Source organism: Devosia oryzisoli (assembly GCF_014837245.1).
GTDB classification, from domain to species: domain Bacteria; phylum Pseudomonadota; class Alphaproteobacteria; order Rhizobiales; family Devosiaceae; genus Devosia; species Devosia oryzisoli.
The window spans coordinates 343142-399029 of the sequence record NZ_JACYFU010000002.1 but is presented as its reverse complement, the minus strand read 5'-3'; the positions used below and the strand labels follow the sequence as shown (position 1 = coordinate 399029).

The following is a 55888-nucleotide window of genomic DNA, read 5'->3' as shown; positions in this document are numbered from 1 at the left end:
GGTTGAGGAACCGCGGCCGCCGCGCGGCCTCGGCCGCCAGTTTGCGGCGCGGAGCAGGGGTGCTGACCATAAGCCCGTCGACTTGCTGGCTATAGGGCAGATAGGCGCCGTCGCCCGCCTTGATGAACAGCGGCAGGCGCAATTTCTTGCCCCAGTTCTGCCATTCCGCGACGACGTTATGGTTGCCCTCTTCCTCGAATACCTTGTAGTTCAACCCGGCGTCCGAATGGACCAGTTCGATGCAGCTGGTGAGCACGCCCTCTTCCGAAATCGTCGTCGCCACGGCAACGCCGATGAATTCTGCCACCGGCACCTTGATCTTGACCGAGACGCCGCTCTGCTCGAGCTGCTTGCGCACCGTAACGGTCTTGACCGGCTCCCGCGGCCCATTGTCGTTTGCCGCCATGAAGCGGCGTTCTGCAACGGCCGGGCGGCCGAAGGCGAGAACGACGGATGATCCTTCCATCAGGACGCCATGAACCATTTTTGATGCCTTCCTGTAACTTCGAGAGCTGGTTTTTTCCGGCTCGTTTTGTGAGGCCAATCTAGCGCGGCCTATTACCTGCCACCTTAATCGGTTCGGTTAAGTTTATCTTGTTTTCCGAGACGGTTAGCGGGTTGTTGCACTCGGTTACAGGCAGTTAACCGCACCCGCTGCGAGCCTGTTTACCCTAAGAAATGTCGGGCGGTGCCGGCCAAGGTTTTCGGCGGGACGACAAACCCTTGTCCAAACCCTTGAGCGGGCCTAAAAGCCCGCCATGCCGGCATCCTTCCCGCCCTACAGCGATGATCTCAACCTGCTGCGCTCCAGCGCGGTCTCGGCGGGCATTATCGCCTCGAGCTACTTCCGCAAGGACGTCAAATCCTGGACGAAGGATAACGCCTCGCCCGTCAGCGAGGCCGATATCGTCGTCGACCGCTTCCTTGCCGCAAACCTGCTGGGCGCGCGGCCCAGCTACGGGTGGTTGAGCGAAGAGACCGTCGACAACCCCAGCCGTCTCGAATGCGATCGCGTCTTCGTCGTCGACCCTATCGACGGCACGCGCGCCTTTCTGCGCGGGGAGGACTGCTGGACGGTTTCCCTCGCGGTGGTGGAAAACGGTGTCGCCGTAGCGGGAGTGGTCTATGCACCGGCCCGCGACGAACTCTACGACGCGGTCCTGGGCGGGGGAGCGCGACTCAACGGGCAGGCGCTGCAGCGCCGCCGCCGCGCCGGCAGCGCGCCGGTGATCCCCGCGCCTGGCGCCGTGCATCAGGAAATGCAGGCCAGCGGCCTCACCTATGCTCGCGGCCCGGCCTACCCTTCGCTTGCTTATCGCCTGGTGCAGGTTGCCACGGGAAAGCTGGATGCCGCAGTGGCCCGGCGCGGCAGCCAGGACTGGGATATCGCCGGCGCCGACATTATTCTTAAGGAAAGCGGCTTTTCGCTGCAGGATGTCTGCGCCGGGCCCCCACGATACAACAAGCGTGATGTGCGCCACGGGGCGCTTGCGGCGCTGGGCGACATGAGCCTAAAACCCCACGTCCATGCGGCCCTGATCAAGGTTTACGGCTGCCCTGCGGTCCCTTCCGATCAGGTTTCCCATCCCAGTTCATGAGCACAGGCAAGACCATGGCCGAAACAAGCGACAAGCAACTGCTGCACCTGGTGATTGGTGGAGAACTGTCCAGCCTCGAAGGCGTGACGTTCTCCAACCTCCACGAAGTCGACATCGTGGGCGTCTATCCCAACTACGCTTCCGCCTATAACGTCTGGAAGCAGAAGGCGCAGATGACGGTGGACAGTGCACAGACGCGCTACTTCATCGTGCATCTGCACCGCCTGCTCGACCCGCAGACCGGCAAGACCGAGACCGCCTAGGCGCTTTCGGTGACGAGGCCGAGGGCCTCGAATATGGCCGACAAGGCGCCCGGCCCCCCGATCCGCTCGCGGCCGAGCGTGCCCAACCGGCCACGCTCGGCCATGTCGCCCAAAAGCCGCCCCAGGCACTCCGAGATGTCCGCGGCCTTCGGCGCGACCACCTGCCGGGCGTCGCCGAAGAGCTTCTGCTCGTCCTCGAACCGGGAGCGCCGGTCGCGCGCATTGACGAAGGTCACCACCGGCACGCCGAGGCCGAGCGATTGGACGCTCGCCGTTCCCGCCTGGCTCAGAACCAGGTCCGATGCCGCCAGCAGATTGCCCATCGCCCGGCCGCGCGCCATGTGCACGGTGATCGAGCCATCGGAGAGTTCGCCCAGATCGTCCGCTTCGCCGCTCAGCATTGCGGTGCGGTGAAGACCGGCCGCGCGCGCCAGATCTTCGACACTCACGCTGCCGGCAACAGCGACGAACGCATCTGGCCGCAGCTCTTCCGGCAGTGCTCTGAGCGCCGCGACCTGCAGCGAGAAGCTTTCCGCCGTCAGCGCGCGGCTTCCCGGCAGAAGCGTCACCGCCGCGCGACGCGTCCGGCGAGCGGCAGCGTCGTAGTCGCCGTAGGGGATGGTGTCCATCATGAGATTGCCCACGCATCGGGCGTCGACGCCAGCCTTGCGCAGTTTTTGGGCGAGGCTGGTCGAGCGGCAGAAAACCAGGCTACAAGCCTGCTTGATGGCCCAGCACTCCGCCTTGGAATAAAGCCGCGCCGAACCCGTCTTGTAGACGTCGATGTAAACGAGGTCGCGATTGCCCGTGCCAAGGCAGGCGAGGACGCCCACCATGTCGCCGACGACGACAATCCGGTCATACTTGCCGCGGATGCTGCGCAAGAACCGCAGGGCGGGCGGCACGGTCAGCAAGCCCCCATTGACGATGTCGCGGCGCAGCGAGCCCTTGACGTTCCGCCAGCCTTCGGAGGCCAGGGTGGCGCGCGGCCCGACGATCGGGCACACATTGTCATAGGCCTTGCCACTGCCGATCATCGGAAAGGCTTCCGCCGATATGCTCGGGGGTAGCCGCGCAATCACCTGCGCCGCAATGGCATCTTCGCCGTGACCGTTGGAAATGACGAGGTAGCGTTGACGCGCCGCCAGCCCCGTCACTGTCAGTTGCCTCTGCCGAAGCGTTCGAACGCCTGGTGGGCAACGGTGGCGTCGGCATAGGGCTCCTGCCGGTCCACGCTCCAATAGAACAATTCATCGAGCGGGATCGGTTTGCCGGTGATTGCGCAGCGCACGAAGCTTCCGGGCTTGAGCACCACGTAATCCCCATCGAGATAGCGTAAAGTGGCTTCGGCTGGGGAAAACCCCTTATCGAAAAGGTTCATGACCACCTCCTTGCGACAGGCTTTTCATATAGCGGAGCCGGCTGCCCCTCAAAAGAGGCTTTCCTGCGACCCATCGTCGGCCGGCGGGCGCGCCCCCTTGCGGCGGGGCGCCGGAGCGCCGCCCACCACGGCACCGATCTCGCCTTCGGCAAGGGTGATGCGCAGCGCATCCCCCGGACTGAGCTGGTTGGCAGCGGTGATCACCGCTCCCGCCTCGTCCTGCACCAAGGCATAGCCGCGCGCGAGAACGTTCCGGTAGCTGAGGCTCTCCAGAAGCTTGCCCGTCTGCTCGAGCCGCTGCCGCCGCTGCGCCAGAAGCGTGCCGGAGCACTGATTGAGCCTCTGCGCGAGCGGATCGAGCTTTGCTTGCGTATGGCGGAGCTCGGCCCGGAGGGGCTGGAGGCTGAGGCGCGGTGCGACCTTCTCGAGCAGCGCCCGCTTTCGTTCGTTCGATTGCCCCACGGCTCCCGCCAGACGTGCCGCGCAGGGGTCGTATCTGAGGCGCGCTTTGTCGACGGTCTTGACGAGCCCGCCTTCAGCGTGGCGGGCCAGGTTCGCGAGCCGTTCGGACAGTTCGGTCTTGCGTTGGCGGAGAAGGCGGGGCTGCATCTGACTTGCGAGACCGGAGAAGCTGAGACGCCTGCCTTGCACGAAGTGCCTCAGCCCGCCGACGAGCTGGCTCGAGGCCAGATCGAGGCTTTGCCGCTGCGTTGCGATGAGATCGGCTGGCCGGGGCAGACCGGCTCCGGCTGCCCTGAGGCGATCGCGCAGACTGGCCACCTGCCGCCGCGCCGCCTGCCGGTGCCGCGCCCCCTGATCCTCGACATAGGCGATGAGTTCGGCGCGGACAGGAACGGCCGCTTCGGCAGCCGCGGTCGGCGTGGGCGCCCGCATATCGGAGGCATAGTCGATCAGCGTCGTATCGGTCTCGTGCCCTACGGCCGAGATGATGGGGATACGAGAGGCGGCAACGGCTCGCACCACCGCCTCTTCGTTGAACCCCCAGAGGTCCTCGATCGAGCCGCCGCCGCGGGCGACGATCAACAGGTCCGGCCGCGGGATCGCGCCGGTGTCGGACAGTCCGTTGAAGCCTTCGATGGCATTGACCACCTCCGCGGCGCAGGTGTCACCCTGCACGCGCACCGGCCAGACCACGACGTGGCTGGGAAACCGGTCCTCTAGCCGATGCAGAATGTCCCTGATGACGGCGCCCGTGGGCGAGGTGACCACGCCGATGACGCGCGGCAGATAGGGCAGGGGGCGCTTGCGCTCGCGGGCAAACAAGCCCTCTGCAAGGAGCTTCTTGCGCCGCTCCTCGAGCAGGGCCATCAACGCGCCCGCACCGGCGGGCTCGATGTTTTCGATCACGATCTGATATTTGGACGAGCGCGGGAAGGTCGTCAGTCGTCCGGTGGCGATGACCTCGAGGCCTTCTTCGGGCTTGAAAGCCAGGCGCGCATAGCTGCCCTTCCAGACGACGGCATCGATGGTTGCTGCGTCGTCCTTGAGCGTGAAATAGCAGTGGCCCGAGGAGTGCTGGCCGCGGAACCCGGAAATTTCCCCGCGCACCCTGACATGGCCGAATTCGTCCTCGACTGTCCGCTTCACCGCCTGGGCGATTTCGGAGACGGTAAATTCGGCGGCGTTGGTCAGAACCTGCGACATGGTCTTCTGGTGCGCCAATCACCCGTTTGGGTCAAGCGGGCTATTCGGCGGCTTCCGCCTTGGGTGCAACGTCGAGATTCCCCATCGACTGCACGATGTGGTTGGCCAGCGCGTCATAGATGCCGCCATAGGCGTGGCTGGCGCGCATCAGTGCAATCTGCGCATCGCCCAGACGGGGCAAGCCATGGCCTTCGCTCACCACCCGCATGCCCGGCTGCAGAGCGCTTTCGGGAAGAAAGCCCACGGCCAGGTCCGACAGCACCGCCGACGAGATGGCGGTCGCATTGGAGGAGGTGTAGGCGATCCGGTAGTCCTTTCCGGTCCGCTCCAGCGCCTCCATCGCGTCCTTGCGCCAGATGCAGCAGGAGGGCCCGCACGCGATGGCTATGGGTTCGCTGGCGAGCGCCCGGCCACCGTGGCTGGCGACCCAGAACATCTTTTCGGTGCGGAACAGTTCACCGAAATTCTGGTCCGTCCCTTGGGTGAAGACGATCAGGTCATAGCGCCCCAGTTTCATGCCCTCGAGCAGTTGCTCGGACGCCATGCAGGCGACGTCGACCGCGATTTTTGGATGGGTTCGCTGGAAGCTCGACAGAATCACCGGCAGCAGACGGACGGCGTAGTCGTCGGGCACACCGAATCGGATGGACCCGGCCAGGTCACCATCGTTGAAGTGGTCGAGAATCTCGGCGTTGGTGCGCAGCATCTTGCGGGCGCGCTCGTAGAGAACTTCGCCGTGATGGGTCAGGGTGACGCTGCGACCATCGCGGGAAAGCAGGGCATGGCCCAGGCGTTCTTCAAGGCGCTTGATCTGCATCGAGACCGCTGACTGGGTCTTGTTGACCCGGCGTGCGGCCTCGGTAAAACTGCCGCAATCGGCAATGGCGCAAAAGCTCTGCAACTGGTCGAGATCGAGCGGGGCCGTCATGGTGGGTCATCACTGAAATTCATCGAGAACATGAAATCTATTTGTTAGACGAATAGAAGTCCAGCAGGTTATCCCACGTTCATCGGCGCTTTAACGCGCCGGACGCCGGCCTCCCTCCGGCGCCCCCTCATGAGTTCTGGAGACGGATCATGGCTCTCTCGCTGTTCGGCGAGCGGTCCCTTTCGGCCGCGGCGCCTGTCAACCCGCTATACGCTCTTGAAATGTGGATTGGCCGGGTCCGAACCGCCCGTGCCCGGCGCGTCGCGCTGGAGCGTCTGCTCGAACTCGATCACTGCCGGCTGAGCGACCTTGGCATCAGTCGGGCCGACATCATGGACGCACTCGCCGCCCGTTCGGGCCTGACCCCGGGCATGGTGCTCAACGCGGCCCGCGCCCGCGCCTCGCGTCCCTGACAATTTCGGCCGCTACGGCGGCCGCTCACCCGTTGGCTCGAACACGAACATGCTTGTGCCATCTCCGGGCTGGTTTTGCCGCCAGCCTCGTTTCCTGACCAACTGCCGGGCCGTGACCACACGTGCCCGGCTTTTTTCAAGAGATGAAACGCACGCCGATTTCCTTTTCGGTGTGCCACGCCGTCTCGCATTGGAAGCGGCGCCCGTCATCAAGCGCCAGCTCGAACCGGTTCGGGACGCCCACGATGCTTTGCACGATCAGCTTCGCGCCGGTGTCCGACATGTTCCGCACGGTGCAACTGAAGGTCGAAAAGCCCTCGTTGAGGACGATCTTGGCGCCCTTGAGGGTCCTGTGGCGCTGCGTGTCGCGGTTGTCCTTGTTCATCTCAACCCTCAGGGCAGCGCCTCAAAGCCTTCCGCGAATCCTTCCAGCGATACGGGGATGCCAACGCCTTCTTCGGGTGTCTTGAACACGACAAAGATCGCGCTCTTGCCTTCGGAAAGCACCTTGACCAGATCGTCGTCCAGCTCGACTTCGGCGATGCAGCCGTTGGGCAGGCAGCGGACAAAGGCAACCCGTCCCATGTCCGTGCCATCGACATTGAGCCCAAGACCATTCGGCAGCAGGACGCCCAAGGGAGCCAGGACCCGCAGGAGGCGTGCCTCCCGATCGGCGGTGCGCAGCACGATCACGGAAAGCCCCACATTGGGCTGGTCCTCGGCGGTGACGTTCTGGATGATCGCGCACTGCTCGAAGCTGGCACCAGGTGGCGTGTCGCAGCTCATCTGCCAGTCACCATATTCGGCCTTGACCGTGCCCTGCGCCGAGGCGGGACTGGCCAAGAGTGCGCCGGACAATAGCAACAGGGCGAAAACCGCCCGCTTCACGATTGCCTTGGGGGTCATCACTTCTCCTGTCGACTCGGCCTGCGATCCGGGTGTGTTGTGTGTCTGACACTCGCTGCGCAGTGTCAACCAAAGGACCGGATTTGCGACCCGTTCTGATGATAAACTGCGGCGGCGTTAGGGCGCGCGGCGGGTGGGGGACACCAATTTGCCGCAGCCGTGGCAACGAATGCCGCAATAGACTCAGGTGCCGCGATATGATTTACGAGAAGAGAGTTTGCGCTCCGAGCTTGAGTCGGGGCGGCGTTAGCTATGCCGCTGTTTTGCCCCCTCATTCTCGGTGCCAGCCGCCAGAACAGCTGACAAGGGGGTATATGGTGACCGGGCAGTTCGCGAAGAAATTGGGCGCGGGTTTCGCAGCCCTGCTGACCATGGCGCCCGCCATGGCGGTCGCCCAGGAAGTGCCTCAGGGGCATCCGATGGCGGGTCAGGTTCACCTGCAGGAGTCGGTGACCCCTATCATGGATTCCATCGTGGCCTTCCACAATGGACCGCTGATGTGGACCATCTCGCTGATCGTGCTGTTTGTGCTCGCGCTCCTGGTCATCGTGATCCTCCGGTTCAACGCCAAGTCCAACCCGGTGCCTGCACGCTTCACCCACAATACGTTGGTTGAGGTGATCTGGACCGTCGTGCCGATCGTGGTGCTGATCATCATCGCCATCCCGTCATTCGGCGTGCTGTCCGATCAGCTCACGGTGCCGGACGGGCAGCGGAAGTACCTGGGCTCGAACATCTTCTCGTTCGGCGAGGTGGAGGTGCCCGCGCCGGAACTGACGGTGAAGGTTTCGGGCGAGCAGTGGTACTGGAACTACGAATATGTGGATGAAGGCGTCGCCTTCGACTCCAACATCCTGAACGACGAGCAGCGCCCGCAGATCAAGCCGAACCAGCCGCGGCTGCTGGCGGTGGATAACGAACTGGTTGTGCCGGTCGATACCACGGTGCGCGTGCAGGTGACCTCCAGCCCGTCCGGCGTCATCCACGCGTTTGCGGTTCCTTCGTTCGGCATCAAGATCGACGCCGTTCCCGGCCGCCTGAACGAAACGTGGTTCAACGCTCGCGAGACCGGTATCTATTACGGCCAGTGCTCGGAACTGTGTGGGAAGGACCATGCCTTCATGCCGATCGCCGTGCGCGTCGTGACTGCCGAGGAATACCAGGCGTTCATCGGCGCCTTCAAGGAAAGCCGTGACTACCAGGCCGCTGCAGCCACGCTGCCGGCGCTGAACTAAGGGTCAGGGGAGAAATATGACTGATACCGCTCACCTCGAAGCTCACGCCACCGGGCACGACGCGCATGCGCACCACGAGCCCACCGGCTGGCGCCGCTGGCTCTATTCGACCAACCACAAGGACATCGGGATCATGTACCTGGTGTTCGCCATCGTGACGGGGATCATCGGTGGCCTGCTTTCCGGCGTGATGCGCATGGAATTGCAGGAACCCGGCATCCAGATCTTCCACGGCCTGGCCGCGATGGTCTACGGCGTCGAAGGCGCCGCCGCGCTCGACGCTGGCAAGCAGCTCTACAACGTGTTCACCACCGCCCACGCCTTGATCATGGTGTTCTTCGTGGTGATGCCCGCAACCATGGGTGGCTTTGCCAACTACTTTGCTCCGCTGATGATCGGAGCGCCCGATACGGCCTTCCCGCGCATCAACAATATCGCCTTCTGGCTGTTGCCGCCGGCATTCATCCTGCTGCTGATGAGCCTGTTCTTCGAAGGCACCGCAGGGACCACCGGCTTCGGTGGCGGCTGGACCATTTATCCGCCGCTGGCAACCACCGGCCATCCCGGCCCGTCGCTGGATTTCGTCATTCTCTCGCTGCACATCGCAGGCGTGAGCTCCATCCTTGGCGCAATCAACCTCATCACCACCATTCTCAACATGCGCGCTCCAGGCATGACGCTGCACAAGATGCCGCTTTTCGCCTGGTCGGTGCTGGTGACGGCGTTCCTGCTCCTCCTGGCGCTGCCTGTTCTGGCCGGTGCCATCACCATGCTGCTGACGGACCGCAACTTCGGCACGTCCTTCTTCAAGCCCGAAGAGGGTGGGGATCCGATTCTCTTCCAGCATCTGTTCTGGTTCTTCGGGCACCCTGAAGTGTACATCATGATCTTGCCCGGCTTCGGCATGATCAGTCACATCGTTGCCACCTTCAGTCGCAAGCCGGTGTTCGGCTACATGGCCATGGCCTATGCGATGGTTGCCATCGGCTTCGTCGGGTTCGTCGTGTGGGCGCACCACATGTACACCACCGGGCTCAGCCTGGATGTGCAGCGGTACTTCGTGGCCGCCACCATGGTCATCGCCGTGCCGACGGGTGTGAAGATCTTCTCCTGGATCGCCACCATGTGGGGCGGCTCCATCACCTTCCGCACGCCCATCCTCTGGGCCATCGGCTTCATCTTCCTGTTCACCGTGGGCGGTGTGACGGGCGTGGTGCTGGCCAATGCCGGTGCGGACCGTGCCCTGCACGACACCTATTATGTGGTCGCGCACTTCCACTACGTGCTCTCGCTGGGCGCGGTGTTCTCGATCTTTGCGGGCTGGTACTACTGGTACCCCAAGATTTTCGGGTACATGTACTCGGAGTTCCTGGGCAAGCTGCACTTCTGGACCATGTTCATTGGCGTGAACCTGATCTTCTTCCCGCAGCACTTCCTGGGCCTCTCCGGCATGCCGCGCCGCTACATCGACTATCCGGATGCCTTTGCGCTGTGGAACCGCGTGTCGTCGGTAGGCTACTACATCACCTTCGTGGCCATGGTGATCTTCTTCTACGCGACCTGGGAAGCGTCGCGGAAGAAGCGCCCCGCAGGCGACAATCCGTGGGGTGAAGGGGCAACGACGCTGGAATGGACCTTGTCCAGCCCGCCGCCGTTCCACCAGTTCACGACACTGCCCAAGATCGACTCGACCAACGCGCACTAAGCGCGTTGGCACCGAACAAGCGGATCGCGCCCGGGCGCGGCCCGCTCCATAGAACGGAAGACCCAGTGGCCTATATCGACGACAGCAGCAGCATCAACGCCTTGGCGGGCGGCGCACGGGTAGAAGACTACCTGGCGCTGCTCAAGCCGCGCGTCATGTCGCTCGTGGTCTTCGTGGCCCTGGTCGGGATGTTGGTCGCACCGGGCGGTATCCATCCCGTCGTCGGCCTCATCGCCATCGCCTGCATTGCGATTGGGGCCGGCGCCTCGGGCGCCCTCAACATGTGGTACGATGCCGATATTGATGCCGTCATGAGCCGCACGCTCAATCGGCCTATCCCCGCCGGTCGGATCACGCGAGAAGAAGCACTTGCGTTCGGGCTTGTCCTCTCTGCCTTCTCCGTTGTCTTGCTTGGCCTTGCCACAAACTGGGTTGCCGGCGGCTTCCTCGCCTTCACCATCTTCTTCTACGCCGTCATCTACACGATGTGGCTCAAGCGCGCGACGCCGCAGAACATCGTCATCGGTGGCGCTGCCGGCGCCTTCCCCCCAATGGTGGGCTGGGCCGCGGTCACCGGTACGGCGAGCTGGGAAAGCTTTGTGCTCTTCCTCATCATCTTTCTCTGGACCCCGCCGCACTTCTGGGCGCTGGCGCTCTACAAGCAATCCGACTACGGCGCAGCCGGCATCCCCATGATGCCCAATGTCGCGGGAGAAGCTTCGACCAAGAGGCAGATCCTGGGCTATTCGGTTGTCCTCGCCCTGACGAGCCTCCTGCCGGTGGTGCTGGGGCTTTCCGGTCTGGTCTATGGCGCTGTTGCCGTCGTGACGGGCGCCTGGTTCGTTCATCTGGCCGTGCGATTGTGGCGCCAGCAGCAGAGTGGCCCGATGCGTCGCGCGGCGCGCGCTCTGTTCACCTTTTCCCTGAGTTACCTGTTCGTGCTGTTCCTGGCGCTGCTCGCCGACCACATCGTCTATCAGATGGGGGTGCTGTGACCATGGCCGCAGAACCAAGAACACCCCCCGAGCCGGCCATGTCGCCGGAGCAGGAAATCGCGTTCAAGGCGCGCCGCCGCAAGCGATCCGTGGCGCTGGCCATCGCCCTGGCCGTCTTCGCCATCACCTTCTACGTGCTCACCATCATCAAGATGGGGCCTTCCTTGTTTGACAGGACGCTGTGATGGCCGATACCGCCGCATCCCGTTCCATGCCGTCCGGCAACCGCAACAAGGGGGTTGCCCTCGCCCTTGGCGTCCTCGCGGTCGGCATGGTCGGCCTCGCTTTTGCAGCGGTGCCGCTCTACCAGATGTTCTGCAGTGTGACTGGTTACGGCGGTACCACCCAAGTGGCCGAGGCCAATCCCAAGGGCGTCATCGCCCGCGAGATGACCGTCCGGTTCGATTCCAACGTCGACAAGACGCTGCCCTGGACAGTCAAACCCGCTTCGCCGATCACCGACAAGATTGGCACCGTGGACACCGTCACCTACGTCGCCACCAACAATTCGGACAAGCCCATCACTGGCCAGGCCATATTCAATGTGGCCCCGGATCTTGCTGGCGTGTACTTCAACAAGATCGAGTGCTTCTGCTTCACCGAGCAGACGCTCCAACCGGGGGAGACGGTGGAAATGCCCATCGTCTTCTTCGTCGATCCCGATCTCGCTGACGATCGCGACCTTGCGACCGTCAAGGACATCACACTCTCTTATACCTTCTACGCTTCAGACAGTGAGGGAAGCTGAAACATGGCCGCCATTGAAAAGAACCATGATTACCACATGGTGGAACCCAGTCCGTGGCCGTTCGTCGGATCGGTTGCTGTGCTGGTTATGGCCATGGGCGCCATCTTCTGGATGCACCACTGGACACCGTGGGTCTTCTTCATCGGTCTGGTGGGCGTTCTTTATACGATGTTCGCCTGGTGGTCCGACGTGGTCAAGGAAGCCAATAACGGCCACGACCACACCCCGGTCGTGCAGATGCACCACCGCTACGGGATGATGCTGTTCATCGCCTCCGAGGTGATGTTCTTTGTGGCCTGGTTCTGGGCTTACTTTGACGGCTTCTTCCGCCTCGACGATGTCGAGCAATATGCCCGTGTCGCGGCAACCGGCGGGGCGTGGCCTCCGATGGGCGTCGAACTGTTCGACCCGTTCCACCTGCCGCTGTTCAATACGCTGATCTTGCTCACTTCAGGCACCACCGTGACCTGGGCGCACCATGCGTTGCTCGAAGGCGACCGGAATGGCCTCAAATACGGCCTGTGGCTTACCATTGGCCTCGGCGCCCTGTTCTCAGTCGTGCAGTTCATAGAGTATAGCCACGCGGGCTTTTCCTTCACCGGCGACTACTACGGCGGCAGCTTCGTGATGGCGACGGGCTTCCACGGCTTTCACGTACTGATCGGCACGATCTTCCTGGCTGTCTGCCTGATCCGCGCCTATCGGGGAGATTTTACGCCGCAGCGTCACCTGGGCTTCGAGTTCGCCGCCTGGTACTGGCACTTCGTCGACGTGGTGTGGCTGTTCCTCTTCGCCTCGATCTACGTGTGGGGCAGCTGGGGCGTGGCTGTCCACTAGCCCAAAGGGCACCTACTGCGAGGGGCGCGCCGGACGGCAGCGCCCCTTTTTTCTTGGAGGCGCATCATGAGCCAATCCAATGCTCTCGCCAACGGCATCGCCTGCCGTTGCCCGCGCTGCGGCAAGGGCAATCTCTTTTCCGGCTACCTGAAACTGACGCCCGCCTGCCCAGTGTGTGGGCTGGACTTCGCCTTCGCGGATAGCGGCGACGGTCCCGCCGTTTTTGTCATTTTCCTTGTCGCGCCAGTCATCGTCATTCTGGCGCTGGTCGTGGGATCGCTGGTCGCCATCCCGCCCTGGATGCATCTGGTCCTGTGGATTCCGGTTACCATCGTCCTGTCCATTGCGCTGCTCCCGCCATTCAAGGGCGTGCTGGTCAGCCTGCAATATCGACACGATGCGCATGAGGGTCACCAATGAACATTCCTGCCCGCCGAGGCCTGCATCTGGGGGATTGGCTGTTCGCGGCGCTGATGCTTGCTCTCGCCGTCGTCTGCGTCTTCCTGGGCACCTGGCAGGTGCATCGCCTAGCCGAAAAAGAAGCGCTGATTGCGGCCGTCGATTCCCGCCTCGATGCTGCGCCAATCCCGGTCCCTCCGGCCGCCGAATGGCCCTCGCTCGACGTGGATTCCCTCAGTTTCCAGCCGCTCTCGCTCACCGGGCGTTTCGCCTACGACCAGACCGTCACCGTCTTCACCAGCCTCGTCGAACCACGCGGCCAGTATTCCGGACCGGGCTATTGGGTGGTCACGCCTTTCATCCTGGCCGATGGCGGCACCGTCTTCGTCAATCGCGGCTTCGTGCCCCAAGAGATGCAGGAGCAGGCTGTGATGACCGGTCTGCCCCCCGCGACGCCCGGAACGGAGATGATAACCGGATTGCTTCGGCCACCCGAAACTGGCGGGTGGTTCGTGCCCGAAGCCAACATGTCGGACCGCATCGAATGGGTCCGCGACCCGCAGCGCTTGGCAAAAATGGCTGATCCGGCCTTGGCGCCATTCGCCCCCTTTACAGTCGATATGGCCGCCGGGGCGCCCGGCGAGCTGCCCCAGGGCGGGGAAACACTGGTCAGCTTTCCCAACAATCACTTCGGCTACGCCCTCACATGGTATGGCTTCGCGGTGGTGGCCGTAGTCATGCTGGTCTTCTGGCTCTGGCGGCAGGCTCGGCGGCCCGCGGCCTAGCACCCACCGCAAACCTTGCAGGCCGGGTCACGTTTGACTAGTTTGCGACAATTCCAGGAAGGGCACTCCCACCCTATGCAGTTTGTTTCCACGCGCGGTCAGGCGCCGGCGCTCAGTTTCTCTGACGCAGTTCTCGCTGGTCTTGCCGCCGATGGTGGCCTTTACGTTCCAAAGTCCTGGCCGCAGCTCACCCCGGCCGACATTGCCGATTTCGCGGGCAAACCCTATGCCGAGGTCGCCTATGCGATCATCTCTCGCTTCACCGGCGACGAGATTGCCGGCGCCACCCTGCGCTCCATCATTGACCGGGCCTATGCGGAGTTTCGCCACCCCTCCGTGGCGCCCCTTGTGGAACTCGAACCCAATCATTTTCTGCTCGAGATGTTTCATGGCCCCACGCTTGCGTTCAAGGACGTGGCGATGCAGTTCCTCAGCCGCATCATGGACCACATTCTGGGCGAGCGCGGCCTCAAGGCGAGCATCGTGGGGGCCACCTCAGGCGACACCGGTTCGGCCGCTATCGAGGCCTTCCGCGGCCGTGACACGACCGACATCTTCATCCTGCACCCAAGGGGCCGCACGTCCGAGGTGCAGCGCCGGCAGATGACGACGGTTCTGGACTCCAACGTCCACAACATCGCGCTTGAAGGCACGTTCGACGATTGCCAGGATGCGGTCAAAGCGATGTTCAACCACCACGCTTTCCGCGACCATGTGCGGCTCTCGGGCGTAAACTCCATCAATTGGGGCCGCATCGTCGCGCAGATCGTCTATTACTTTACGGCAGCGGTCTCGTTGGGAGCCCCGCATCGGGTCATCAACTTCACTGTGCCGACGGGTAATTTCGGCGATATCTTCGCCGGCTATTGCGCCAAACGGATGGGCTTGCCCATTGGCCAACTCGTCATCGCCACCAACGCCAACGACATCCTTCGCCGCACCCTGGAAACCGGGCGCTACGAAATGTCGGGGGTCGCGCCCACGATCAGCCCCTCGATGGACATCCAGATTTCCTCCAATTTCGAGCGGCTGTTGTTCGAAGCGGTGGACCGGGATGCCGACGTCGTCGGGCGCCTGATGGCGACCCTCAAGCAATCCCGCGGCTTCGATCTGCCCGAACAGGCGCTCGATGCCATAAGGCGTGAGTTTGCTGCCGGCACCACCGACGAAGCCAAGACACGCCGAACCATAGCCGAAACCTATCGGCGCGGCGGTTACCTTCTCGACCCGCACACCGCAGTCGGCGTCGGTGTCGCACGCGAGTTCGCCGGTACGGCGACGCCCATGGTGACGCTGGCGACGGCCCATCCGGCAAAGTTTCCCGCGGCTGTGGCCGAGGCATCCGGCGTCGAGCCCGCGCTTCCCGCCTGGTTGGGCGATCTCTATGAACGACCCGAGAGGGTCACCGTGCTGGCCAACGACCAGCAGATCATTGAAGACTTCATTGGGTCGCGCACGCGCGCGGCCTGACGAGCACGACAGGTCGCGCCGCGTCAGGCATCGATCCGGGAGAACCAGTTTGAGCGTAAGAACCACAACACTCGACAACGGCATGGTCGTGCTGACCGATGATATGCCTCACCTGGAAAGCGCTTCGCTCGGCGTTTGGGTCAAGGCCGGCGCCCGGTCGGAGCGCAAGACCGAGCACGGCATATCGCACCTGCTCGAACACATGGCGTTCAAGGGCACCAGCACCCGCACGGCGCTGGAAATCGCCGAATCCATCGAGAACGTCGGTGGCGATCTCAACGCCGCGACGTCCATCGAGCATACGGGGTATTTCGCCCGTGTCCTGAAGGAAGATGTTACCCTGGCTGCCGACATCCTGGCCGACATCCTCCAGAATTCGACATTCGACGACAATGAGCTGGCGCGCGAAAAGCAGGTCATCGTGCAGGAAATCGGCGCCGCCCGGGACAATCCGGACGACCACGTCTTCGATCTCTTCCAGCAGGCTGCCTATCCCACGCAGCCCATCGGCCGCACCATTCTGGGGACGGTGGATTCGGTGCGGGATTTCTCCTCCGACACCATCCGCAAATATATGCGCCGCAACTATGTGGGCGATCATATGGTCATCGCGGCCGCCGGCAATGTCGACCACGATGAGCTCGCGCGGGTCGCGGCCGACCGTTTTGGCGATCTGCAACCCAACGGGGCGCCAGCGCCGCAAAAGGCCGAATACCAAGGGGGTCAGGAGCGGCTGATTTCGGATCACGAGCAGGCACACATCGTGCTGGGGTTCGAAGGGCGCGCGTACCATTCCGACGGCTTCTATGCCGCCCAGGTGCTGGCTTCCATTCTCGGCGGCGGCATGAGCTCTCGCCTCTTCCAGGAGGTTCGCGAGAAGCGCGGCCTCTGCTATTCCGTCTACGCCTTTCACTGGGCCTTTGCCGATAGCGGCGTCTTCGGCGTCGCGGCGGCAACAGGCGAGGAGGAGGTGACTGAGCTTGTCCCCGTGGTCCTCGATGAACTGCGCCGGGCCACGGAAACCATCACCGACGAGGAAGTCATTCGGGTCCGCAACCAGATTCGCGCCGGCCTGCTGATGTCCCTCGAAAGCCCCTCCGCCCGCGCCGGGCAACTGGCGCGGCAGCAGATTCTGTGGGGCCGGCCCATCGCGATGCAGGAAACGGTCGAGCGCATCAACCGCATCACTGCCCAGCGCGTCCGGGAGGTCGCCGAGCAATTGTTTACCGGCGGCACGCCAACCCTGGCCGGCATCGGGCCGATCGATCAGCTTGCTGATGTCGAAAGCATCGGCGAGACGCTCAGGCGGTAACGCCATGCACTGGCCCTGGTCGTCGCCCACTCCGATGATTGCGCTGCAAGGGCCGCGCCTGACCTTGCGGCTGCCGCAAATGCGCGACTATGCCGCTTGGTATGCGCTGCGCCGGTCGAGCCACGCTTTCCTCAAGCCCTTCGAACCGCGCTGGACCGAGGCCGATCTCGCGCGCAGCGTCTTTGCGATGAGGGTCAAGCGGGCCCGCCAGGAAGCGGAGGCAGGAACCGACTACACCTTCTTCCTGTTTTCACGCGGCGCGCCCGAGGCTGTGCTCGTGGGCGGCATAACCCTCTCCAATATTCGCCGCCGTGCTGCCCAATTCGTCAACCTCGGCTACTGGATGGGACAGCCCTATGCCGGCAAGGGGCTGATGACGGAGGCCGTTTCCGTGGTCCTGCCGTTCATCTTCGATACGCTCGACCTGCATCGGGCGCACGCGGCGTTCCTGCCCACCAACACCGCCTCGCGCCGTGTGCTGGAAAAGAACGGGTTCGTCGAAGAGGGTTACGCCGAGCGCTACCTGCAGATCGACGGCCGCTGGGAAGACCACGTGCTGATGGGACTGACGCGCGAACGGTGGCAGGCCGGGGTGCACGGACAGCGCATGTGGGTCGCCTGACCCAGGCGTAGGCCTGTAGTGGGCGTTACTGGCGTTTTGCCCTTGTATCTTTTGGGTCACAGCCGACGATGCTTGTCGGCGCAGGCAATCTCCCGTACCAAGAAGCCACCCCGCCGGGAGGAAGAACCAGAAGGCGTTGCCGGGCCTACGCCGGAAGCCGCCACAATGAAGCCTAGCGCAGGATATAACTGCCCCAGATGCGTCCCCTTCTAGCACTCGCGACCTGGCTCGCGCTCGCGATTGTCACACTTGCCCCGGCGTCCGCATTCGAGGTGATCTCGGTTCCGGACGACGTCAATGCGGTGAACCTGTCGGACATCATCGAGGTCGTGCCGGGTGAGGATGGGAAGGTCCAGCTCTCCACCGCTCCCGATGCCGATGGCATCATCCGGCGCATCGAGGTGCTCGCGAGCGAACCCGGTACCAATCCGACTTTTGCGCTACTGGCCTTGCGCAATGACAGCGACCAGCAGATCGAGCGCCTGCTTGTGGCGCCATTCTTTCGCCTGCCCGGATCGGGTGTTTTTCAGCCTGACCTGGGGGCCCAGCGGATCACTGCCGTGACCCCAAGCGCCGGCATCCGCCCGGTTCGGACAGCCGACCCGGAGGCCGACGTTTTCGAGGTGACGCTCGACCCGGGAGCCACCATGACCTTGGTGGCGGAGTTGACGCACGGAACGCTGCCCGAGCTCTATCTCTGGCAGCCCAACGCGTACCGCGACTACATCAACGCCTTCACGCTGTTTCGCGGCGTGGTGCTGGGCGTCGCATCGCTCGCCTCGGTCTTTCTCACCATCATGTTCGTCGTCAAGGGGCGCGGCGTTTTCCCAGCCACGGCGGCCTTCGCCTGGGCCGTGCTGGCCTATCTGCTGATCGACTTCAGCCTCATGGGCCGAATTTTCGGCCTCGGTCCCGAAGGTGTGCAGCCGCTGCGCGCTGCAGCCGAGGCTGCCATAGCGACGACGCTGGCGGGTTTTCTCTTTATCTACCTCAATCTCCATCGCTGGCACCTGCGCTTCATACATCTGGCGCTCGGGCTGGCTGCCCTGTTCCTGGCGCTGTTCGGCTTCGCCTTCCTGCAACCGGCGATCGCGGCAACCATTTCCCGGCTGGTGATGGTCCTGCTCGGCGGCTCGGGCTTTTTCCTCATCCTCTTGCTGGCGCTGCGCGGCTATGATCGCGCCGTCCTGCTGGTTCCCACCTGGATCATCTACCTGGCGTGGCTCTTCTATAGTTGGATGGTCATCTCGGGGCAGGTCACCAACGATGTGGCCCAGCCCGCCGTTGCGGGGGGCCTGGTGCTGATCGTCATGCTCCTGGGCTTCACTGCGGTCCAACACGCGTTCTCGGAAGGCCAGGTGTCCATCGGCACTTTGAGCGAGGTGGAGCGGCGTGCGCTGGCCCTGACGGGCTCAGGGGATTTCGTTTTCGACTGGAATATCGACAGGGACAGGGTCAGCGTCAGCGACGAGCTTGCGACCCGGCTGGGAGAAAAGCGCGGCGCGTTGCGCGGCGCTATCAAGCGTTGGCTGGACCGCGTCCACCCCGACGATCGCGATCGCTTTCGGACGGCGTTCGACACCCTCGTCGAGTTGCGGCGCGGCAAGGTCTCGGCGGACATGCGGCTGGCCGGGCACGATGGCAGCTTCCGCACCTTCCGCATGCGCGTCAAACCTGTCCTTGGAGGCGACGGACAGGTGACCCGCATTGTGGGCACCCTGCAGGATGTGACGGAAGACCGGGCGGCACGCGCGCGCCTGTTGCACGACGCCGTGCACGACAGCCTGACCGGACTGCCAAACCGGCAGTTGTTCCTCGATCGTCTCGACCGGGCGCTGGTCCGGGCTCGGGCTCCGAACGGATCCAAGCCTGCGGTCTTCCTCATCGATATCGACCGCTTCATGGAACTTGAAGAGCGCATCGGCCACTCTGCCGCGGACTCGGTTCTGCTGGCCATCGCCAGGCGCGTCTCTCGCATCATGCGCCCGCTCGACACCCTGGCCCGCATCAGCGGCGACCAGTTTGCCGTGATCCTGGCCTCTGAACAGGCGGCTTCGACCATTGCCGATACCGCTGAACAAATCCGCAAGGCGCTCAAGGCTCCGTTCAACTTCGGCGACCGGGATCTCACCCTGACGGCCTCGATTGGCGTTACCATCTACGACAGCAATCCCGCAACGCCCGCCGATGTGCTGCGCGATGCCGAACTGGCGATGTATTACGCCAAGCGCCTCGGCGGCGATCGCATCGAGGCGTACCGGGCGTCTGCCCGCTCGATCTCGGCCTACAACAAGGCCAGTGAGGAAGACCTCGAACGGGGCATGAAGCAGGGCGAGCTGCATGTGCAGTTCCAGCCCATCATGGACATCCAGACCGGGCAGATCGCGGGCGCTGAAGCGCTCATGCGCTGGACCCATCCGACCCGCGGCATCGTGACGCCCGACGAGTTCGTGCCGCTCGCTGAGCGGTCGGGGCAGATCGAAAAGCTCGGGCGTCTGGCTTTCGAGCAATCCGCCTCGCAAGCGCGCGACTGGATGAAGACGATAGGATTGCCGGAGGGCTTCTTTCTTTCGGTCAACCTCTCGCCCAGTCAGTTAGCGACCGAAAGCCTGCTGAGCGACATGCGGAGCCTATTGGCTCAGGACCGGACCCTTGCGGGGCATTTGAAGCTCGAGGTGACGGAAAGCCAGGTCATGACCAACCCGGAGCACTCCGCCTTCATGCTCGAGGCGCTGCGCAACCTGGGCGTTGGCCTGGCGCTCGACGACTTTGGCACCGGCCACTCCTCCCTCAGCTATCTGCACCGCTTTCCGGTTGATACCATCAAGATACCGGCGCCTTTTGTCCGCCTTAACGCCGATACCGGCATCGCGCAGACGCAGTCGCCGATCATCCGCGCGATCATGGGACTGGCCAGCGATCTGGAACTGATGGTGGTTGCTGAAGGGGTCGAGACGCTCGACGAGATCGAGCGCCTGCGCCAACTGGGATGCCGCTACGCGCAGGGGTTCGCCTTTGGCGCCGCCATGACCGGACCGGAATTGGGCCGCAAGCTGACAGCACAGATGGGCGCCAGGAACGCCTGACTATCCGTGCCCCGCTTCGGTGCTGAGGGAAGCGCGCGTGATGTTGAGGCTGGCCAGGGCATGCTCGTATCGCTGCTCGACCGGAACGCTGAACAGCAGATCCCGATCGAAGGGCGCCGTCAGCCAGCCATTTGCACCGATTTCCGCTTCCAATTGCCCGGGGCTCCAGCCGCAGCAGCCCAGGGCAAAGAGATAGGCGTTGGGCGCGGGGCCGAAGGCCATGGCCTTGAGGATATCGAGCGTCGCCGTCAGGCCGATGTCGTCGGTGACCGGATAGGTGTTGCTGGAATGATAATCGGCCGAATGGATGACAAAGCCGCGGCCTTTTTCCACCGGGCCGCCGCGCATCACGGCGCGCTCGCGGATGCTGTCTGGCAGGCGGATCACCGCATCAGGGTCACCCAGATCGAGTTCGTCGAGAATGTCGGCGAAGCGCACCTCGGCAAGCTCGTGGTTGACGACCAGCCCCATCGCCCCTTCCGACCCGTGACCGACGATCAGGATCACGCTTTCGGCGAAGCGTTCATCCACCATGTCCGGCATGGCGACCAGAAATTGTCCTTCAAGCGAGTTCATGCCACCAAGTGTAAGGTGCGGAAGCGACAATTCCAAGCACATGTGAGCCTCGGCTCACGAAGCCCTGATCTGCCGTCAGCTATTCCTTCACCATATGCTGCGCTAAATGGCTCACTCATGCGTGCGCTATCGGTTCTCTTTGCTGCTGTATTGTTCGCCCAACCCGTAATGGCCGGCGAAACCCCGTGGCAGGAAGTTGCCCCGGGCGTGAAGCTGCGCCTGATCAGCACCGGTGTCGTCGACGCGGACGGCACCACCCGTGCGGCCATCGAAATCGATATGCCGCCGAGCACCAAGACCTATTGGCGCGTGCCGGGAGAGACTGGCCTTCCCACCGAACTCGACAGCTCCGGATCGAGCGGCGTTGCAGCGGTGGCTATTGACTGGCCATATCCCGTGCGGGATGCGCAACAGGGCTATCTCGACTACGTCTATTATGGGCACACTGTCCTGCCGCTGACCATCGAGGCGCAGGACCCCGTGCCCAGGCTCGAGCTTGCCGCCGTTCTTGGCATCTGTTCGGACATCTGCATTCCGGCGCAGGCAAGCTTTTCCCTGCCGCTCCAAGACGCTGCGCCGGACCGTCCGAACGGACTGCGCATCCGGCAGGCATTGGCCGAGGTGCCGATTGCGTGGGAGGAGGGGGAGGCGCCGCTCGGGGGCATGCGCTGGGCGCCGGACGGTGACGGCCTGGTGGTCGAGCTCTCGGACCCGGACGTCGATCCCGATAGCCTCATCGCCAGTGCCGGGGAGGGTGGCCTCCTGTTCGGCGCGCCGCAAAAAAGCCTGCAAGGCGACCTAGTCGTCCTTCCTATCTTGGGCAAAACCGACAATAGTGCCCTCCATGGCCTGAACGTGCGGATTGCGTTCATGACCTCGAGGGGACCTTTCGAAGTTATCGGCACGCCAGTCGCGCCGCCGAAAGGGTAAGGTACAGGCGCAGGGCCGACAGGTCTTGTGTGCGGGGGCAAAGCCGCCTATCGGCTGTGCCAGCAATTTTAGTAGGGCGGCTGAGCCGCTGGCATGGGGCGTTGTTGATGATCGATCGTGGTGATGCGATCCCGTCGGTGGGGATCAAACTGGTAACGGCATCGGGCACCACTGATACGACCAGCACAGAGGCGCTGGCGGGCAAGCGGGTGGTGTTGTTCACTGTTCCCGGCGCCTTTACGCCGACCTGCCACGTCAATCATCTGCCCGGCTTCGTGGCCAATGCCGACAAGCTGCGGGCGGCAGGGGTCGAGCGCATCGTGTGCGCCTCGGTGAACGATCACCACGTGATGAAGGCCTGGGCCGAGGCGTCCGATGCCCTGGGGCAGGTCGACTTCATCGCCGATGGCAATGGGACATTTGCCAAGGCCCTCGGCCTCGACAAGGATCTGTCTGCGCCGGGCTTGGGCCTACGGTTCGGCCGCGCTGCCATAATCATTGAAAATGGCGTGGTGCGCGACCTCTTCGTGGAAGACGGCCCGGGCGTCAACGCCAGCGGAGCTCCCGCTATCCTCATGGCGCTCGAAGCGGCCAATGCCTAAGTTCCGGAGTGTGTCCATGAACCTTCAGTCGGTCCTCAAACTCACCGCTTCGGCAGGCCTTGCCGCTCTGCTCGCAGGCTGTTCCATAGGGGGCATGTTCGGTGGCGGGAGCGGCTCCAATCCCTCCCTGCAGAACGCTCCTGCTGCTCCCGCAGCCGTGGCGCAGGCCCAGACCAACGCCTTGCCCGCCATTGCGACCGAATGCCCGCCCATCCGGGTTCGCCTCGGTGGAGAGGCCATGTTCTACTATGGAAACGGCCGCACCGGTGACCCCAAGGCGCTCCAATACCAGGGCGTCATCGACGAGAGCACGCGCAACTGCGTTGTCTCGGACGGATTGATCACCGTGAATATGGGTGTTTCGGGCCGCGTTCTGCTCGGGCCGGCAGGCTCGCAGAAATCGGTCAACGCGCCGATCCGCTTTGCGGTGGAGCGCGACGGTCAGGCGGTGTTCTCGGAGAAGTACACCATCCCCGTGGCGATCACGCCGGAAAACAATTCCGGCGAGTTCGTGAAGGTCGTGGAGAACGTCGCCATTCCCTATCTCGGGGGCGAAAAGATCACCATCTGGGTCGGCTTCGACACCCGCGGCTAGCGGCGGACCCTATCGAGTGGCTTGAAAGAAAATGGCGGCCTCGGGCCGCCATTTGTCATTCTGCCGCTTGCGGGACCTCGCTCTCCCGCTCCCATTTCAACACGGGCTGGCGGGCAGCCCGTGTTTCGTCGAGCCGGCGTCTGGGAGCCTTGAAAGGCGCTCCGGTGAACCGCTCGCTCTGGCCGGCTTTGGCGGCCTCAGCCAGGGCCAGCATGACGTCGCAGAACCGATCCAGTGTCTGCTTGCTCTCGCTCTCGGTGGGCTCGACCAGCATTGCGCCGTGCACGACCAGCGGAAAGTACATGGTCATGGGGTGGAAGCCCTCATCGATCAGCGCCTTGGCGAAGTCCAGCGTCGAGACGCCCGTGCCCTTGAGGAAGCTGTCGTCGAACAGCGCCTCGTGCATGGTCGGATAGTCGGGGAAGGGCACCGAGAACACGGCCTCGAGGCGTGCCTTGATGTAATTGGCGTTGAGCACCGCATCCTGCGCCGCCTGTGCCAGCCCATCCCCGCCGTGGCTCAGCATGTAGGTCAGCGCCCGCACATACATGCCCATCTGGCCCTGGAAGGCCGTGACGCGGCCCAGCGCCTGCTCCCCCACGTGCTCCACCAGTTCGATGCCGCCCGAGGTCTTGCGCAGGAAGGGCACCGGAGCAAAGGGCGCCAAGGCCTCCGAAAGCACGACAGGACCCGCGCCGGGTCCGCCGCCGCCATGTGGCGTCGAGAACGTCTTGTGCAGGTTGATGTGCATGGCGTCGATGCCCAGGTCCCCCGGTCGCACCACGCCCATGATGGCGTTGAAATTGGCGCCGTCGCAGTAGAAAAAGGCACCGGCCTCATGAACCGCCCTGGCGATATCGATCACCTGAGGCTCGAACAGTCCGCACGTGTTGGGATTGGTCAGCATGATCGCCGCCACCTCGGACGACAGCGCTGCCTTGACGGCCTCGACATCCACCGTGCCATCGTCCCGCGCCGGCACCGCCTTGACCGTGTAGCCCAGGAACGCCGCCGTGGCGGGATTGGTCCCGTGCGCGCTCTCGGGAACCAGCACGATGCGTCGTCCGGCCTCGCCCCTGGCGTCCTGCGCCGCCTTGATGGCCATCATGCCCAAGAGTTCGCCGTGGGCGCCGGCCTTGGGGGACAGGGCCACGGCGGCCATGTTGGTGAGCGTCATTAGCCAGTGCGAGAGCTGGTCCATCACCGCCAGCGCCCCCTGCACCGTGGAGAACGGCTGCAGCGGATGGATGTCGGCAAAACCCGGCAGGCGCGCAATCTTTTCGTTCAGCCGCGGATTGTGCTTCATCGTACACGAGCCGAGCGGATACATGCCGCTGTCGATCGAGTGGTTGAGACGCGACAGCCGCACATAGTGGCGCATCGCCTCCGGCTCAGTCAGCCCCGGCAGGTCAAGCGGGCTGCGGCGCGCAAAGTCGCCAAGCCGGTCCTCGCCGAGTTCGACATCCGGCAGGTCGACGCCGGAATGGTCGGTGTCGCCGATCTCGAACAGCAACGGTTCCTCGGGCAGAAGAGCCGAGCCCGTAGCCGATGTGCCGAGCGTGCCAATGCCGGTGGGCCGGCCCTGGGAGTTCATGCTCATGCCAGTTCCTCCGTCAGCGCGGCGCAGAGCGAGGCGATATCGCTCTCGGTGGTGAGTTCGGTCACCGCAAGAACGATCAGGTCGTCCACTTCCGGTGCCTCGGGCAGGAGACGGCTCGCCGGGACACCGGCGAGGATCCCTCGCTGGGCGAGCCGTTCCACCAGACCCACCGCAGGCTGCGCCACGCGGATGGTGATTTCGTTGAAGAAGTTCTTGTTGAGCACGCTCACGCCCGGGACGGCGGCCACCGCCTCGGCAAGCGCGATGGCCCGGGCATGGTTGAGCCGGGCCAGCCGCACGAAGCCTGCTTCTCCCAGCAGCGCCATGTGAATCGAGAAGGCGAGGGCGCAGAGCCCCGAATTGGTGCAGATGTTGCTCGTCGCCTTTTCGCGCCGGATATGCTGTTCGCGTGTCGACAGCGTGAGGACGAAGCCGCGATTGCCTTCTGCATCGACGGTTTCGCCGCACAGCCGCCCCGGCATCTGCCGGACGAACTCCTTGCGCGTCGCCATCAGGCCCAGATAGGGCCCGCCAAAATTGAGCGCGTTGCCGATGCTCTGGCCCTCGCACACGACGATATCGGCGCCCAGAGCGCCCGGCGCCTCCAGGAGCCCGAGCGAAACGACCTCGGTCACCACCACGATCAGCAGGGCGCCCTGCGCGTGGGCAGCGTCGGCCGCGGCCTGAAGGTCTCGCAGGTGACCGAAGAAGTCCGGCGTCTGGACGACAATGGCGGCCGTGTTAACATCGATGTGGTCGAGGATATCGCCCTGCCCCTCCGGAGAAGGGGACAGGCAAATCAGGTCTTGGTCGTCCTTGAGATAGGCTTTGACGACGTCCCGATAGTGCGGATGCAGGCCCCCTGAAAGTATGATGCGCGACTTTCGGGTCAGGCGGCGGGCCATCAGCACGGCTTCTGCCGTCCCGGTCGAGCCGTCGTACAAGGAGGCATTGGCCACGTCCATGCCGGTGATCTTGGCCACCTGCGTCTGGAACTCGAAGAGCATCTGCAAGGTGCCCTGCGAGATTTCCGGCTGGTACGGCGTATAGGCCGTTAGCCATTCCGAGCGTTGTATCAGATGGTCTACAGTGGCGGGGACATGGTGCCGATAGGCGCCTGCGCCGATGAAGAAGGGGCCGTCTCCGGCGGCGCGGTTCTTGCCGGCGAGGGCGCGCATATGCGCCTCGACCAGATATTCCGGGCTGTGCGTCGGTAGGTCGAGAGAAAACGACTTGAGGGCCGAGGCGGGCACGGCGCTGAACAGCGCATCGACGTCTGCCGCGCCGATGGCACCGAGCATCTGCGCGCGCTCGGCTTCCGAATGAGGGAGATACCGCATGGTTATTTCGTCAGGTCCGCATAGGCCGCGTCGTCGAGCAGCGTTTCGGTCTCCGTGACGTCCGCCAGGGTGAGCTTGAACATCCAGCCGCCCGCTTCGGGATCGGCGTTGACGAGACCCGGCTCGGTTGATAGCGCCGCATTGACCTCGCTCACCGTGCCGCTTACCGGGGCGTAGATTTCCGATGCCGCCTTGACGCTTTCGACCACGGCTGCCTCGTCGCCCTTCTTGAGCACCTTGCCGATGGCTGGGAGTTCGATGAAGACGATGTCGCCCAACTGCTCCTGCGCGAACTGCGTGATTCCCACGATCCCGGTGTCACCTTCGATGCGGATGTATTCGTGGTCTGGCGTGAACTTTGTGGTCATGGAAGCCTCAGGCTGTCTTACGGTGGTAACGGTGGGGAACGAAGGGAGTGGGGACGACACGGGCGGGCTGTGGCCGGCCGCGGACGGAGACCTGCAGAACCGTCTCTGCCTGAGCGAAGTCGGGCGGCACGAACCCAAGGGCGATGGCCTTGCCCAGCGTCGGCGCAAATCCACCGCTGGTGACGATGCCGATGGGCGCGCCATCTGCATCGAGAATGGCTGCGCCCTCGCGGGCCGGCGCTCCCTCGACGATGAGGCCGACGCGCTTGCGCTTCGGCCCCTCAGATCGCTCTGCCAATATGCGCGCGGCACCCGGGAAATCGGCGGCCTCCCGGCGTCGTTTGGAAATGGCAAATCCCAGATCGGCCTCGACGGGGGAGGTCGTGAGATCGAGGTCGTGCCCGTAAAGCGGCAGCCCGGCTTCAAGCCGCAGGCTATCGCGCGCACCGAGCCCGATGGGCTTGACCCGGTCGTCGGCCAGGAGCGCGTCCCATAGGGTTTCGGCATGCTCCGCGTAGCAGCGGATTTCAAAGCCATCTTCCCCGGTATAGCCGGATCGGGAGACGGAAAGGCCAATGCCGTTCCAATCGTAAAGGCCATATTCCATGAACGCCAGGTCAGCGGTTTCCGGCACTAAGCGCGCCAGCACGGCGGCCGCCTCCGGCCCTTGCAGGGCCAGCAGCGCACCGCGATCCGCCCGCTGCAGCCTGGCAACCTGTCCGGCGGCCTCGCTCATCCGTGCAAAATCGACGTCCTTGGTCGCCGCATTGACGACGATGAAGAGACCGCCCTCCTTGCCTGTGGGCGGACGGGCGACCATCAGGTCGTCCTCGATGCCGCCCCCTTCGTTGAGCAGGAGGGTGTAGCGGATCTTGCCGGGCGGCAGTCCGGCGATATCGCCACAGACCAGAGGTTCGAGCACCGCGGCGATGGCGGCGTGATCCCGGTCGGCATCTCCCGAGCGCTCGTTGAGCATCAGGAAACACGGACCCATGTGGCTGACATCAAACAGGCCCGCGTGCTCGCGCGTCCATTTGTGCTCGGCCATGATGCCGGGGGGGTACTGCACCGGCAGGGCATAGCCGCCGAAGGCGACCATGCGGCCACCAGCGGCGACGTGCCGCGCGTAGAGCGGTGTCTGTTTCAGGTCTTGGGATTCGGGTTCGGCCATGAACACTCTCGGGCTGGTCGGCGACACGACAAAGCTCCGCTCTCGCGGAAATCGTGCCCCCTCTGTCCTTGCCCTGAGAGATTTCCCGGCTGAGCGCCGGTTGCTCCTTCGGAGAAGCCGCACAAGGCGACTTGCTTTCCAGAGTGTTTATGCAGACTGCGGTCCTTCGGCCTGAGAGTTTCCGGGGCGGTTGCTCCTTCGGCGCCGGCGCAGAGCCGGTCTCTCCCGCAGTCGGGGGCACCATGGGCGAGATTTGAGGTGCCGTCAATCGCGCCCGGATGTCACGTCCCAGCCCCTGTGCAAAAAGAAAAGGCGGGCATCGCTGCCCGCCTCCAGATTCATCATTCCGATCGATCAGTTGAGCTTGCTGCCCACATTGGCGATTGCCGCGTCGATCACGGAATTGCCTTTGTTGCTCATCTCGTCGGTGAGCACCAGACGGGCCGCTTCGATGGCAATGTCGGCCGAACGCGCGCGCACCTCGGCGATGGCCTGGGCCTCCGCCTGGGCAATCTTGTCTTCCACCGCCTTGGTCCGGCGGGCCACCATGTCTTCCAGCGAGGCCTGGGCCTCGACGGTCAGCCGGGCCGCCTCTTCCTTGGCTGCGGTCACGATGCCCTCGGCCTCGCGCTCGGCAGCGACACGCTTCTGCTCGTATTCGACCAGGAGGGCAGCGGCTTCGGAACGGAGGCGCTTGGCCTCGGCGATGTCGTTCTCGATCTCGCCGATCTTGCGATCAAGCATTTTGGCGATGATGCGATGTACGCCAAAATAGAGGACGAGGCCGACGAAGATGACGAGGGCGACGAAGGCAAAAAAGCTGTTATCCAACCATTCGGGCATCAGCTTACTCCTTCACTTTCGCCACGGCAGCGCGGACGCTGTCGGGCGACACGTCGCCGACGATCTGCCCGACCACGGCCTGGGCCGTTTCCGCAGCGATCTCGTCGACATGGGTGAGCGCTTCCGCCTTGGTCTGCGCGATGCGGGCTTCCGCGGCGCTTACCTTGGAGGAAAGATCGGTTTCCACGGCGGCGCGCTTGGCTGCGAGGTCCGCGTTGATGGCGTCGCGCGTCTTGTTGGCAATGCTCTGGGCGTTGGACCGGGCCTCGGCCAGGGCCTTCTCGTATGCGGCGATGGCCGCATCCGTCTTCTGCCGGTCGGCGTCGGCCGCGGCCAGGTCAGCATCGATCAGCGCCTTGCGGTTTTCAAGGATGCCACCGATGCGCGGCAGCGCCACGCGGCTCATCAGCACGTAGAGAGCGCCGAATGTAATGGCCAGCCACAGGAGCTGGCTGGGGAAGGTCGCCGGATCGAACGGCGGGAACACGCCCGATTCATGCTCGCCACCATGGGCTTCGGTGGTGGCATGGGTGTCAGCAGTCGGATCGCCATGGGCGGCGTCCGCAGGCGCGGCGTGGGTCGCGTCGGTGGCCGGAGCCGCCGCGCCGTCCACGGCCGGGGTTTCCGCCTCTTGGGCGAAGGCTTGCGTTACCATCTCGGTAGGTCCCGTTAAATCCGGTCAGCCGGGATCATCCGGCAAAGCGCGCAGCCGGGAATTGCCCCGGCTGCGAGAATTTGTGCCTGCGCGCCGATCAGGCGACGAACAGCAGGATCAGGGCGATCAGGAACGAAAAGATGCCCAGAGCTTCGGTCACGGCAAAGCCGAAGATCAGGTTACCGAACTGGCTCGGAGCAGCCGACGGGTTACGCAGGGCGCCCGTGAGGAAGTTGCCGAAGATGTTGGCCACGCCCATGGCGGCGCCAGCCATACCGAAACAAGCAATGCCGGCACCGATGAACTTCGCGGCTTCAGCTTCCATTTTAGTGTCCTTTCAAGCGACGTAGGATTTCCGGCGAGGTCTTCGCCGAGAGGGGTGGTGGTTAGTGGGACGGGTGGATCGCGTCGTTGAGATACATGCAGGTCAGGACCGCAAATACGTAGGCCTGAACCGCACCGACGAGAAACTCGAGACCGGTGAGGGCGATTGCCATCAGGATCGGCAGGATTGCGCCGAACCAGCCAAGGGCGCCGAGGGCGCCAATCATCATCACGGCAAAACCCGTGAAGACCTTGAGGGTGATGTGGCCGGCAAGGATGTTGCCGAACAAACGCACCGACAGGCTGATGGGACGCGAGAGGAAGGAGATGACCTCGATCGGCGTCACGATGGGAAGGATGTAGCCCGGCACGCCGGCCGGAACGAACAGCTTGAGGAACTTCGGACCGTTCTTGATGAAGCCGTAGATGATGACGGTGAGGAAGACCAGCATCGAAAGGGCGAAGGTGACGATGATGTGGCTGGTGACCGTGAAGAAGTAGGGCACCAGGCCGAACATGTTGGCAAAGAGGATGAAGGTGAACAGCGAAAAGACCAGCGGGAAGAACTTCATTCCCGCCGTGCCCGCCGAACTTCGCACCATTCCGGCCACGAATTCGTAGAGCAACTCGGCCGTAAGCTGGCCGCGTGTCGGCACCAGCTTCTTGCTACCCGTGGTGGCCAGCAGGAACACCACGATCGTGGCCACCGTGATGACCATGAACAGGGCGGAATTGGTGAAGGCGAAATGCAGTCCCGAGCCTTCGGTGCCATCCCCGCCAATGGTGAAGAGCGGGAACAAGTCCTGGATGACAAACTGGTGGATCGGGTCAGTACCGGCCATGGAGCCCTCTAAGCGTCATCATTAGTCGTTCCGCTCTTCGTCTTCCGCGTCGGGTCCAAGGTCGGATCCCGGCGGGGCAGGCGTCGCGGCATTCATTTCCGCCACCACTCGGATGACGTTCAGGATTCCAGCGGCAAAGCCCATCAACAGAAGGATGAGCAAGCCCCAGGGGCTGGTCCCCAGGCCAAGGTCGATGAGGTAGCCGATACCGGCACCCACCAGGACCGCGGCGATGAATTCGGTGCCGATGCGCATGCCGCGCGCCAGACCGCTCATCTCCGGGGAGGCATCGCGCGAGGCTCTGTTGTCCTCGGCCATACGTTCCCGCTTGGCAGAAGCAATGCGTGACGCGAGGTCCCGCGTTGCTTCATCGGCGCTCTTGGGCTGGCCTCGATCGTCCGGAGGTATGGTCATCCGCACTCCTCGGCCGGTCCAGTCCCGGCAGTTTCCGGGGCGCCTTTTAAGTCGCGCGCAACATAGTGGTGGCCCCCGAAGGTGTCAAGGCGGCCGGTAGTGACGTAAGCTATTGTTCCATAAGTGATATTTACGTCACAGCAGGGGTGCGGCATGCTGTCATCGCCGTGATCGTGGCAGAGTGTGGGCAGGGGGCAGGGGATTCTGTCACGAAGTGGCGATCCTGCTATCTGCCAAACCTAGCCCGCCTCCCGGAAACTCTCCGCGGTGCGGAGGTCCACCGAGACCAGCTGGCTGACGCCCCGCTCGGCCATGGTCACCCCGAACAGCCGGTCCATGCGGCTCATGGTGATGGGATTGTGGGTGATCACCATGAAGCGCGTCTGCGTGCGCGCCCGCATGCTGTCGAGCAGGTTGCAGAAGCGTTCGACATTGGCGTCGTCCAGGGGCGCGTCCACCTCGTCGAGCACGCAGATGGGAGCGGGGTTGGTCAGGAAGACCGCAAAGATCAGGCTCATGGCAGTCAGTGCCTGTTCGCCACCCGAAAGCAGCGTCATGGTCTGCGGCTTCTTGCCGGGGGGGCGGGCGACAACCTCGAGCCCGGCTTCCAAGGGATCGTCACTCTCCACAAAGGTCAACTCTGCCGTGCCGCCGCCGAAGAGGGTGGTGAAAAGGTCCTGGAAATGCGCGTTTACCTCGCTGAAGGCGGCATTGAGGCGCCCCCGGCCTTCGCGGTTGAGCGCGACGATGCTGGCACGGAGCTTGGCGACGGCCTCGATGATGTCGTCCCGGTCCTTGATCATGGTGTCGAGGCGGGCCTGCACCTCCTCTGCCTCCCGCTCGGCTGTCAGGTTGACGCCGCCCAGTCTTTCCCGCTCCGCCTTGAGCCGGTCGAGCTTCTGTTCCACCGCGCCTTCAGCCGGTAGCGCCTGTTCCGGACGGATACCTGATGCCTCGAGTGTCCGGCTGGCAGGGATGCCGAGGGTTTCCTCGGTCTGGCGTTCGATCTGCTGGCGCTGCGCGATGATGCCCTTGAGACGCTCCTCCATCCGCGTCAGCTCGATCTGGACGGCATTTAGGCTGTCCACCGCAGTCTTGAGGGCCTTCTCCGCGTCTCGCCACCGGCCCTGGGCCTCGGCCAGCCGGTCCCGGGCCTGCTTGTGCTCCTCGCGGGCCTGCTCGATTCGCTCCTCGAGTTGCGCCGCCCGGTTCGCCTGCCCCTCAGGAGCCTCGTTCATGGCCTCGATTTGCGTGCGCACATCGTTCAGCCGCTGATCCAGCGTCTGGACCTGGACAAGAGCGCTCTGGTGCCGCTTCTGCCACCCCGCCTGGTCACGCGAGAGCTGGTCGATCCTGGCGGCGCGCACACGTGCGCTGGACTCCAAGGTATTGAGGGCCATGCGAGCCTGATCAGCCCGCTGGCGCAACAGGACCAGCTGGCCCTGCGCCTCATCAACCACGCTCGCGTCGGCATCCATGCCGATTTCGGAAAGGGAGGCCTGCGCGGCCGCTATCGCCTCCTGCGCCTCGGCGATCCCCCCGACCAGCCGGGTCCGGGCCTCATCCAGGGCGGCGCGGCGGGTCGAGAGCTCCCCGGCCGCCCGCAGCTCCTGCTCAAGCTCGGCTTGGGCCGTCCCGATGGCATGCTGGGCGCTGCGCCATGCCTGTCGCCGAACGCGTTCCGCTTCGCGCGCAGCTTCGACGCCGGCGACAAGGGCGTCTACCTGGCGCTTCAGGGCGTTGCGTTCCCCCCGCGCATGAGCCAGTTCCTCGTCGAGGTCGGCAAGACGATTGCGCTGCGCCAGCCGCTGTGCGGCCGCGGTCGGCGCGTCGGCGGCGGACACGAACCCGTCCCAACGCCATAGCGCCCCCTCCAGCGTGACCAGCCTTTGTCCCGGCTTGAGTGCCGGCATCAGGGCCGGGCCGTCCACTGCGTCGACAAGGCCAATCTGCAGCAGGCGCCGCTTGAGAAGCGGCGTTCCTTCGACATGGCGGGACAAGGGCTCGGCGCCCTGGGGTAGAGGTGGATCGTCATAGCTGTCGATGGCGATCGACCAGTGCAGGGGCGCGCCAGCATCCGAGGACGCGTCGAGATCGTCGCCAAGCGCGGCACCCAGCGCGGTCTCGAATCCGGGTTCGACGGTAAGCTCATCGACGATCGCAGGCCAAAGGCTGGCGCCGAGATTGAGCATCTTGCCCAAGGTAGAGGCCTCCGCCTCGAGACGGCCGACCAGAGCATCCAGGTTGGCCAGGTGGGGTCTTGCAGCATCCAGCTCTGCCTGCGCGGCGGCGGCCAGTTGCTCGCCCTCGATCGCCTCCGCTTCGGCCGCAGCAACGGCCTGATGCGCCGCGTCGAGCGCCGCCTGACGGCTGGCCACACGGTCATTCTCCGCCAGCTGCCGGTCGAGCTTGTCCAGCTCCCGTGTCACCCCGGCAAGTTCCTGCGTCAGTCTCTCATGCCGCCGCGATACCTCGAGCAAAGACCGCTCCGCCTCTGCCCGTCTGGCCCGTTTTTGAGCCAGCGCGTCGAGGGCGCTCCGCACCACGCTTTCTGCGGCAGCGGCCTCCGCCTCCGCCGCCGACGCCGTTTCGCGCGCCGCCATTCCCTCGGTCGTGGCTGCGCTTTCTTCCTGCTCGAGCGCGGTCAGTTCTGCGGCAACGGCGTCCAGGGTCGCTTCGGCTTCCGTGGCGAGCGCGCGCTCACGAACGCCATCCGCTTCGATCTGGCGGCGGCGATCGGCCAGGTCCTCGCGGCGCTGGGTGAGCCGCCGGGCCTCCTCGGCCAGCCGTTCGGCTTCGATCGTATAGCGCTGCAGTACCGCGCCGGCGACGGCTTCGCGCTCGCGCAGGGGCGTCACGGCCGCCTCTGTCGCTGCGACGTTTTTTTCGGCATCGAGCCTGGCATGGGTGGCGTCGGCCAGTTGCCGGACAAGGACGGCCTGGGTGGCCTCCGCCTCCTTCTCCGCTACCCGCGCCGCTACCCAGCGCAGATGATAGAGCGTCGATTCCGCCCGCCGGATTTCTCCCGACAGGCTGCGGTAGCGGCTGGCGAGGCGCGCCTGGCGCTTGAGCGTTTCGAGCTGTGTGCCGACCTGGCCGATGATGTCATCGACCCGTTCGAGATTGGTCTCTGCCGCGCGCAAGCGCAGTTCCGCCTCGTGCCGGCGGGAGTGGAGGCCCGAAATTCCCGCCGCTTCCTCGAGCAGGGCACGGCGCGCCGTAGGCTTGGCCGCAATCAGCTCACCGATCTGCCCCTGGCGCACCATGGCCGGTGAATGCGCGCCGGTCGAAGCATCGGCAAAAAGCAGTTGCACGTCGCGCGCCCGCACCTCCCGGCCATTGACCCGATAGACCGATCCCGCTTCGCGCTCGATCCGGCGCGTCACCTCAAGCACGTCTGCGGTGTTGAGCGCGGCGGGCGCCGTGCGGTCGGCATTGTCGAGCACCAGCGTGACTTCCGCGCTGTTGCGGGCCGGCCTGTTGCCCGAGCCGGAGAAGATGACGTCGTCCATCCCGGACGCCCGCATGGCCTTGTATGAGCTTTCGCCCATCACCCAGCGCATGGCTTCGACGAGGTTGGACTTGCCGCACCCATTGGGACCGACGATGCCGGTCAGGCCCGGCTCCATATGCAGCACCATTTCGTCGCAGAACGATTTGAACCCGTGCAGCTTGAGCCGGGAGAATTTCATCTCGCCGCCCATCCTGCACTTGGGCACGACAAGGCCGCCTTCCCGGACAGGAAGACGGCCTCGCTGCGAACGGCGCTTTTACTGCGCAGGGGCAGGCGTAACCGGGGACATGGCGTCAGCGGCCGGAGCGGCTGGAGCGGCGTCTGCCGCGGGAGCCTCGGCAGCGGTGGCGTCGGCAGCCGGCTGGCCGGCTTCCGGAGCAGTCGCGGCACCAGCGGGGGCGACAAAATCGGCAGGCACAAGCGGGTCGATTTCCGCTGCCATCTGCTCGATCGTCTTGTCTCCGCTGAGCAACTTGCCATTGATGTAAAAGGTCGGGGTACCCTGGAGATTGAAGTCATTGAGCGCCTGATCGCGCAGAGCTTCCATCCCGTTGTAGAGATCCTGATTCGTCAATGCGGCGTCGAAGCTTTCCTGGGTAAAGCCCAGTTGCTTGGCGACATCGAGGATGGCGTCGCGCGGCTTGTCCGAAACGCCCCAGGTGTTCTGGGTGCGGAAGAAGGTGCCGATGACGTTCTCGTAGTTCGTTTCGCCCGCTGCTTCCGCCAGCATGAAGACTGCCGCGTCGAGGACATTGCGGATGAAGGGCCGGAGGATGAACTTCACCTTGCCGGTGTCGATGTACTGCGCCTTGAGCTCGGGATAGACGTTGTTGTGGAACGCAGCGCAGTGCGGGCAGGTGGGCGAAGCGTATTCAATAATGGTGACGGGCGCATCGGGATTGCCCTCCACCTTGTCAGCAATGTCGCCGGCCGGATCCATCAGCTTGGCCGTGTCGATCATGTCGCCTTCGGCCGCTTGTGCCGTCGCAACGCCACAAAGGCCCAGCGCTGAAGCGGCAGCGGCAAGAAGGAGAGTCTCTCGGCGGTTGAATTTCACGGTTCAGGCTCCGGTTCTTGTGTAGCTGGGACACTACACGGGGGGACAATGTCGGCAAGTGGGCAGGATTATCACTTGCCGGTGAACAGTCTATCCGTCTTTTCTTTCCGTACGCACCGAAAGCGCCAGCCCCAAAGTGCGCAGGGCCTCTCGCAGCGCCTCGTCTTCAACGCTCTCGGTGGCCGTGGTCACTTTTGCCATGGCGCTGGTGCTCGGTTGCTCCGGAGACTGCCGCCTTTGGCCTGAACCCGGAGTGAACGGTTCTGCGGATAGCCGGACCTCGCGCACCAGCACATAGCCGAAGAACCGATTGACGGCGCTGGCGATGGCTGGGGCTTCGTGCTGGGCAAACAAGGCTTGCCCCGGTGCGCAGCGCAGCACGAGCACCGCGCCCTCGGCATTGTTCGACGAACGCGGCCAGGAGAGTTTGTCGGGAATGGTGGTCCGGTTGAACGGTTCTGGCGCGATAACCGGCCACTGCGCCAGGATTTCCCGGCTGGCAAAGCCCCGCTTTTTCAGCATCGGGTCGAGCGCGCCCGCCAGCGCGTCGGCAACGCTGAGGGTTTTGTTACGACGCTTGAACTCGGCGGGGTCGTCCTTGGCCATGCTCTTCCACTAGTGTCGTCTGCGCTTGCCGGCAAGCGGGCAAGATGGCCCGCAGGCAAAACTGCATCTTGTGAGGGAATCGCTCCTGGCTATATCAGTCGGGGTCGTGACGCTTCATCTTGCAAATCCTCATCCTCTCGACGCTCCTGCGGTGCTGGCCTGGTATGATCGACATGCCCGCGATCTGCCTTGGCGCATCCCGCCGGCGGAGCGGCGGGCCGGCATCCGGCCCGATCCATACCGTGTCTGGTTGAGCGAGGTCATGCTGCAGCAGACCACTGTTGCGGCGGTGAAGGCCTACTTCACCCGGTTCACCAACCTCTGGCCGAGCGTCCACGACCTCGCCGCGGCGCCGCTCGATGCGGTGCTGCGCGAATGGGCGGGGCTGGGCTATTACGCCCGCGCGCGCAATCTGCATGCCTGCGCCCAAGTAGTGGTTCGCGACCACGGCGGTGTTTTTCCCGCGACGTCTGCCGCGCTGCGGACGCTGCCCGGTATCGGCGCCTACACCAGTGCCGCCATTGCGGCCATCTGCTTTGATGAACCGGTCGCCGTCCTCGACGGTAACCTCGATCGCGTGCTCGCCCGCTACCATGCCCTGCCGGTGCCGGTCCGGGAGGCCAAGGAGGACTTGCGCGCGACTCTCCAGGCTTCCGTTCCGGCAAGGGCAGGGGACTTCGCGCAGGCCATGATGGATCTGGGAGCCACCATCTGCGCTCCACGTAAGGTTGCCTGTCTTTTGTGTCCGCTGCAGCCCGGATGCCGCGGCACGCGAACAGCCGACCCTGTTGCCTTTCCTGTCAAGCCCGCCAAAACCGATAAGCCAACGCGCCACGGCCACGCCTACGTGATGCGCGATGCCGATGGAGACGTCTTCCTGCGCTCGCGCCCGGGCAAAGGCCTGCTGGCCGGAATGACGGAGGTGCCGACCACCGAGTGGTCAAGCACTGCCCATGAGACGATCCCGCCCGTCAGCGCCGCATGGCGCCTAGCAGGACAGGTGGTTCACGTCTTCACCCATTTTCGGCTCGAGCTCGACGTGTGGACGGCCACCGTATCGCCCGAAGGGCTTGGGGACGGGTGGTGGGCCGACCCGGGGACGCTGCGATCCGAAGCGCTGCCCACGCTATTCCGAAAGGTGCTGGCGACTGCCGGACTGCAGTGATCAGCCAGGCAGGTGAGGCAAGAGGAGTAGGGCCAGCAGCGCCAGGCCGAGCAGCGACAGCGCGAAGCTTACCGACCGCCACGGGCTGAGCGCCAGGATGTAGCACGGCACGTATAGCATCCGCGCCAGCAGGTAGAGCGATGCGCCAACGAGCGAAACCGGGCCCTGTTCGCCAAGGACAATCGACAACACAGCCAGCGTCAGGAAAATCGGCAGCGTTTCATGCAGGTTGGCGAGAGCCCGCTTGGCTCGTCCAAGCCGGGGGGAGGTCTGTTCGGGCAGGTCGTCCCGTGGACCGAGCAGGTGCCGGAATCCCACGAGGTCGATACGATAATGCGCCAAGAGGCCTGCCTGCACGAAAGCCAGGATGAGCACGAGCAGAATTATCAGCAGCATATTGGTGAGGTCCGGTCGGAGGGTCGTGCCCGAGCCTATGGAAGAACGCTGAGCTTGCCAACAAAAAGGCCGCCGGTTGAAGCCGGCGGCCAAGTTTTAGAGCCTGAAGGGAGATTGGAGGTCAGGATCAGGCAGAAAGCAAATCAAGTTTTTGGCGAATGTCGGACCGCAGGGAGTCGATCGGCTCGACAGTGCCAGAGCGTTCGTGGTGCCAGAAAGTCCACCCGTTGCATGCTTCGGCCCCCTGAACCAATGCGCCGACCTTGTGAATCGACCCCTGGTGCGGACCGGAGACGAGCGAACCATCTGCACGAACCATGGCGAAGTAACGCCTCGTCAGGTCGAAGAGTTGCGTGCCGGGGTCAATCAGGCCCTGTTCCACGAGAGACCCAAAGGGAACGCGCGTCTCCTTGCGCTTGGGCTTGACCGATTGCAGGGCTTCGAAGACGCCAGGACGGATGGTGGCAATGCGCTTGAGGGCCGCCGAGACATAGGCGCTTTCGCGCTCGATGCCGATGAAGTGCCGGCCCAGCTTGCGGGCCACGGCTCCGGTGGTGCCCGTGCCGAAGAACGGATCCAGCACCACGTCGCCCGGTTTCGTCGTCGCGTTGAGGATGCGGTAGAGCAGGGCCTCGGGCTTTTGCGTGGGGTGTACCTTTTCGTCCGCGTCGTCCTTGAGGCGCTCGGCGCCCGTGCAGATGGGAAACAGCCAGTCCGACCGCATCTGCGTGTCGTCATTGGCCAGTTTCATCGCCTCGTAGTTGAAGGTGACGCGGCTCTTCTGGCTTTTGGCGGCCCAGATCAGCGTTTCGTGCGCATTGGTGAAGCGAGTGCCGCGAAAATTCGGCATCGGGTTGGCCTTGCGCCAGACGATGTCGTTGAGCATCCAGAAGTCCAGGTCCTGCAGCGCCGTGCCGACCCGGAAGATGTTGTGGTAGGAGCCGATGACCCACAGCGCGCCATCGGGCTTCAGCACCCGCCGGGCCGCCTTGAGCCAGGCGCGGGTGAAGGCGTCGTAATGGGCAAAACTGTCGAATTTGTCCCAGTCGTCGTCGACCGCGTCCACCTTGCTCTGGTCGGGGCGGGTGAGGCCCTGCTCCAGTTGCAGGTTGTAGGGCGGGTCGGCAAAGATGAGATCGACCGAGCCGGCCGGCAAGGCATTCATGTGGTCGATGCAATCGCCCACGAGGATGGTGTCGATCGGGAGGCGGACAGCCTCCTCCGCAGCGGCCTCGACGGCCGTACGCGCGGTACGCAACATACACTTAACCCTAACGCAGTACTAACAAATCCGTTATAGCGCGCTGGGGTTAATGGAGCGTTGGCAAGCGGTAAGCGAGGGGTTAATCGGTGACGAGGACCGTCGTTTCCTGCACCAGCAGCGCCGCCACCGGGGCAAACTCGTTGCGGTGGTGCCGGCAGGGACCATGCGCCTGCAGCGCCGCCAGGTGTACCGCGGTGCTGTAGCCCTTGTGGCTGGCAAAGCCGAACTGCGGGGCGTCGCAATCCATAATCTGGCACATGCGGTCGCGCATCACCTTGGCCACGATAGAAGCGGCGGCAATCGAGACACTTCGCCCATCTCCGCCGATCAGCGCCAGCCCATCGCAGTGCAATTCGGGAGGCAGATCGCGGCCGTCAACCAGCACCCGGTCGGGCAGGGTTGAGAGCGAGCGGGCAGCCCGCGCCATCGCCCTCAGGGTGGCTCCGCGAATGTTGTAGGCGAGGATGTCGGCCGGTGGCGCAGACGTTACGGCGACATCGGCCGTGGCCACGATCTTCGCAAAAAGCTCCTCCCGGCGCTCCGGGGTCAGCTTCTTGCTATCGTTCAACCCGTCGGGGATGCGCGCGGGGTCGAGCCTGACGGCGGCAACCACCACCGGGCCTGCCAGCGGCCCGCGGCCAGCTTCGTCGACCCCGGCTACATAGCGCGCGCCGCGAGCGAGGAGCATTGTCTCGTGGCTGAAGTCGGGTACTTCGGGCCGGATGTCGAACAGTTCGACCTCGACCTCTGCGGTGGCTGTGACTGTACGGCCCATCACCCCTCCAGCGCGGCCTGCAATGCCGCACGGTCGGGGACGAACAGATGATGTCCGATCCGATTGGTTTCGCCCACGAAATCCCGCAGCGCGGTGCTTGCGCGGACGTGCTCGTCAATGTCCCCGACAATGGCCAGCCGCAATTGGTAGTTCTGCATTTTCTGGAAGAAGCCGCCCGCCTGGCGCGTGCTGAGATCGAAAAATGATGGCGCCAACCGGCGGGCAGGGACCACGACGACCTCTGCTCCCGTCCCATAGGTCTGCCCGATCAACTCGATCGCGTCCGCCTCGCCGCTCAATTGCGGCCCGTCATCGCCGACAACAAGCGCCACGAAGGGTCCGACCTTATCCAATTCGGTCTGTGCTGCCATATCTGCTCCACATCCGGCGTGATACAGGAGTCGGGCCGGGGGGCAAAGTCCTGTGGAGTCCGCAATGCGCACCGTGATTGGCCTGGCCGTCCTGCTGCTGACCAGTCCGGTCGCCGCCCAGCCGTTCCACCATCCTTATGGGGAATGGCGCGAATACAACCGCGATTGGCTGGCTGCATGTCCGGACGTCATCAATGAAGATGCCGCCGACTACTACGGCAACTCCTGTTTCGCCAGCACCGGTAGCGTCGAAGTGAATGACGCCAATCTGCCCGCCTACAAGCTGACACTATTACGGAACCGGCTCGATGGCGCGCTGGACCTCGCCGTTACAGTGGCCCCAACCAAGGGCCAGTTCGATCCGGATCGCCCCATGACCCTGCAGTTTCCTGGAGATGAACCGGTCGATCTGCACCAGGGTGTTGACTTCGAGATTCGCTACAACACCATAAATCAGTTCTTCCTGCTCGAACCGCGCAAGTCGGAGATCATCGAACATATGAAGCGGCGCAACGCGGTGATCCTGTCGGTGCCCCTCAAGGAAGAAATGCGTCCCGTGGTCACCCGGCTGTCCCTTCAGGGCGTGATGGCTTCTCTCGACTTCATGACTACCTACGCCCGCAAGGTGACACGCTACTGATTGCTGCCTTCAGGGGGCGCGTCCGGGCCACCAGCCGGATCCGCGGCGGACATGTTGACGAAGCGGCCACTTTGGTGTGGGTGTGGCACATAATCTGCGTGGACTGCCCTATGCCTCCAAAGCCCGGTGCCGGCCTTCTGTTCGATATTGACGGCACGCTGGTGGAAAGTGATCCGCTGCATCTTCAGGCCTTCAACATCGTGTTTGAGCCCTTGGGCCATGTCTTCGATCGAGAGCGCTTCGGACGCGAATTGCAGGGGCTCGCGAACGTCGACATTGCCGCCCGCTTCCTCCCCCACGAGAGTATCGACCGGCGTCGCGCCGTGCTCAATGAGAAGGAGGAGACATTTCGGAAACTGGCCGCCAAGGGCATCGACGCTGTGACCGGGCTCTTTTCCCTCCTCGATTGGGCCGAAGCTCACGGTGTCCCCACTGTCGCCGTAACCAATGCGCCGCGGGCCAACGCCGATCTGCTACTGGACAGCATTGGCGCCCGCCGGCGGTTCCACAGCGTCGTCGTCGCCGAGGATCTGGCATTCGGCAAGCCCCACCCCATGCCCTATCTCGAGGGGCTCGCGCGCATTGGGGCCGATCCGCGCTATAGCGTGGCCTTCGAGGATTCCCGGACCGGCATCACCTCCGCTACCGCCGCTGGAATCGCCACTGTAGGCATGGCTACCGGTCTTGAGCCGGCCGATCTTCTCGCCGCCGGCGCCGTGCTTGCCGCTTCCGAATATACCGACGCGGCGCTCCTCGATTTGGTCAAGGCGCGCTTGATGGCCTAGAACAGGCTCATCTGCCGGCTTTCGATCTGCGGCGCGACGAAGAGATCCGTGCGCAGCGCTGGCAGCTTCGCATCAAGGCCATAGCGCTCCCGCGCCTTTTCAAACCGCTGCCGCAACAGCGTCGCATAGGGGCCTTCGCCGGTCATCCGGACGCCCCAGCGCGAATCGTAATCCTTGCCGCCGCGCGTGTCCCGCACAAGCGACAGCACGTGGCGCACGCGGTCGGGGAAGTGCCGGAGCAGCCATTCGCGAAACACATCGCGCACCTCGCCCGGTAGACGCAGCAGGATCATGGCGGCGCTGACCGCTCCCTGCGCCTTGCCTGCGTCAAGAATCCGCTCGAGCTCCATGTCGTTGATGGCCGGAATCATCGGCGACGCGAAGATGGCTGTCGGCACGCCGGCTTCACTGAGCAGCCGGATGGCCTCGAGTCGCCGTGCCGGGGTCGACGCCCGCGGCTCCATCTTGCGGCTGAGCTTGTGGTCCATCGACGTCACCGAAAGGGCCACCTTCACTAGGTTGAGCTTGGCCAGTTCGGTGAGCAGGTCGAGGTCGCGGATGATCAGTGCGGATTTGGTGGTGATCATCACCGGGTGCCGCGTTTCCAGCATCACCTCGAGGATGCCGCGCGTCAGCCGGTGCTTGCGCTCGGCAGGCTGGTAGGGATCGGTATTGGTGCCCATCGCGATCGGCTTGGGGCGATAGTTCCTCGCCGCCAGTTCGGCCCGCAAGGCGTCCACCGCATTGGTCTTCACATAGATGTCGCGCTCAAAATCTATCCCCGCCGAGTGCCCCAGATAGGCGTGGGACGGCCGGGCGAAGCAGTAGGAGCAGCCATGCTCGCACCCCCGGTAGGTGTTTATCGAGCGTTCGAACCCGATATCGGGGCTGTCATTGCTGGTGATGATCGTCTTGGCCCGCTCGACATGCTCGGTCGTTTCAAAAATGGGCAGCGGCTCTACCGTTCCCCAGCCATCGTCAAAACTTTCCCGCGCGTGCGCTTCGAACCGGCCGGAGCGGTTGGACTGCGCGCCTCGTCCGCGAATACGGTCCGGGTGCTCAAGTTCACGGCGGGCCAGATCGGCGTCGCGACTGCGGCTCAACCGTTCAAGGGCTTCAAAGGAGGGCGCCTGATATAGGGCCATGATGACTCTCCGGGGCTCGAGCGCCGGGCAGAATCGACTGCCGGCGACGTCTCTGGAGATAGCATCGCGAAGAGAACATAACAAGAACAAACATCAGTGAACGCCCAGACCCGGCGGCAAACGCAGGGTCGATCTGCGCGTTTGAGACTTTACCCTCAGGCGGGCAACGTCTAGAGACAGTGCCCCGGTTCGGACGATATGCGTCGCCGAGCGCGCCATCCGCACCCTGCACCTGCCGCCGTGTCTGCTGACAGGGTGTGTCGCGAATAAAGTCGACTGAAGCTGTCGAAACGGCAGCCGGGCTTTCGTCGCCACGGTGGAACGACCAATCGCACGAGGAAACGAAATGACCCTGGATGCCACCATGGACGGGATCGGAGACATTGCCCCTCACCATCCGGACAACGCCGCCCGCAACAGGCTCGTAATTGGAATTCTGCTGGTGTCGACTTTCGTGGTCTTCCTCAACGAGACTATCATGAGCGTGGCCATCCCACACCTCATGAACGACCTCGGCGTGACGGCGAGCGCCGCGCAGTGGCTCACCACGGCTTTCCTGTTGACCATGGCGGTGGTCATCCCGGTCACCGGATTCCTGCTGCAGCGCATGAACACGCGGCCCATGTTCATGATCGCGATGAGCGTCTTTTCGCTCGGCACGCTGGCCTGTGCCCTGGCGCCCGGCCTTGAGCTCCTGATCGCGGGTCGCGTCGTGCAGGCCGTCGGAACGGCCATCATGATGCCGCTCCTGATGACGACGGTCATGACGCTCGTACCGGCCGAGGGCAGGGGCAAGACCATGGGCAATATATCCATTGTCATGTCGGTGGCGCCTGCGGTCGGGCCAACCATCGGCGGCTTCATCCTGGCGCACTACGACTGGCGCTTCATGTTCTTTTTCACGCTGCCCATCGCGCTGGGGACCTTGGTGCTGGGGGCGCTGAGAATCCGCAATGTGTCGTCGCCGCGTTTTGCGCCGCTCGATATTCTTTCGGTCATCCTTTCGGCGATTGCCTTCGGCGGGCTGGTCTACGGCCTTTCCAGCCTCGGCGAAGGCGCCGGGCACGGCGCTGTCATTCCAGCCTGGCTGCCGATCGTTGTGGGTCTCGTCGTGATGAGCATCTTCATCGCTCGTCAGTTCGGCCTCGCCCGGCAGGACAAGGCCTTGCTCGATCTGCGCACGCTCGGGCACCGCAACTACACGATGGCCTTGATTACCATGGCCATTGCCATGGTGGCGCTCCTGGGCAGCTCGATCCTGCTGCCGATCTACACGCAGAACGTGTTGGGGCTCGGCACCCTGCAGACCGGCATGATCCTTCTGCCCGGCGGGCTGCTCATGGGGTTTCTCGGCCCTGTCGTCGGGCGGCTCTTCGATCGCGTCGGGCCGCGCCCGCTGCTGGTGCCTGGCGTCGTCGCGGTGTCGGCCGTGATGTGGGCGTTGACCCTGGTTAGCCCGCAAACCCCGGTGTGGGCCGTGGTTGTGGGTCATGTGGTGCTGAGCGTGGGCCTCGCCTTCACCTTCACGCCGCTCTTCACTTCGTCCATGAGTTCCGTGCCGGCGCCGCTCTATTCCCATGCCAGCGCCATCCTCGGCTCCGTGCAGCAGGTTGCCGGGGCCGCCGGCATCGCTCTCTTCGTAGCGGTCATGAGCCTGCGCTCGGCAGCCGCCGCATCCGAGGGTCTCGAGGGCGTCGAAGCCCTGGCGGCAGGCATTCGCTCAGGCTTTCTATGTGGCGCGATCATCTCCCTGCTCATGGTCGTAGCGGCGTTCTTTGTGCGCCGGCCGGCAGAGGGAGCCCCGCGTATGAGCGGGCACTGATCGAAATGAAGGAGCGCCGGTGCCGGCGCTCTTTCTATCTCTCGTCAAGCCGCGGCATCAGTTCGACGAAGTTGCATGGCTTGTGCCGATAATCGAGCTGGTGGGTGAGGATACCTTCCCACGCGTCCCGGCAGGCGCCGCGCGAGCCGGGCAGGCAAAAGACGAAGGTCTTGCCGATAAGGCCGGCCGTGGCGCGCGACTGGATAGAACTGGTCCCTACCGTGGTTGCCGAGTACTGGTGGAACAGCACCGAAAACCCGTCCATCCGTTTGTCGAACAAGGGCTCGACGGCCTCGGGCGTGACGTCGCGCCCTGAAAAGCCCGTGCCGCCCGTGGTGAGGACGACATCGACCCGCTCGTCGGCAACGAATGCCTGCACGGCGGCGCGGATCTGCTGCACGTCGTCCGGCACGACCAGCCGGCCCGCGCAGGCGTGACCATCGGCCTCGAGCATGGTCTTGAGCAGCGCGCCGGCGGTGTCGGTTTCGATGGTGCGCGAATCTGAAACGGCGATGACGGCGATGCTGAGGGGCCGAAATGCCCGATCCTCAAACCGTGCTGCTGCCTTGAACATGCTGCTCACCATCTGCCGTTTCCATCAATTCGTCCGGAACCGGCGCCTCGCGCCGAACCTCGAATTCGGGGGCATCACTATCACCGCGGGGATCGAGCACAAAGGTCTCCGGGGTAACCTGCTTGTCGGAGACCGGCTGGAAGGGTGCGCGATCGGAAACGTCCACACTCTCGCGGACACGCATCCGAAGATAGGCGGCAATGGCGAGCAGCGCGTGGAATACCGCAGTGACGATGAACAGGCCCACTGGCGCCCACACGTTCATGATCACCGAGGCTACCACCGGGCCGATGGCATTGCCGATGCCGAACAGCAGCAGCATGCTGCCGGCGATCTTGGCAAAATCGCCGTCACGCGCGAAGTCGTTCGCATGCGCCACCGCAATGGCGTAGATCGGATAGGCGGCAAAGCCGTAGGCGGCGAAGAGCACGTACATGACCCAGCCCGCTCCGGGGTTGATCACGACTGTGAGCAATCCCACCACTGCGGCGAACCCGCTGAGGCCGATCATGACGAGGCGCCTGTCGATGCGGTCGGAGAGCCGACCAAAGGGAATCTGCGCCAACGCCCCCAGGATGGCGGCGATGGCAAAGAGCAGGGCAATGCCGCTAGGATCGAGACCCTGCTGATAGCCGTAGACCGGGGCCAGCGTGCCGAACGATCCGCTGGCCATGCCGGTCGCGAAGGCTGCGACCGCTGCCGCCGGGGAGGTCCGATAGAGCAGGCGCACGTCGAGCTTTGCCGACTGGAGCGGCTGGGGCTGCGGGCTGGAGGTCAGGGCCGTGGGCAGGATGGCACAGATAAAGCTGATGGCGCCCAGGACAAAGGGAATGTAGCCGGCCGTGCCGGTGATCGAAATCGCCATCTGTCCCACGGTCGAGGCGGCCATGTTGATGGTGACGTAGATCGAAAAGATCGTGCCCCGGCTCTTGTTGTCGGCGACTTCGTTGAGCCAGCTTTCGACGATCATGGCCGCTCCGGCGAAGCAGAAGCCCGAGAGCCCGCGCAGGAGGATCCAGCCGATATCATTGAGCCAGAGCAGGTTGAGCAGGATGGTCACGGTGCCGATGGCCGCCATCACCGAAAACGCTCGAATGTGGCCGACATTGCGCACGATGCGCGGCACCATGATCGAGCCGGCAACGAAGCCCACAGACCAGCCCGTGCCGATCAGGCCAAGCGCGATGAGGGAAAAATGTTCCTCGGCGCCCCGGACCGAGAGCAGCAGGCCCTGCAGGCCACCCCCGAACATGAGGAGAGCGGATCCCAGGAAGAGGGCGTAGATCTTGATGACGGTAGCCATGGCCGCTTTCGAGTCAGTCTCTGCGCAACGGTGCAAATCACCTGAAGGTGACCATAACGCGACGACATGGAATTTCGAGCCTTGGGGCTGGAAAAACTAATCGGCCAGCCCGTTCTCCAGCATCCGCTGCTTGAGGCTGAGCAGGTCCTTCCACACCTGCTGCTTGGCCGCCGGATTGCGCAGGAGGTAAGCCGGATGCAGCGTGGGCAGCACGTCAGTGCGGTGCGCCCCGATCTCGACGCTGTCCCACTTGCCGCGCATCTTGATGATGCCGGAGGTCGTCTTGAAGATGGTCTGCATCGCCGGCCCTCCCAGCGTCAGCACCAGTTTTGGTGCCACCATTTCCACCTGCCGGTGCAGGAAGGGCAGGCACAGTTCCATTTCTTCGGGCGTTGGCGTCCGGTTGCCCGGCGGGCGCCAGGGCACGGTATTGGCGATATAGACCTTGGTGCGATCAAGCCCGATCGCGCGCAGCATGCGGTCGAGCAACTGGCCTGAACGCCCGACGAACGGCTTGCCCTGGCGATCCTCTTCTGCCCCCGGCGCCTCCCCGATCAGCATGATCGGCGCCTCAGGATTCCCATCAGCGAACACCAGTTGCGTGGCGCGGAACTTCAGGCCGCAGCCCTCGTAGGCATCGAGGATGGCCCGTAACTCATCGAGCGAGGCCGCACTGGCCGCCAAACGCCGTGCTTCCGTGGGATCGCCCCCGATCGGCAAAACGGCCTGAGGTGCGGCGTCGGCCCCGGGCGCCTTTTGCGGTGAGGGTCGGATCGCCACCGGGCGAGCCGGGGTCTGTTGCGCGAACCGATCGACGGGCTCCTCGCCCACGGCAAGGTCCACGCCGGCGGCGCGATACCAGTCCAGCACCGAAAGCAGTTCGGCATTATCGAGCGGTCGATCTTGAGACATCGGATGCGTTATGTCACACCCCAACCGAAGCGGCCAGTCACCGCCGCGCGACAGGGACACCGACAATGGCAGACGCCGGCGACCGTGAGACGCTTTCCACCGATGTCGTCATAGTCGGAGCGGGTCCCGCGGGCCTCGCGGCCGCCATCCGGCTCAAGCAGCGCCACCCGCATATCGCCGTGACGGTGGTTGAGAAGGCCGCCGAACTGGGCGGGCACATCCTTTCCGGTGCGGTGATGGATCCGGTGGGCCTTGATGCGCTCATTCCAGATTGGCGGCTCAAGGGCGCACCCACCGGCCCTGAGGTCACCACCGACACCTACCATTTTTTGACCGCAAAGGGGGATTTCGCATTCCCTCATGCCCTGCTCCCCCCGCAGATGAAGACCCGCAACGGGGTCATCGTCAGCCTGGGAAACCTCGTGCGCTGGTTGGGTGAGGAGGCGACCGCGCTTGGCGTCGACATTTTCCCGATGACCGCTGCCGTCGACGTGCTGCGTGATGGAGACGGGCCGGTGCGGGGGATCATCACCGGCGATCTCGGGCTGGATCGAAACGGGCAGCCGAATCCGGGTCATGCTTCAGGCATCGCGCTTGAAGCCAAGTACACGCTCATCGCCGAAGGTGCGCGCGGTTCGCTTGCCAAGCACCTCATCGGTGCTTTCGATCTGGCGCGGGAGAGCAGCCCGCAGAAATTCGGCCTGGGCATCAAGGAAATCTGGGAAATTCCGGTCGATCGGCATCATCCCGGCGAGGTCGATCACTACCTTGGCTTCCCACTCGACCGCACAACGGCCGGCGGCGGCTTCGCCTACCATGCCGAGGACCGCAAGCTCTACCTCGGCCTCGTCGTTCATCTCGACTATCAAAATCCCACGCTCTCCCCCTTCGATGAATTCCAGCGCTTCAAGACCCACCCCGCGATCGCGCGCCTTATCGAGGGCGGTACGCGCATCAGCTACGGCGCTCGCTCCCTGACGGCAGGGGGCTGGCAGGCCATCCCGGACCTGGTGTTCGACGGCGGCGCATTGATCGGCTGCGCGGCCGGCTTCATGAACGCTCCCCGCCTCAAGGCCATCCACAATGCGATCCTCTCCGGCATCGGCGCGGCGGACTGTGTCGGGGAGGCGGTTGCGGCAGGGCGAGCGCACGACCATCTCGACACGCTCCAGCATTCAGTACTCGCCTCAGGCATCGAACGGGAACTGAAGTCGGTCCGCAATCTCAAGCCGCTATGGTCGCGCTTCGGCACGCTCCCCGGCGCCTTTCTGGGCGGCCTGGACATGTGGAGCATTGCACTCTTCGGACGCTCCCCGTTCGGCACGCTCAGTTGGACCACAAAGGACGCCGATCGCCTGCAGCCGCTTGCCTCGGTTCAGCCCAAGCGCTATGCGCGCCCCGATGGACGGACCACATTCGATCGGGCCTCGTCGGTCTTTCTCTCCGCCATCACCCACGATGAGGACCAGCCGGTTCACCTGCGCCTCGCCGACCCCACCATTCCCGTTCGGGAAAACCTGCCCCGCTATGGCGAGCCGGCGCCGCTTTACTGTCCGGCCGGCGTCTACGAACTGGCGCGCGAAGGCGATGCGCCCGTGTTCCGCATCCATGCCGCCAACTGCGTCCACTGCAAGACATGCGACATCAAGGATCCGGCGCACAACATTACCTGGGTGCCGCCCGAGGGCGGTAGCGGGCCCAATTACAGCGGGATGTGACGGCTCTGTGAGCGCAGCAGCCTTGCGACGCACCCTTAAAACGGACAATGTCTGGCGCTACTGGCGCCGCATATGGCTATGGGAGATTGCAGCGACGTGACGATGATCTCAACGCGACTGGTTCGGCCGCTACTTGCCGGCGTCTTCATCGCAGCCTTGGCGTCCCCCCTTGCTGCGCAAACCAGCGCCAGCAACCCCATCGACCTCCTCAAGATTTTCCGGCCCAGCGTCAGCGGCACCTATCTCGCCGGCCAGCAGGCGTTGCAGGAGCTCAGCACCAGCGAAGCGGCCGACTATTTCAATCAGGCGGCCCAGAGCGATTGGGATAATCCCATTCTCGTCGAACGCTCGTTCGTGGCCTTCGCCGCCGATGGTCGCGTCTCTGAGGCCGCGACGGTGGGCAAGCACCTGCTCGAGCTCGATCGCACCAACCAGCTCGCCGAACTCGTGCTGGCTGCCGAAGCCCTCAAGGAGCGCCGTTACGCCGCAGCCGACGAGATGTTGGGCGCCATTTCCCAGGATACGTTCACGGGTATCACGGCGGCGATCCTTCGCGCCTGGGCCCTGGTCGGGCAAGACAAGGCAGACGAAGCCGACGCCCTTTTGCACAAGCTGGGCGAGACAGGGCTGGAAGACTTTCTCGTCTTCCATCGCGCGCTGCTCGCCGAAGCGTCCGGCAACCGCTCCAAGGCTCTCGACCTCGCCGGCAAGGCGTTCGACAACGAGCCTTTCGTGGCGCGCATCGTTGAAGTCTATGCGCGGATGCTCGCCAACGACGGACAGTTCGACGCGGCAGACGACGTCATCGCCCAGTTCGAGGATCAGGGGCTGAGCCACCCGGTGGTGGCGGAGGTCAAGAAGGCCGTGGAGGCGCGCCGCAAGCCCGGCGTGTTCACCGCGAGCGTACAGATCGGCGCTGCCGAAATGTTCCATGGCATTGGCTCTGCGCTGTCGCGCGACGGCTCAAAGGACCTGGCGCTCGTTTTCCTGCGCCTCGGCACCTATCTCGACCCGAAGTCGGACGTGATTGCCCTGGCGGTGGGCCAGCTTCTTGATTCGGAAAACCAGCACGAATCGGCCAACAAGATCTACGATGCCGTTCCGTCCAACTCGCCGATGAAGCCGATGGCCGTGGTGCGGGTCGCGCAGAACCTCGATGCGACGGGGGATCGTGCCGAAGCCATCAGGCGCCTGCGCAATATCGTCAGCACGTCGCCGGACAATCTTGATGCCGTTTCGGCGCTGGGCGACATCCTGCGCTACGACGAGCAATTCGTCGAAGCGGCCGACGCCTACACCAAGGCGCTGGCCATCACGGGTGGTGAGTCCCCTGCGGACTGGCGCTTCTACTATGTGCGCGGCATCGCCTATGAGCGCGCCAAGGAGTGGCCAAAGGCAGAGGCCGATTTCCTCAAGGCGCTCGACCTCAATCCCGATCAACCGCAGGTTCTCAACTATCTCGGCTATAGCTGGATCGACATGGACATGCATCTGGATGAGGCGCTGGGCATGATCCAGAAGGCCGTCGATGCGTTGCCGCAGGACGGGTACATCATCGATTCGCTTGGATGGGCCTTTTACAAGCTTGGCCGGACGGACGAAGCGGTCGAAACGCTGGAGCGCGCGGTCATGCTCCTGCCGAACGACCCGGAGATCAACGACCACCTCGGGGATGCCTACTGGAAGGCCGGACGGAAGCTGGAGGCGCGCTTCCAGTGGAACATTGCCAAATCCGTCGATGACGTGGGCACGGTTGCCGCGCGGGTGGCGCCCAAGCTCAAGGACGGACTGACGCCGGAGAACGCCACCCAGTAGCGGGTCGTGTCTTTCACGCTGCACGAGGCCGCCCCGGCCAAGGTCAATCTTGCTCTGCATGTGACGCGGCGCCGCGAAGACGGCTACCATGACCTCGAGAGCCTGATTGCCTTTGCCGATCTGTCCGACGATGTGTCGGCGGCTCCGGCTGAGGCGGACACGCTGGCCATTTCCGGACCCTTTGCCGCCAATCTCGGCTCTGGATCGGGCAATTTGGTGCTCAGGGCCATCGACGCCTTTCGCAACCGCTGGCCGCACCTGGCGCCCGTGGGGGTCCAGTTTCATCTCGTCAAGAACCTGCCTGTGGCTGCCGGCATCGGCGGGGGTTCGGCGGATGCGGCGGCTGCCCTGCGCCTCATGGCCAAGCTCTCGCCCGAGGCTATACCGGTACAGGATATGCTGGGCCTCGCTGCAACCCTGGGTGCAGACGTGCCCGCCTGTCTCCTCTCCCGTCCGCTCGTGGCGCGCGGGGTGGGAGAAATCCTCTCGCCGCTCCAAGAGTTTCCCGCGCTCCACCTGGTCCTCGTCAACCCCTTGGTGCCGGTCGCCACGGCCGACGTGTTCCGCCGGTTGCGGGCACATGACAACTATCCCCTGCCGGCACTCCCCGAGCCGCTGACGCGCCCTGCTCAACTGGGGCTGTGGCTGGCCGAAACCCGCAACGACCTGCAGCCACCGGCCGTCAAGCTGGTGCCGGTCATCGGCGAGATCGTCAGCCGGTTGGCCGAAACTGCCGGCTGCATCGTGGCTCGCATGTCCGGGTCAGGCGCCACGGTGTTCGGTCTTTTCGGCTCGGAAGGGCAGGCCCATCTCGCGGCTCAGCAAATGCGGGAACACCACCCTGAGCACTGGGTCGCGGCAGCGCCAATCCTGCGGCCATAGCCCAACGGAATCACATTTCGTTCAGCGGTGGCGCGAGCCGCTGTCTCGCCTGGCCAACTCTGCTAATTAAGTCTCGGGGCAAGACAAATCTGCCGCGGGCTCTCCGACGCTCCCGCAGGCTTTCAAGTGCGGGCCAGATCGTCGTGCATTTCCAATTTCTGCTCAAGCTCGGTGCCGCAGTGGCACTGGCGGGTGTCCTCGCTGCCTGCTCCGGTGGCGCCAATCAGGCTCCCGCCGACACGCCCACAGTTTCAGCCCCCACCACCGCGCCGGCGCTCACGCCAACGCCGCCGTCGTCACAACCGAAGTGGATCACGTCGGGCGTCACTTTCGACCCCGGGCTGGCTGCGACCTACGCCGCTTCGGCAGAGTTCCGCCGGTCCGACGCGACATGCCAAACGGTCGGATGTGGGGTCACCTCCAGCGGGACGCAGTCGACCCCCTTCGCATTGCATGGTGTGAACTGGGCTCATTCCGCAGGGCTGACCGGGGCTGGCAACACCGTCGCAATCGTCGACGGCGGCTTCCTCACAAGCCACCGCGAGTTCAGTGGCAAGAATATCACCACCTACGGCACCCTTCCGACCAGCGATCACGGCACCTTCGTCGCGTCGCTGGCCACGGCGAACAAGGATGGCCTGGGGATACACGGCGTTGCGCCCGGCGCCGATCTTCATCTGACGTCGTATCAGCCAACTGGCGCGGGCTTCAGCATTTCCAACGTGACTGGTGGCACGCTGGACGCTGCGGCCAAGCGCGCCGTGGCCCAGAACAATTCGTGGGGGTTCAGCGTCAAGGCGGAGACGTTCCAGAACTATCTCGCGGGCCATCCCGGAGCCACCACGGCCGACGGTCTCAACGCATTGCTCGGTTATGGCGCGGGCAATTGGCAGAGTTACCTCAACGCGCTCGACACCTTCCAGAAGACCGGCGTGATCGTCTGGGCCCTATCCAATGACGACAGCTACGCCCAAGGCGACATAACGGCCACGCTGCCCTACTTCGAGCCGCGTCTGGCCGAAGCCTGGATCGCGGCAGCGGATGGCTATTTCGAGGTGAACGGCAGCGGCGATATCACCCGCGCCGTCCGCCTCTCGGCCGCATGCGGGATCGCCGCAAAATTCTGCCTCGCCGGCGACGGCATCACGACCGGCGCCTGGAGCACCAGCAACACGGCCTATGCGTCCGGCTATGGCACATCCTTTGTGGCGCCGCAGATTTCGGGCGCTGTGGCGCTGTTGGCCGAAGCCTTCCCCGACCTGACGCCAGCGGAGTGGACCAAGCGCCTGCTGGCCAGCGCCAACAACAAGTGGTTTGCCAGCCAAGGCGTGCCGGTTGCCGGCACTGTCGACTATGGTAACGGCGTCACGCACGCCTACTCGACCGAGTGGGGGCATGGCGTTCTGGATCTCAAGGCTGCCCTGAGCCCCATCGGCACCCTCTCGATGCTGAGCGGGGCAACTGTCGAGACTGCAACCCGCTACGACGCCGCTCAAAGCGCTGTCTCCGCTCCAAGCAGCTTCGGCGATGCCTTGCAGGTTGCGCTTGCGCCTCAGGAAATGGCGGTGTTCGACGCGCTGAACCGCGCCTACTCCGTCCCCGCTGGCGCGACCGTCGCGTCGGCACCGGCAACCCTGTTGCCGCGCCTGGATGCCGTGGCAAGCCTTGATGAGGAGGGTGCCGGGCTACACATGCGCTACACCGACGACCTCGCAGGCGTGGTCGGCGGTTTCTCGGGAGCCGGCGGCAGGGGTTCCGTGCTTGGCATGGCCGGCAGCGGAATGCTGATGGCCTCCACGGCTCCGGTAGGGTCGAGCGCAGATCTGACGGCCTACGGGTTCGCGGCCGGCCATGGCACACTGGCCGATGGCAGCGTGGCGGGGGCAGGGGTGACCTTCTCTTTCCCTGTGGGCGCCGGCAATGTGCGGATCGGCGGCCTGCTGGCCGATGAACAAGGGGGTATCCTAGGCCTCCACGGCAACAGCGCCTTCAACTTCGGCGACGCGAGCACGATCGGCGCCTTCAACCTGGGTGTGGAGCAGGCCGTCGCCCCGTCGCTGAGCCTCTTCGGGCGCATCGAGTACGGAGCTGCCGCCCGACGCGGCGGCGGGGGCTTCGTCACCGATCTCGCCAACCTCTCATTTTTCGGGTTTGAAGTGGGCGCGGCGTTGCGAGACGTCATGCAGAAGGAGGACCGGCTGACGCTCTCCCTGTCCCAGCCGCTGCGCGTGGAGACAGGCACGGTCGAACTCACGACGCCGGTTGGGCGGCAGACGGATGGCACCATTCTCTCGCGCACCACGCAGAGCCAGCTGGCTTCCTCCGGGCGTCAGCTCGACCTTGGGTTCCATTACGAAACGCACCTCGACAACCGCGCGGCCCTCAATGTCGGCATGAAATACGCCGCCAATGCCGGTCATGTGGCGGGCGCGAGCGGTGTCGGGCTGTCGATGGGATATCGCCAGAATTTCTGATGGAGGTCGGGATCAGGAGGCCCGGCCGACGCTGTCTTCCACGACGTCGGCCAAGAGCGTCTTCATCTCGGAGGTTGGGAGGCTGTCGAGTGCAGCGATGGCGGAAGCGGCGTGGCGGCGGGCCTTGTCCAGCGTGCGCGAAAGCGTGTCGTAGCGGTTGAAGATTCCCACGACCTGCTGCACTTCGAATTCGCTCGCGTCGGCCTTGCCCAGCGCGCCCGCGATGATGTGGCGCTCGGCATCCGTCGCATCGGCCAGCGCCAGGATCACGGGCAGGGTCATCTTGCCTTCCCGCAAATCGTCGCCAACGTTCTTGCCCAGCGTGCCGGACTGCCCGCCATAGTCGAGCGCGTCATCCACAAGCTGAAAGGCATTGCCCAGTTCCAGGCCGTAGTTGGCCAACGCCTCGCGTCCCGCCGCGTCGGCGCCGCCCGACATGGCGCCCACTTCGCACGCAGCCTTGAACAGCACCGCCGTCTTTGCCCTGATCACCTCGGCATAGTCGGCTTCGGACGTCTCAAGGTCGCCGGTCTTGGCCAGCTGGAAAACTTCACCCTCGGCCATCACGGCCGATGCGGCGGAGAGGACCCCCAGCGATTCGATGTCGCCGGTCTCCACCATCATCATGAAGGCCTGCCCGAGCAGGAAGTCGCCCACCAGGATCGAGGCCTTGTTCCCCCAGACCATGCGCGCAGCCTGCTTGCCGCGGCGCATGTCGCTCTCGTCCACGACGTCGTCGTGGAGCAAGGTCGCGTTGTGCATGAATTCGACGGCAGCGGCAAAATTGATGGCGGCACCGGTTCCGCGTCCGAACAGCATGGCCGCGGCCACGGTCAGCATGGGCCGCAGGCGCTTGCCGCCGCTCTCGATGAGGTAGCGGGCCAGCTCGGGTACCATGTCCACATGCGACTGCGCCCGATCCAGGATCAGCGCGTTGACGCGGGCCATGTCGTCGGCTGTGGCGGATAGCAGCCGCTCGACGGCGTTCGACGCAGGCACTCGTTTTGTCTGGGTCTGAACTGAGACCGCCATTACCATCCTCAATTGCTGCGCGTTGGCAATTGCTGTTGAGCCAGTCGCGCCCGCGCCTGTAAACTCGCGCGGAACCAGCCTTAAGGGTGCGATGTCCCTAGACCAGCCACATGAGTTTGTAAAACACCAAACGGTAACGCGCGATGCCTTTTTGGGCGGCAGGATCACTCTGTCGCAACCTCGCCGCGGTTTTCGGGCGGGCCTGGATAGCGTGCTCCTCGGGGCCGCGGTCCCGAAGGGGAGCGCCTCGCTGCTCGATCTGGGGGCAGGGGTAGGCACCGCCGGTCTCACCGCTCTCGCTCTCGGTCTTGCCAGGGACGTTACCCTGGCGGAACGCGACGAGATGACGCTCGGCCTGGCGCGCCGGAACATCGCCGACAATGGATTTGGCCAGGCGGCCCGTGCCGTCGCGGTCGATGTCGAAGGCAGTGCCTCGGCGCGCCTCGATGCGGGGCTACGTGAGAACGCCTACGATGTCGTTATCGCCAATCCGCCCTTTTTCAACAGCGGGGGCGGCACGCTGTCACCGGACAGCGGCCGGGCCGCTGCGCGGCACATGAGAGAGGCGGCGATCGATTCTTGGCTGCGCTGCGCTGCCGGAGCGGCGGCAGCCGGTGGACAGGCCATCTTCATCTATCCCACTGATGGGTTGACCGACCTGCTGGCGGCCTTCGGGTCCCGGTTCGGCGGCATAACGATACTCCCCCTGTGCCCCCGACCCGATGCGCCGACCAGCCGTATCCTGGTGCGCGGCACCAAGGGCTCGCGCGCACCCCTGACCCTGTTGGCGTCGCGCAGCCTGCATGAGGCGGATGGACGCGCGTTTGCACCGCAATTTGATGCTATCTTTCGCGGGAAGGCGGCGCTTGACTGGTAAAAGGCCGCCTTGGCCACTAGATGATGCAGGGTTTGGCCCGGATAGGGGCGGAGTGCCGCAGGGGCGGCGAGAGGAGCGACAGGCGCAATGCTTTTGCGGGTGATCATCTTTGCCGCCATAGGGCTCTTCATTCTCTATGGCCTGCGCCGCATC

General features: G+C 64.3%; 57 protein-coding genes and 1 riboswitch (2 of these 58 cut by a window edge). Of the genes, 28 read left to right on the top strand and 29 right to left on the bottom strand.

Annotation, left to right across the window (positions count from 1 at the left end; all coding sequences use genetic code 11):
* Positions 1–484: the 5' portion of a DUF6101 family protein gene (locus IC608_RS08535; protein ID WP_191774490.1), read on the bottom strand. 32 nt of this gene lie to the left of the window's left edge; the window shows 484 of its 516 coding nt (coding positions 1–484); its start codon is at positions 482–484; its stop codon lies beyond the left edge, outside the window.
* 274 nt (positions 485–758) lie between these two features.
* Here IC608_RS08535 and IC608_RS08530 point away from each other — a divergent pair, with 274 nt between their 5' ends.
* The gene (locus IC608_RS08530) at positions 759–1598 is read left to right on the top strand and encodes a 3'(2'),5'-bisphosphate nucleotidase CysQ (RefSeq protein WP_191774488.1); all 840 of its coding nucleotides are present in this window, start codon (positions 759–761) and stop codon (positions 1596–1598) included.
* Positions 1599–1612: 14 nt separating this feature from the next.
* Positions 1613–1861, top strand: a complete 249-nt coding sequence (locus IC608_RS08525; protein ID WP_191774486.1) for a DUF4170 domain-containing protein — start codon at positions 1613–1615, stop codon at positions 1859–1861.
* Here the strand turns inward: IC608_RS08525 and IC608_RS08520 are convergent.
* The 4 genes from IC608_RS08520 to IC608_RS08505 are packed head-to-tail and all read right to left on the bottom strand — an operon-like array spanning position 1858 to position 5835.
* A complete protein-coding gene (locus IC608_RS08520; RefSeq protein WP_191774484.1) occupies positions 1858–3018 on the bottom strand; it encodes a glycosyltransferase family protein in 1161 nt (386 codons plus the stop codon). The two genes, IC608_RS08525 and IC608_RS08520, sit on opposite strands and share 4 nt — an antisense overlap.
* Before the next feature lie 2 nt (positions 3019–3020).
* On the bottom strand, positions 3021–3242 hold the full coding sequence (locus tag IC608_RS08515; protein ID WP_191774482.1) for a DUF2093 domain-containing protein: 222 nt from the start codon (positions 3240–3242) through the stop codon (positions 3021–3023).
* Between the two features lie 48 nt (positions 3243–3290).
* Positions 3291–4907 carry an exodeoxyribonuclease VII large subunit gene (gene xseA / locus IC608_RS08510; protein ID WP_191774480.1) on the bottom strand — a complete coding sequence of 539 codons (1617 nt, stop codon included), beginning with the start codon at positions 4905–4907 and terminating at the stop codon, positions 3291–3293.
* 40 nt (positions 4908–4947) lie between these two features.
* On the bottom strand, positions 4948–5835 hold the full coding sequence (locus IC608_RS08505; protein WP_191774478.1) for a LysR family transcriptional regulator: 888 nt from the start codon (positions 5833–5835) through the stop codon (positions 4948–4950).
* 149 nt (positions 5836–5984) lie between these two features.
* On the opposite strand from IC608_RS08505, the gene IC608_RS08500 reads away from it, so the two are divergent.
* Positions 5985–6248: a hypothetical protein gene (locus IC608_RS08500; protein WP_191774476.1), complete on the top strand. Its 264-nt coding sequence runs from the start codon at positions 5985–5987 to the stop codon at positions 6246–6248.
* Positions 6249–6384: 136 nt separating this feature from the next.
* Here the strand turns inward: IC608_RS08500 and IC608_RS08495 are convergent, their stop codons facing one another.
* Both IC608_RS08495 and IC608_RS08490 read right to left on the bottom strand, forming a co-directional pair.
* The gene (locus IC608_RS08495) at positions 6385–6633 is read right to left on the bottom strand and encodes a PilZ domain-containing protein (protein WP_191774473.1); all 249 of its coding nucleotides are present in this window, start codon (positions 6631–6633) and stop codon (positions 6385–6387) included.
* 8 nt (positions 6634–6641) lie between these two features.
* Entirely contained in the window at positions 6642–7154 is a 513-nt protein-coding gene (locus IC608_RS08490; protein WP_191774471.1) for an invasion associated locus B family protein, read from the bottom strand.
* A 317-nt stretch (positions 7155–7471) separates the two neighbouring features.
* Here IC608_RS08490 and coxB point away from each other — a divergent pair, with 317 nt between their 5' ends.
* The 12 genes from coxB to IC608_RS08430 all read left to right on the top strand — a co-directional run bounded on the left by coxB (position 7472) and on the right by IC608_RS08430 (position 20348).
* Positions 7472–8389 carry a cytochrome c oxidase subunit II gene (gene coxB / locus IC608_RS08485; RefSeq protein ID WP_345890868.1) on the top strand — a complete coding sequence of 306 codons (918 nt, stop codon included), beginning with the start codon at positions 7472–7474 and terminating at the stop codon, positions 8387–8389.
* Between the two features lie 16 nt (positions 8390–8405).
* A complete protein-coding gene (ctaD, locus tag IC608_RS08480; protein WP_191774469.1) occupies positions 8406–10094 on the top strand; it encodes a cytochrome c oxidase subunit I in 1689 nt (562 codons plus the stop codon).
* A gap of 65 nt (positions 10095–10159) precedes the next feature.
* The gene (locus IC608_RS08475) at positions 10160–11089 is read left to right on the top strand and encodes a heme o synthase (protein WP_428054909.1); all 930 of its coding nucleotides are present in this window, start codon (positions 10160–10162) and stop codon (positions 11087–11089) included.
* Positions 11090–11091: 2 nt separating this feature from the next.
* Entirely contained in the window at positions 11092–11274 is a 183-nt protein-coding gene (locus IC608_RS08470) for a hypothetical protein (protein WP_191775498.1), read from the top strand.
* Entirely contained in the window at positions 11274–11837 is a 564-nt protein-coding gene (locus IC608_RS08465; protein WP_248306270.1) for a cytochrome c oxidase assembly protein, read from the top strand. The genes IC608_RS08470 and IC608_RS08465 overlap by 1 nt, the downstream gene beginning before the upstream one ends.
* A 3-nt stretch (positions 11838–11840) precedes the next feature.
* Positions 11841–12674: a cytochrome c oxidase subunit 3 gene (locus IC608_RS08460; protein WP_191774465.1), complete on the top strand. Its 834-nt coding sequence runs from the start codon at positions 11841–11843 to the stop codon at positions 12672–12674.
* Positions 12675–12740: 66 nt separating this feature from the next.
* The gene (locus IC608_RS08455) at positions 12741–13094 is read left to right on the top strand and encodes a DUF983 domain-containing protein (protein ID WP_191774463.1); all 354 of its coding nucleotides are present in this window, start codon (positions 12741–12743) and stop codon (positions 13092–13094) included.
* Positions 13091–13858, top strand: coding sequence for an SURF1 family protein (locus IC608_RS08450; protein ID WP_191774461.1), 768 nt, complete (start codon positions 13091–13093; stop codon positions 13856–13858). Before IC608_RS08455 ends, IC608_RS08450 begins: the two co-directional genes overlap by 4 nt.
* Before the next feature lie 75 nt (positions 13859–13933).
* The gene (gene thrC, locus IC608_RS08445) at positions 13934–15328 is read left to right on the top strand and encodes a threonine synthase (RefSeq protein WP_191774460.1); all 1395 of its coding nucleotides are present in this window, start codon (positions 13934–13936) and stop codon (positions 15326–15328) included.
* Between the two features lie 49 nt (positions 15329–15377).
* Positions 15378–16640 (top strand): M16 family metallopeptidase, encoded by a 1263-nt coding sequence (locus tag IC608_RS08440; RefSeq protein ID WP_191774458.1) that lies wholly within the window; start codon positions 15378–15380, stop codon positions 16638–16640.
* A 4-nt stretch (positions 16641–16644) separates the two neighbouring features.
* Positions 16645–17262 carry a GNAT family N-acetyltransferase gene (locus IC608_RS08435; RefSeq protein ID WP_191774456.1) on the top strand — a complete coding sequence of 206 codons (618 nt, stop codon included), beginning with the start codon at positions 16645–16647 and terminating at the stop codon, positions 17260–17262.
* A gap of 197 nt (positions 17263–17459) precedes the next feature.
* On the top strand, positions 17460–20348 hold the full coding sequence (locus IC608_RS08430) for a putative bifunctional diguanylate cyclase/phosphodiesterase (RefSeq protein ID WP_191774454.1): 2889 nt from the start codon (positions 17460–17462) through the stop codon (positions 20346–20348).
* Here IC608_RS08430 and IC608_RS08425 read toward each other — a convergent pair whose 3' ends face one another.
* Entirely contained in the window at positions 20349–20966 is a 618-nt protein-coding gene (locus IC608_RS08425) for a YqgE/AlgH family protein (protein ID WP_248306269.1), read from the bottom strand. It lies immediately after the preceding gene.
* A 75-nt stretch (positions 20967–21041) separates the two neighbouring features.
* Between IC608_RS08425 and IC608_RS08420 the strand changes: the two genes are divergently transcribed.
* From IC608_RS08420 to IC608_RS08410, 3 genes are all read left to right on the top strand, one after another.
* On the top strand, positions 21042–21854 hold the full coding sequence (locus tag IC608_RS08420) for a protein-disulfide reductase DsbD domain-containing protein (protein WP_191774450.1): 813 nt from the start codon (positions 21042–21044) through the stop codon (positions 21852–21854).
* A 104-nt stretch (positions 21855–21958) separates the two neighbouring features.
* Positions 21959–22456 (top strand): peroxiredoxin, encoded by a 498-nt coding sequence (locus tag IC608_RS08415; protein ID WP_191774448.1) that lies wholly within the window; start codon positions 21959–21961, stop codon positions 22454–22456.
* A gap of 16 nt (positions 22457–22472) precedes the next feature.
* Entirely contained in the window at positions 22473–23051 is a 579-nt protein-coding gene (locus IC608_RS08410) for a hypothetical protein (protein ID WP_191774446.1), read from the top strand.
* Between the two features lie 55 nt (positions 23052–23106).
* On the opposite strand, the gene gcvPB is transcribed toward IC608_RS08410, so the two are convergent.
* The 12 genes from gcvPB to IC608_RS08350 all read right to left on the bottom strand — a co-directional run bounded on the left by gcvPB (position 23107) and on the right by IC608_RS08350 (position 35785).
* Positions 23107–24651 carry an aminomethyl-transferring glycine dehydrogenase subunit GcvPB gene (gene gcvPB, locus IC608_RS08405; RefSeq protein ID WP_191774444.1) on the bottom strand — a complete coding sequence of 515 codons (1545 nt, stop codon included), beginning with the start codon at positions 24649–24651 and terminating at the stop codon, positions 23107–23109.
* Positions 24648–25991, bottom strand: a complete 1344-nt coding sequence (gcvPA, locus tag IC608_RS08400; RefSeq protein WP_191774442.1) for an aminomethyl-transferring glycine dehydrogenase subunit GcvPA — start codon at positions 25989–25991, stop codon at positions 24648–24650. Before gcvPA ends, gcvPB begins: the two co-directional genes overlap by 4 nt.
* Before the next feature lie 2 nt (positions 25992–25993).
* Entirely contained in the window at positions 25994–26359 is a 366-nt protein-coding gene (gene gcvH, locus IC608_RS08395) for a glycine cleavage system protein GcvH (protein WP_191774440.1), read from the bottom strand.
* 7 nt (positions 26360–26366) lie between these two features.
* On the bottom strand, positions 26367–27530 hold the full coding sequence (gene gcvT, locus IC608_RS08390) for a glycine cleavage system aminomethyltransferase GcvT (protein ID WP_191774438.1): 1164 nt from the start codon (positions 27528–27530) through the stop codon (positions 26367–26369).
* A 149-nt stretch (positions 27531–27679) separates the two neighbouring features.
* Positions 27680–27768, bottom strand: a riboswitch (glycine riboswitch).
* Between the two features lie 116 nt (positions 27769–27884).
* On the bottom strand, positions 27885–28373 hold the full coding sequence (locus IC608_RS08385; RefSeq protein WP_191774436.1) for a F0F1 ATP synthase subunit B family protein: 489 nt from the start codon (positions 28371–28373) through the stop codon (positions 27885–27887).
* A gap of 4 nt (positions 28374–28377) precedes the next feature.
* The gene (locus IC608_RS08380; RefSeq protein WP_191774434.1) at positions 28378–29028 is read right to left on the bottom strand and encodes a F0F1 ATP synthase subunit B; all 651 of its coding nucleotides are present in this window, start codon (positions 29026–29028) and stop codon (positions 28378–28380) included.
* Between the two features lie 97 nt (positions 29029–29125).
* Entirely contained in the window at positions 29126–29353 is a 228-nt protein-coding gene (locus IC608_RS08375; protein WP_191774432.1) for a F0F1 ATP synthase subunit C, read from the bottom strand.
* 61 nt (positions 29354–29414) lie between these two features.
* A complete protein-coding gene (locus IC608_RS08370; RefSeq protein ID WP_191774430.1) occupies positions 29415–30194 on the bottom strand; it encodes a F0F1 ATP synthase subunit A in 780 nt (259 codons plus the stop codon).
* 21 nt (positions 30195–30215) lie between these two features.
* The gene (locus tag IC608_RS08365) at positions 30216–30608 is read right to left on the bottom strand and encodes an AtpZ/AtpI family protein (protein ID WP_191774427.1); all 393 of its coding nucleotides are present in this window, start codon (positions 30606–30608) and stop codon (positions 30216–30218) included.
* Positions 30609–30847: 239 nt separating this feature from the next.
* Positions 30848–34300 (bottom strand): chromosome segregation SMC family protein, encoded by a 3453-nt coding sequence (locus IC608_RS08360; protein WP_191774425.1) that lies wholly within the window; start codon positions 34298–34300, stop codon positions 30848–30850.
* A 78-nt stretch (positions 34301–34378) separates the two neighbouring features.
* Positions 34379–35179, bottom strand: a complete 801-nt coding sequence (locus IC608_RS08355) for a thioredoxin domain-containing protein (RefSeq protein WP_191774423.1) — start codon at positions 35177–35179, stop codon at positions 34379–34381.
* A 90-nt stretch (positions 35180–35269) separates the two neighbouring features.
* Positions 35270–35785, bottom strand: a complete 516-nt coding sequence (locus IC608_RS08350) for a DUF721 domain-containing protein (protein ID WP_191774421.1) — start codon at positions 35783–35785, stop codon at positions 35270–35272.
* A 106-nt stretch (positions 35786–35891) separates the two neighbouring features.
* Here IC608_RS08350 and IC608_RS08345 point away from each other — a divergent pair, with 106 nt between their 5' ends.
* The gene (locus IC608_RS08345; RefSeq protein WP_191774419.1) at positions 35892–36950 is read left to right on the top strand and encodes an NUDIX domain-containing protein; all 1059 of its coding nucleotides are present in this window, start codon (positions 35892–35894) and stop codon (positions 36948–36950) included.
* Here the strand turns inward: IC608_RS08345 and IC608_RS08340 are convergent, their stop codons facing one another.
* The 4 genes from IC608_RS08340 to IC608_RS08325 all read right to left on the bottom strand — a co-directional run bounded on the left by IC608_RS08340 (position 36951) and on the right by IC608_RS08325 (position 39756).
* Complete coding sequence (locus IC608_RS08340; protein ID WP_191774417.1) at positions 36951–37346, bottom strand: MAPEG family protein; 396 nt, start codon at positions 37344–37346, stop codon at positions 36951–36953. It abuts the gene before it with no gap.
* A gap of 127 nt (positions 37347–37473) precedes the next feature.
* Positions 37474–38607 carry a site-specific DNA-methyltransferase gene (locus IC608_RS08335; RefSeq protein ID WP_191774415.1) on the bottom strand — a complete coding sequence of 378 codons (1134 nt, stop codon included), beginning with the start codon at positions 38605–38607 and terminating at the stop codon, positions 37474–37476.
* A gap of 82 nt (positions 38608–38689) precedes the next feature.
* Positions 38690–39385, bottom strand: a complete 696-nt coding sequence (locus tag IC608_RS08330; RefSeq protein WP_191774413.1) for a ribonuclease HII — start codon at positions 39383–39385, stop codon at positions 38690–38692.
* Positions 39385–39756: a DUF4180 domain-containing protein gene (locus tag IC608_RS08325; RefSeq protein WP_191774411.1), complete on the bottom strand. Its 372-nt coding sequence runs from the start codon at positions 39754–39756 to the stop codon at positions 39385–39387. Before IC608_RS08325 ends, IC608_RS08330 begins: the two co-directional genes overlap by 1 nt.
* A gap of 64 nt (positions 39757–39820) precedes the next feature.
* Between IC608_RS08325 and IC608_RS08320 the strand changes: the two genes are divergently transcribed.
* Both IC608_RS08320 and IC608_RS08315 read left to right on the top strand, forming a co-directional pair.
* Positions 39821–40396 carry a hypothetical protein gene (locus tag IC608_RS08320; RefSeq protein ID WP_191774409.1) on the top strand — a complete coding sequence of 192 codons (576 nt, stop codon included), beginning with the start codon at positions 39821–39823 and terminating at the stop codon, positions 40394–40396.
* A gap of 110 nt (positions 40397–40506) precedes the next feature.
* Positions 40507–41181: an HAD family hydrolase gene (locus tag IC608_RS08315; protein WP_191774407.1), complete on the top strand. Its 675-nt coding sequence runs from the start codon at positions 40507–40509 to the stop codon at positions 41179–41181.
* Here the strand turns inward: IC608_RS08315 and IC608_RS08310 are convergent.
* On the bottom strand, positions 41178–42326 hold the full coding sequence (locus IC608_RS08310; protein WP_191774406.1) for a PA0069 family radical SAM protein: 1149 nt from the start codon (positions 42324–42326) through the stop codon (positions 41178–41180). The genes IC608_RS08315 and IC608_RS08310 overlap by 4 nt on opposite strands.
* Positions 42327–42672: 346 nt before the next feature.
* Here IC608_RS08310 and IC608_RS08305 point away from each other — a divergent pair, with 346 nt between their 5' ends.
* Positions 42673–44148 carry an MDR family MFS transporter gene (locus IC608_RS08305; protein WP_191774403.1) on the top strand — a complete coding sequence of 492 codons (1476 nt, stop codon included), beginning with the start codon at positions 42673–42675 and terminating at the stop codon, positions 44146–44148.
* Between the two features lie 34 nt (positions 44149–44182).
* Here IC608_RS08305 and moaB read toward each other — a convergent pair whose 3' ends face one another.
* The 3 genes from moaB to IC608_RS08290 all read right to left on the bottom strand — a co-directional run bounded on the left by moaB (position 44183) and on the right by IC608_RS08290 (position 46937).
* The gene (gene moaB, locus IC608_RS08300; protein ID WP_191774401.1) at positions 44183–44722 is read right to left on the bottom strand and encodes a molybdenum cofactor biosynthesis protein B; all 540 of its coding nucleotides are present in this window, start codon (positions 44720–44722) and stop codon (positions 44183–44185) included.
* On the bottom strand, positions 44697–46025 hold the full coding sequence (locus tag IC608_RS08295; protein WP_191774399.1) for an MFS transporter: 1329 nt from the start codon (positions 46023–46025) through the stop codon (positions 44697–44699). The genes moaB and IC608_RS08295 overlap by 26 nt, the downstream gene beginning before the upstream one ends.
* Positions 46026–46121: 96 nt before the next feature.
* Complete coding sequence (locus IC608_RS08290) at positions 46122–46937, bottom strand: uracil-DNA glycosylase (RefSeq protein WP_191774397.1); 816 nt, start codon at positions 46935–46937, stop codon at positions 46122–46124.
* Between the two features lie 65 nt (positions 46938–47002).
* On the opposite strand from IC608_RS08290, the gene IC608_RS08285 reads away from it, so the two are divergent.
* The 4 genes from IC608_RS08285 (at position 47003) to IC608_RS08270 (ending at position 53826) form a co-directional block, all read left to right on the top strand.
* Positions 47003–48655: an electron transfer flavoprotein-ubiquinone oxidoreductase gene (locus IC608_RS08285; protein ID WP_191774395.1), complete on the top strand. Its 1653-nt coding sequence runs from the start codon at positions 47003–47005 to the stop codon at positions 48653–48655.
* A 102-nt stretch (positions 48656–48757) separates the two neighbouring features.
* On the top strand, positions 48758–50470 hold the full coding sequence (locus tag IC608_RS08280; protein WP_248306310.1) for a tetratricopeptide repeat protein: 1713 nt from the start codon (positions 48758–48760) through the stop codon (positions 50468–50470).
* Between the two features lie 6 nt (positions 50471–50476).
* Positions 50477–51352: a 4-(cytidine 5'-diphospho)-2-C-methyl-D-erythritol kinase gene (locus tag IC608_RS08275; RefSeq protein WP_191774393.1), complete on the top strand. Its 876-nt coding sequence runs from the start codon at positions 50477–50479 to the stop codon at positions 51350–51352.
* Positions 51353–51495: 143 nt separating this feature from the next.
* Positions 51496–53826, top strand: a complete 2331-nt coding sequence (locus IC608_RS08270; protein WP_191774392.1) for a S8 family serine peptidase — start codon at positions 51496–51498, stop codon at positions 53824–53826.
* 12 nt (positions 53827–53838) lie between these two features.
* Here the strand turns inward: IC608_RS08270 and IC608_RS08265 are convergent, their stop codons facing one another.
* The gene (locus IC608_RS08265; RefSeq protein WP_191774391.1) at positions 53839–54858 is read right to left on the bottom strand and encodes a polyprenyl synthetase family protein; all 1020 of its coding nucleotides are present in this window, start codon (positions 54856–54858) and stop codon (positions 53839–53841) included.
* A gap of 211 nt (positions 54859–55069) precedes the next feature.
* On the opposite strand from IC608_RS08265, the gene IC608_RS08260 reads away from it, so the two are divergent.
* Positions 55070–55735 carry a methyltransferase gene (locus IC608_RS08260; RefSeq protein WP_191774390.1) on the top strand — a complete coding sequence of 222 codons (666 nt, stop codon included), beginning with the start codon at positions 55070–55072 and terminating at the stop codon, positions 55733–55735.
* Positions 55736–55822: 87 nt separating this feature from the next.
* Positions 55823–55888, top strand: partial view of a hypothetical protein gene (locus IC608_RS08255; RefSeq protein WP_191774389.1) — the start only. 159 nt of this gene lie beyond the right edge of the window; 66 of the gene's 225 nt are visible here — the first part of the coding sequence; the start codon lies at positions 55823–55825; its stop codon lies beyond the right edge, outside the window.

Bases quoted from the DNA above. Each gene is read 5' to 3' on its own strand.
- IC608_RS08530 (WP_191774488.1), top strand. From the start codon at position 759: ATGCCGGCATCCTTCCCGCCCTACAGCGATGATCTCAACCTGCTGCGC.
- IC608_RS08525 (WP_191774486.1), top strand. From the start codon at position 1,613: ATGGCCGAAACAAGCGACAAGCAACTGCTGCACCTGGTGATTGGTGGA.
- IC608_RS08515 (WP_191774482.1), bottom strand. From the start codon at position 3,242: ATGAACCTTTTCGATAAGGGGTTTTCCCCAGCCGAAGCCACTTTACGC.
- xseA (WP_191774480.1), bottom strand. From the start codon at position 4,907: ATGTCGCAGGTTCTGACCAACGCCGCCGAATTTACCGTCTCCGAAATC.
- IC608_RS08505 (WP_191774478.1), bottom strand. From the start codon at position 5,835: ATGACGGCCCCGCTCGATCTCGACCAGTTGCAGAGCTTTTGCGCCATT.
- IC608_RS08500 (WP_191774476.1), top strand. From the start codon at position 5,985: ATGGCTCTCTCGCTGTTCGGCGAGCGGTCCCTTTCGGCCGCGGCGCCT.
- IC608_RS08495 (WP_191774473.1), bottom strand. From the start codon at position 6,633: ATGAACAAGGACAACCGCGACACGCAGCGCCACAGGACCCTCAAGGGC.
- IC608_RS08490 (WP_191774471.1), bottom strand. From the start codon at position 7,154: ATGACCCCCAAGGCAATCGTGAAGCGGGCGGTTTTCGCCCTGTTGCTA.
- ctaD (WP_191774469.1), top strand. From the start codon at position 8,406: ATGACTGATACCGCTCACCTCGAAGCTCACGCCACCGGGCACGACGCG.
- IC608_RS08470 (WP_191775498.1), top strand. From the start codon at position 11,092: ATGGCCGCAGAACCAAGAACACCCCCCGAGCCGGCCATGTCGCCGGAG.
- IC608_RS08465 (WP_248306270.1), top strand. From the start codon at position 11,274: ATGGCCGATACCGCCGCATCCCGTTCCATGCCGTCCGGCAACCGCAAC.
- IC608_RS08460 (WP_191774465.1), top strand. From the start codon at position 11,841: ATGGCCGCCATTGAAAAGAACCATGATTACCACATGGTGGAACCCAGT.
- IC608_RS08455 (WP_191774463.1), top strand. From the start codon at position 12,741: ATGAGCCAATCCAATGCTCTCGCCAACGGCATCGCCTGCCGTTGCCCG.
- IC608_RS08450 (WP_191774461.1), top strand. From the start codon at position 13,091: ATGAACATTCCTGCCCGCCGAGGCCTGCATCTGGGGGATTGGCTGTTC.
- thrC (WP_191774460.1), top strand. From the start codon at position 13,934: ATGCAGTTTGTTTCCACGCGCGGTCAGGCGCCGGCGCTCAGTTTCTCT.
- IC608_RS08435 (WP_191774456.1), top strand. From the start codon at position 16,645: ATGCACTGGCCCTGGTCGTCGCCCACTCCGATGATTGCGCTGCAAGGG.
- IC608_RS08430 (WP_191774454.1), top strand. From the start codon at position 17,460: ATGCGTCCCCTTCTAGCACTCGCGACCTGGCTCGCGCTCGCGATTGTC.
- IC608_RS08425 (WP_248306269.1), bottom strand. From the start codon at position 20,966: ATGTGCTTGGAATTGTCGCTTCCGCACCTTACACTTGGTGGCATGAAC.
- IC608_RS08420 (WP_191774450.1), top strand. From the start codon at position 21,042: ATGCGTGCGCTATCGGTTCTCTTTGCTGCTGTATTGTTCGCCCAACCC.
- IC608_RS08410 (WP_191774446.1), top strand. From the start codon at position 22,473: ATGAACCTTCAGTCGGTCCTCAAACTCACCGCTTCGGCAGGCCTTGCC.
- gcvPB (WP_191774444.1), bottom strand. From the start codon at position 24,651: ATGAGCATGAACTCCCAGGGCCGGCCCACCGGCATTGGCACGCTCGGC.
- gcvPA (WP_191774442.1), bottom strand. From the start codon at position 25,991: ATGCGGTATCTCCCTCATTCGGAAGCCGAGCGCGCGCAGATGCTCGGT.
- gcvH (WP_191774440.1), bottom strand. From the start codon at position 26,359: ATGACCACAAAGTTCACGCCAGACCACGAATACATCCGCATCGAAGGT.
- gcvT (WP_191774438.1), bottom strand. From the start codon at position 27,530: ATGGCCGAACCCGAATCCCAAGACCTGAAACAGACACCGCTCTACGCG.
- IC608_RS08385 (WP_191774436.1), bottom strand. From the start codon at position 28,373: ATGCCCGAATGGTTGGATAACAGCTTTTTTGCCTTCGTCGCCCTCGTC.
- IC608_RS08380 (WP_191774434.1), bottom strand. From the start codon at position 29,028: ATGGTAACGCAAGCCTTCGCCCAAGAGGCGGAAACCCCGGCCGTGGAC.
- IC608_RS08375 (WP_191774432.1), bottom strand. From the start codon at position 29,353: ATGGAAGCTGAAGCCGCGAAGTTCATCGGTGCCGGCATTGCTTGTTTC.
- IC608_RS08370 (WP_191774430.1), bottom strand. From the start codon at position 30,194: ATGGCCGGTACTGACCCGATCCACCAGTTTGTCATCCAGGACTTGTTC.
- IC608_RS08365 (WP_191774427.1), bottom strand. From the start codon at position 30,608: ATGACCATACCTCCGGACGATCGAGGCCAGCCCAAGAGCGCCGATGAA.
- IC608_RS08360 (WP_191774425.1), bottom strand. From the start codon at position 34,300: ATGAAATTCTCCCGGCTCAAGCTGCACGGGTTCAAATCGTTCTGCGAC.
- IC608_RS08350 (WP_191774421.1), bottom strand. From the start codon at position 35,785: ATGGCCAAGGACGACCCCGCCGAGTTCAAGCGTCGTAACAAAACCCTC.
- IC608_RS08340 (WP_191774417.1), bottom strand. From the start codon at position 37,346: ATGCTGCTGATAATTCTGCTCGTGCTCATCCTGGCTTTCGTGCAGGCA.
- IC608_RS08335 (WP_191774415.1), bottom strand. From the start codon at position 38,607: ATGTTGCGTACCGCGCGTACGGCCGTCGAGGCCGCTGCGGAGGAGGCT.
- IC608_RS08330 (WP_191774413.1), bottom strand. From the start codon at position 39,385: ATGGGCCGTACAGTCACAGCCACCGCAGAGGTCGAGGTCGAACTGTTC.
- IC608_RS08325 (WP_191774411.1), bottom strand. From the start codon at position 39,756: ATGGCAGCACAGACCGAATTGGATAAGGTCGGACCCTTCGTGGCGCTT.
- IC608_RS08320 (WP_191774409.1), top strand. From the start codon at position 39,821: ATGCGCACCGTGATTGGCCTGGCCGTCCTGCTGCTGACCAGTCCGGTC.
- IC608_RS08315 (WP_191774407.1), top strand. From the start codon at position 40,507: ATGCCTCCAAAGCCCGGTGCCGGCCTTCTGTTCGATATTGACGGCACG.
- IC608_RS08310 (WP_191774406.1), bottom strand. From the start codon at position 42,326: ATGGCCCTATATCAGGCGCCCTCCTTTGAAGCCCTTGAACGGTTGAGC.
- IC608_RS08305 (WP_191774403.1), top strand. From the start codon at position 42,673: ATGACCCTGGATGCCACCATGGACGGGATCGGAGACATTGCCCCTCAC.
- moaB (WP_191774401.1), bottom strand. From the start codon at position 44,722: ATGTTCAAGGCAGCAGCACGGTTTGAGGATCGGGCATTTCGGCCCCTC.
- IC608_RS08295 (WP_191774399.1), bottom strand. From the start codon at position 46,025: ATGGCTACCGTCATCAAGATCTACGCCCTCTTCCTGGGATCCGCTCTC.
- IC608_RS08290 (WP_191774397.1), bottom strand. From the start codon at position 46,937: ATGTCTCAAGATCGACCGCTCGATAATGCCGAACTGCTTTCGGTGCTG.
- IC608_RS08285 (WP_191774395.1), top strand. From the start codon at position 47,003: ATGGCAGACGCCGGCGACCGTGAGACGCTTTCCACCGATGTCGTCATA.
- IC608_RS08280 (WP_248306310.1), top strand. From the start codon at position 48,758: ATGATCTCAACGCGACTGGTTCGGCCGCTACTTGCCGGCGTCTTCATC.
- IC608_RS08265 (WP_191774391.1), bottom strand. From the start codon at position 54,858: ATGGCGGTCTCAGTTCAGACCCAGACAAAACGAGTGCCTGCGTCGAAC.